The 57,671-nt window shown below is 45.2% G+C and carries 56 protein-coding genes and 2 pseudogenes (2 of these 58 cut by a window edge); 13 read left to right on the top strand and 45 right to left on the bottom strand.

What is annotated here, in order from left to right; genetic code table 11:
* From V5G28_RS28415 to V5G28_RS28400, 4 genes are all read right to left on the bottom strand, one after another.
* On the bottom strand, positions 1-684 hold the 5' portion of the coding sequence (locus V5G28_RS28415) for a Uma2 family endonuclease (RefSeq protein WP_336231395.1). 180 nt of this gene lie to the left of the window's left edge; 684 of the gene's 864 nt are visible here — the first part of the coding sequence; its start codon is at positions 682-684; its stop codon lies off the left edge, out of view.
* Positions 685-789: 105 nt separating this feature from the next.
* The gene (locus tag V5G28_RS28410) at positions 790-1,440 is read right to left on the bottom strand and encodes a tetratricopeptide repeat protein (protein WP_332991998.1); all 651 of its coding nucleotides are present in this window, start codon (positions 1,438-1,440) and stop codon (positions 790-792) included.
* Between the two features lie 419 nt (positions 1,441-1,859).
* On the bottom strand, positions 1,860-2,414 hold the full coding sequence (locus V5G28_RS28405) for a dihydrofolate reductase family protein (RefSeq protein WP_096567817.1): 555 nt from the start codon (positions 2,412-2,414) through the stop codon (positions 1,860-1,862).
* A 115-nt stretch (positions 2,415-2,529) separates the two neighbouring features.
* Positions 2,530-4,008: an amidase gene (locus tag V5G28_RS28400; RefSeq protein WP_332991994.1), complete on the bottom strand. Its 1,479-nt coding sequence runs from the start codon at positions 4,006-4,008 to the stop codon at positions 2,530-2,532.
* Positions 4,009-4,126: 118 nt separating this feature from the next.
* Between V5G28_RS28400 and V5G28_RS28395 the strand changes: the two genes are divergently transcribed.
* Together V5G28_RS28395 and V5G28_RS28390 are read left to right on the top strand one after the other, a co-directional pair.
* Entirely contained in the window at positions 4,127-4,714 is a 588-nt protein-coding gene (locus tag V5G28_RS28395; RefSeq protein ID WP_332991991.1) for a TetR/AcrR family transcriptional regulator, read from the top strand.
* 157 nt (positions 4,715-4,871) lie between these two features.
* Positions 4,872-5,666 (top strand): LmeA family phospholipid-binding protein, encoded by a 795-nt coding sequence (locus tag V5G28_RS28390; RefSeq protein WP_332991989.1) that lies wholly within the window; start codon positions 4,872-4,874, stop codon positions 5,664-5,666.
* 175 nt (positions 5,667-5,841) lie between these two features.
* On the opposite strand, the gene V5G28_RS28385 is transcribed toward V5G28_RS28390, so the two are convergent.
* The 9 genes from V5G28_RS28385 to nifB all read right to left on the bottom strand — a co-directional run bounded on the left by V5G28_RS28385 (position 5,842) and on the right by nifB (position 15,751).
* The gene (locus V5G28_RS28385; protein ID WP_332992037.1) at positions 5,842-7,071 is read right to left on the bottom strand and encodes an RNA-guided endonuclease InsQ/TnpB family protein; all 1,230 of its coding nucleotides are present in this window, start codon (positions 7,069-7,071) and stop codon (positions 5,842-5,844) included.
* 180 nt (positions 7,072-7,251) lie between these two features.
* Positions 7,252-7,572 carry a hypothetical protein gene (locus V5G28_RS28380; RefSeq protein ID WP_332991987.1) on the bottom strand — a complete coding sequence of 107 codons (321 nt, stop codon included), beginning with the start codon at positions 7,570-7,572 and terminating at the stop codon, positions 7,252-7,254.
* Between the two features lie 448 nt (positions 7,573-8,020).
* Positions 8,021-9,469 carry a nitrogenase molybdenum-iron protein alpha chain gene (nifD, locus tag V5G28_RS28375; RefSeq protein ID WP_332991985.1) on the bottom strand — a complete coding sequence of 483 codons (1,449 nt, stop codon included), beginning with the start codon at positions 9,467-9,469 and terminating at the stop codon, positions 8,021-8,023.
* 184 nt (positions 9,470-9,653) lie between these two features.
* Positions 9,654-10,559, bottom strand: coding sequence for a nitrogenase iron protein (nifH, locus tag V5G28_RS28370; RefSeq protein ID WP_041037193.1), 906 nt, complete (start codon positions 10,557-10,559; stop codon positions 9,654-9,656).
* A 438-nt stretch (positions 10,560-10,997) separates the two neighbouring features.
* Positions 10,998-11,354 carry a group I truncated hemoglobin gene (locus V5G28_RS28365; protein WP_073635428.1) on the bottom strand — a complete coding sequence of 119 codons (357 nt, stop codon included), beginning with the start codon at positions 11,352-11,354 and terminating at the stop codon, positions 10,998-11,000.
* A gap of 193 nt (positions 11,355-11,547) precedes the next feature.
* Positions 11,548-12,450: a Fe-S cluster assembly protein NifU gene (gene nifU, locus V5G28_RS28360; RefSeq protein WP_073635427.1), complete on the bottom strand. Its 903-nt coding sequence runs from the start codon at positions 12,448-12,450 to the stop codon at positions 11,548-11,550.
* An 81-nt stretch (positions 12,451-12,531) separates the two neighbouring features.
* Positions 12,532-13,743 (bottom strand): cysteine desulfurase NifS, encoded by a 1,212-nt coding sequence (nifS, locus tag V5G28_RS28355; protein WP_332991979.1) that lies wholly within the window; start codon positions 13,741-13,743, stop codon positions 12,532-12,534.
* 64 nt (positions 13,744-13,807) lie between these two features.
* Positions 13,808-14,158, bottom strand: a complete 351-nt coding sequence (locus tag V5G28_RS28350; protein WP_332991977.1) for a 4Fe-4S binding protein — start codon at positions 14,156-14,158, stop codon at positions 13,808-13,810.
* Between the two features lie 138 nt (positions 14,159-14,296).
* Positions 14,297-15,751, bottom strand: coding sequence for a nitrogenase cofactor biosynthesis protein NifB (nifB, locus tag V5G28_RS28345; protein ID WP_332991975.1), 1,455 nt, complete (start codon positions 15,749-15,751; stop codon positions 14,297-14,299).
* A 1,161-nt stretch (positions 15,752-16,912) separates the two neighbouring features.
* Between nifB and V5G28_RS28340 the strand changes: the two genes are divergently transcribed.
* The 9 genes from V5G28_RS28340 (at position 16,913) to V5G28_RS28300 (ending at position 23,454) form a co-directional block, all read left to right on the top strand.
* Positions 16,913-17,857, top strand: a complete 945-nt coding sequence (locus V5G28_RS28340) for an NAD(P)-dependent alcohol dehydrogenase (RefSeq protein WP_332991973.1) — start codon at positions 16,913-16,915, stop codon at positions 17,855-17,857.
* 100 nt (positions 17,858-17,957) lie between these two features.
* Positions 17,958-18,110 (top strand): hypothetical protein, encoded by a 153-nt coding sequence (locus V5G28_RS28335; RefSeq protein ID WP_332991971.1) that lies wholly within the window; start codon positions 17,958-17,960, stop codon positions 18,108-18,110.
* Positions 18,111-18,743: 633 nt separating this feature from the next.
* Positions 18,744-19,502 (top strand): serine O-acetyltransferase, encoded by a 759-nt coding sequence (cysE, locus tag V5G28_RS28330; RefSeq protein WP_336231394.1) that lies wholly within the window; start codon positions 18,744-18,746, stop codon positions 19,500-19,502.
* 2 nt (positions 19,503-19,504) lie between these two features.
* The gene (locus V5G28_RS28325) at positions 19,505-19,750 is read left to right on the top strand and encodes an Asr1405/Asl0597 family protein (protein WP_096569259.1); all 246 of its coding nucleotides are present in this window, start codon (positions 19,505-19,507) and stop codon (positions 19,748-19,750) included.
* Between the two features lie 262 nt (positions 19,751-20,012).
* Entirely contained in the window at positions 20,013-20,213 is a 201-nt protein-coding gene (locus V5G28_RS28320; RefSeq protein WP_332991968.1) for a DUF2949 domain-containing protein, read from the top strand.
* Between the two features lie 771 nt (positions 20,214-20,984).
* Positions 20,985-22,121: a homocitrate synthase gene (gene nifV, locus V5G28_RS28315; RefSeq protein ID WP_332991965.1), complete on the top strand. Its 1,137-nt coding sequence runs from the start codon at positions 20,985-20,987 to the stop codon at positions 22,119-22,121.
* A complete protein-coding gene (locus V5G28_RS28310; protein WP_332991964.1) occupies positions 22,108-22,392 on the top strand; it encodes a nitrogen fixation protein NifZ in 285 nt (94 codons plus the stop codon). Before nifV ends, V5G28_RS28310 begins: the two co-directional genes overlap by 14 nt.
* A 79-nt stretch (positions 22,393-22,471) precedes the next feature.
* On the top strand, positions 22,472-22,675 hold the full coding sequence (gene nifT, locus V5G28_RS28305; protein ID WP_332991962.1) for a putative nitrogen fixation protein NifT: 204 nt from the start codon (positions 22,472-22,474) through the stop codon (positions 22,673-22,675).
* A gap of 224 nt (positions 22,676-22,899) precedes the next feature.
* On the top strand, positions 22,900-23,454 hold the full coding sequence (locus tag V5G28_RS28300; protein WP_332992033.1) for a (2Fe-2S) ferredoxin domain-containing protein: 555 nt from the start codon (positions 22,900-22,902) through the stop codon (positions 23,452-23,454).
* Between the two features lie 65 nt (positions 23,455-23,519).
* Here V5G28_RS28300 and add read toward each other — a convergent pair whose 3' ends face one another.
* The 6 genes from add to V5G28_RS28270 all read right to left on the bottom strand — a co-directional run bounded on the left by add (position 23,520) and on the right by V5G28_RS28270 (position 34,563).
* Positions 23,520-24,533 (bottom strand): adenosine deaminase, encoded by a 1,014-nt coding sequence (gene add, locus V5G28_RS28295; protein WP_332991961.1) that lies wholly within the window; start codon positions 24,531-24,533, stop codon positions 23,520-23,522.
* Between the two features lie 215 nt (positions 24,534-24,748).
* Positions 24,749-28,228: a PAS domain S-box protein gene (locus V5G28_RS28290; RefSeq protein WP_332991959.1), complete on the bottom strand. Its 3,480-nt coding sequence runs from the start codon at positions 28,226-28,228 to the stop codon at positions 24,749-24,751.
* Entirely contained in the window at positions 28,225-32,994 is a 4,770-nt protein-coding gene (locus tag V5G28_RS28285; protein ID WP_332991957.1) for a PAS domain S-box protein, read from the bottom strand. Before V5G28_RS28285 ends, V5G28_RS28290 begins: the two co-directional genes overlap by 4 nt.
* Positions 32,976-33,584, bottom strand: a complete 609-nt coding sequence (locus tag V5G28_RS28280; protein WP_336231393.1) for a PAS domain-containing protein — start codon at positions 33,582-33,584, stop codon at positions 32,976-32,978. The genes V5G28_RS28285 and V5G28_RS28280 overlap by 19 nt, the downstream gene beginning before the upstream one ends.
* A 186-nt stretch (positions 33,585-33,770) precedes the next feature.
* Entirely contained in the window at positions 33,771-34,103 is a 333-nt protein-coding gene (locus V5G28_RS28275; RefSeq protein WP_332991952.1) for a hypothetical protein, read from the bottom strand.
* Between the two features lie 226 nt (positions 34,104-34,329).
* A complete protein-coding gene (locus tag V5G28_RS28270; protein ID WP_332991950.1) occupies positions 34,330-34,563 on the bottom strand; it encodes a hypothetical protein in 234 nt (77 codons plus the stop codon).
* Between the two features lie 153 nt (positions 34,564-34,716).
* Here V5G28_RS28270 and V5G28_RS36900 point away from each other — a divergent pair.
* Positions 34,717-35,804: pseudogene (locus V5G28_RS36900) on the top strand (ISAs1 family transposase); the annotation flags it as partial.
* 136 nt (positions 35,805-35,940) lie between these two features.
* Here V5G28_RS36900 and V5G28_RS36895 read toward each other — a convergent pair.
* From V5G28_RS36895 to V5G28_RS28165, 19 genes are all read right to left on the bottom strand, one after another.
* Complete coding sequence (locus V5G28_RS36895; protein WP_096569228.1) at positions 35,941-36,198, bottom strand: UBP-type zinc finger domain-containing protein; 258 nt, start codon at positions 36,196-36,198, stop codon at positions 35,941-35,943.
* Between the two features lie 67 nt (positions 36,199-36,265).
* On the bottom strand, positions 36,266-36,388 hold the full coding sequence (locus V5G28_RS28255; RefSeq protein ID WP_332991945.1) for a hypothetical protein: 123 nt from the start codon (positions 36,386-36,388) through the stop codon (positions 36,266-36,268).
* Between the two features lie 21 nt (positions 36,389-36,409).
* Positions 36,410-37,009 (bottom strand): zinc-binding dehydrogenase, encoded by a 600-nt coding sequence (locus tag V5G28_RS28250; RefSeq protein WP_442994300.1) that lies wholly within the window; start codon positions 37,007-37,009, stop codon positions 36,410-36,412.
* A 251-nt stretch (positions 37,010-37,260) separates the two neighbouring features.
* Positions 37,261-38,916 carry an IS1182 family transposase gene (locus V5G28_RS28240; protein WP_332986999.1) on the bottom strand — a complete coding sequence of 552 codons (1,656 nt, stop codon included), beginning with the start codon at positions 38,914-38,916 and terminating at the stop codon, positions 37,261-37,263.
* 499 nt (positions 38,917-39,415) lie between these two features.
* Positions 39,416-39,697, bottom strand: a complete 282-nt coding sequence (locus tag V5G28_RS28235; protein ID WP_332991942.1) for an alcohol dehydrogenase catalytic domain-containing protein — start codon at positions 39,695-39,697, stop codon at positions 39,416-39,418.
* A 116-nt stretch (positions 39,698-39,813) separates the two neighbouring features.
* Positions 39,814-41,214: an ATP-binding protein gene (locus tag V5G28_RS28230; RefSeq protein WP_332991940.1), complete on the bottom strand. Its 1,401-nt coding sequence runs from the start codon at positions 41,212-41,214 to the stop codon at positions 39,814-39,816.
* A gap of 65 nt (positions 41,215-41,279) precedes the next feature.
* The gene (locus V5G28_RS28225; RefSeq protein WP_332991938.1) at positions 41,280-41,768 is read right to left on the bottom strand and encodes a DUF3368 domain-containing protein; all 489 of its coding nucleotides are present in this window, start codon (positions 41,766-41,768) and stop codon (positions 41,280-41,282) included.
* Positions 41,758-42,012: a UPF0175 family protein gene (locus V5G28_RS28220; RefSeq protein ID WP_332991936.1), complete on the bottom strand. Its 255-nt coding sequence runs from the start codon at positions 42,010-42,012 to the stop codon at positions 41,758-41,760. Before V5G28_RS28220 ends, V5G28_RS28225 begins: the two co-directional genes overlap by 11 nt.
* A 170-nt stretch (positions 42,013-42,182) precedes the next feature.
* A complete protein-coding gene (locus tag V5G28_RS28215; RefSeq protein ID WP_332991934.1) occupies positions 42,183-43,586 on the bottom strand; it encodes an ATP-binding protein in 1,404 nt (467 codons plus the stop codon).
* Between the two features lie 33 nt (positions 43,587-43,619).
* Complete coding sequence (locus V5G28_RS28210; RefSeq protein ID WP_332991932.1) at positions 43,620-44,006, bottom strand: type II toxin-antitoxin system VapC family toxin; 387 nt, start codon at positions 44,004-44,006, stop codon at positions 43,620-43,622.
* Positions 44,006-44,227 (bottom strand): type II toxin-antitoxin system Phd/YefM family antitoxin, encoded by a 222-nt coding sequence (locus tag V5G28_RS28205; RefSeq protein ID WP_332991930.1) that lies wholly within the window; start codon positions 44,225-44,227, stop codon positions 44,006-44,008. The genes V5G28_RS28210 and V5G28_RS28205 overlap by 1 nt, the downstream gene beginning before the upstream one ends.
* 187 nt (positions 44,228-44,414) lie before the next feature.
* The gene (locus V5G28_RS28200) at positions 44,415-46,079 is read right to left on the bottom strand and encodes an FAD-dependent oxidoreductase (RefSeq protein ID WP_332991928.1); all 1,665 of its coding nucleotides are present in this window, start codon (positions 46,077-46,079) and stop codon (positions 44,415-44,417) included.
* Positions 46,080-46,124: 45 nt separating this feature from the next.
* Entirely contained in the window at positions 46,125-46,520 is a 396-nt protein-coding gene (locus V5G28_RS28195) for a VOC family protein (RefSeq protein WP_096569203.1), read from the bottom strand.
* Between the two features lie 434 nt (positions 46,521-46,954).
* On the bottom strand, positions 46,955-49,612 hold the full coding sequence (locus tag V5G28_RS28190; protein WP_332991925.1) for an MGH1-like glycoside hydrolase domain-containing protein: 2,658 nt from the start codon (positions 49,610-49,612) through the stop codon (positions 46,955-46,957).
* Between the two features lie 178 nt (positions 49,613-49,790).
* Positions 49,791-49,928, bottom strand: a complete 138-nt coding sequence (locus V5G28_RS28185; protein WP_442994299.1) for an SDR family NAD(P)-dependent oxidoreductase — start codon at positions 49,926-49,928, stop codon at positions 49,791-49,793.
* 111 nt (positions 49,929-50,039) lie between these two features.
* Positions 50,040-50,717 carry an NADPH-dependent F420 reductase gene (locus V5G28_RS28180; RefSeq protein WP_332991923.1) on the bottom strand — a complete coding sequence of 226 codons (678 nt, stop codon included), beginning with the start codon at positions 50,715-50,717 and terminating at the stop codon, positions 50,040-50,042.
* A 35-nt stretch (positions 50,718-50,752) separates the two neighbouring features.
* Complete coding sequence (locus V5G28_RS28175) at positions 50,753-51,502, bottom strand: SDR family oxidoreductase (RefSeq protein ID WP_332991921.1); 750 nt, start codon at positions 51,500-51,502, stop codon at positions 50,753-50,755.
* A gap of 39 nt (positions 51,503-51,541) precedes the next feature.
* Positions 51,542-52,249, bottom strand: a complete 708-nt coding sequence (locus V5G28_RS28170; RefSeq protein ID WP_332991919.1) for an SDR family oxidoreductase — start codon at positions 52,247-52,249, stop codon at positions 51,542-51,544.
* Entirely contained in the window at positions 52,246-52,980 is a 735-nt protein-coding gene (locus V5G28_RS28165) for a glucose 1-dehydrogenase (RefSeq protein ID WP_332991917.1), read from the bottom strand. Before V5G28_RS28165 ends, V5G28_RS28170 begins: the two co-directional genes overlap by 4 nt.
* A 42-nt stretch (positions 52,981-53,022) precedes the next feature.
* Between V5G28_RS28165 and V5G28_RS28160 the strand changes: the two genes are divergently transcribed.
* Complete coding sequence (locus V5G28_RS28160; protein ID WP_073634637.1) at positions 53,023-53,280, top strand: hypothetical protein; 258 nt, start codon at positions 53,023-53,025, stop codon at positions 53,278-53,280.
* A 96-nt stretch (positions 53,281-53,376) separates the two neighbouring features.
* Here the strand turns inward: V5G28_RS28160 and V5G28_RS28155 are convergent.
* The 7 genes and pseudogenes from V5G28_RS28155 to V5G28_RS28125 form a co-directional block, all read right to left on the bottom strand.
* Positions 53,377-54,143: pseudogene (locus V5G28_RS28155) on the bottom strand (glucose 1-dehydrogenase).
* A 40-nt stretch (positions 54,144-54,183) separates the two neighbouring features.
* On the bottom strand, positions 54,184-54,924 hold the full coding sequence (locus tag V5G28_RS28150) for a glucose 1-dehydrogenase (RefSeq protein WP_332991914.1): 741 nt from the start codon (positions 54,922-54,924) through the stop codon (positions 54,184-54,186).
* Positions 54,921-55,808, bottom strand: coding sequence for a Cof-type HAD-IIB family hydrolase (locus V5G28_RS28145; RefSeq protein WP_332991913.1), 888 nt, complete (start codon positions 55,806-55,808; stop codon positions 54,921-54,923). The genes V5G28_RS28150 and V5G28_RS28145 overlap by 4 nt, the downstream gene beginning before the upstream one ends.
* A 23-nt stretch (positions 55,809-55,831) precedes the next feature.
* Positions 55,832-56,041 carry a hypothetical protein gene (locus V5G28_RS28140; RefSeq protein WP_332991911.1) on the bottom strand — a complete coding sequence of 70 codons (210 nt, stop codon included), beginning with the start codon at positions 56,039-56,041 and terminating at the stop codon, positions 55,832-55,834.
* 132 nt (positions 56,042-56,173) lie between these two features.
* Positions 56,174-56,980, bottom strand: a complete 807-nt coding sequence (locus tag V5G28_RS28135; RefSeq protein WP_332991909.1) for an MIP/aquaporin family protein — start codon at positions 56,978-56,980, stop codon at positions 56,174-56,176.
* 88 nt (positions 56,981-57,068) lie between these two features.
* Positions 57,069-57,197 (bottom strand): hypothetical protein, encoded by a 129-nt coding sequence (locus tag V5G28_RS28130; protein ID WP_332991907.1) that lies wholly within the window; start codon positions 57,195-57,197, stop codon positions 57,069-57,071.
* 39 nt (positions 57,198-57,236) lie between these two features.
* Positions 57,237-57,671: the 3' portion of an SDR family oxidoreductase gene (locus V5G28_RS28125; RefSeq protein ID WP_332991905.1), read on the bottom strand. Its footprint extends 306 nt past the window's final position; the window shows 435 of its 741 coding nt (coding positions 307-741); its start codon lies off the right edge, out of view — the gene reads right to left on this strand; its stop codon occupies positions 57,237-57,239.

The following is a 57,671-nucleotide window of genomic DNA, read 5'->3' as shown; positions in this document are numbered from 1 at the left end:
CCACCCTTGCCAGATTCCTAATTCTACTGCCATTGGCGCAATCAGATAATGTCCCCTTTCGTTGGGTGTCATAAGTTGATAGGTATTATCTACGAGGCGGTATACCTCCACCTGTGCCTTTTCTACTTCATAAATCGCATAATAAGGGACGCGACTTGCCTGCTCATAAACCCAAAATTTGCCCATTTTCCCATCTTCTCTCTGAGATGGCGACGTTTTATCTCGCTCCTCACGGCCATCTCCAGATACAAATTCAATCACAATTAACGGCGCGATATACTCCTTCCACAAAACGTAGGAACGCCGCATTTTTCCATTGAGAGTTGGCGGGACATGAGGGACGTAAAACCAATCCGGTGCTTCTGCTCCTTTCTCTGGGGGATCAGTCAATCGCCAGTAGATGCCAGAATCCTGCCCGATACAATATTGACCATCAGGATGCAGTTGCTCTAGGACGGGTTTAATCGAGTCTGTGAGTAAAATAGTTTGGGGATGTTCTTGCAGATTTTTCGCGCCAGGTCGCACAACGGGACGGACAGTTTCTTCCGGAGGGAAACCCTCCTCCGAACTGTCCTCGGGAACCCCCGCAAGCGACTGGCTTACAAATGTCCCGTCGGAGTCCGGCAACTGCGTGTGGTCGGGTAAAGTTAATACTGAGTCGGTAACTGTAGTGACGGAAGTCATAGGCTTCATCTAGCATCTATCTGACTTTGATTGTAATGCTCGCACCTCTTTCAGGCGGGAGTGCTTACGCCATAGGCATTAAAAATATCTTCTCTTCACGAAATTTCATGATACGGAGGGGTCATCAGTTGTTTTCAGCTGTTGCAAAAGCTGTTCAACTCGGTTAGCTTTATCAGGTCTATTTTGTGCTTTGAAGATATTCGCAGCTTTTTCTAAAGATGCCAACGCCTGATCCCGGTTGCCCTGCTGCCATAGCGCCTGTCCTAGACTTGCCAGTGCATCGGCATATTCAGGATTAATTGCTAGTGCTTTTTGATACTCCAAAATAGCTTCTTGTAAACGACCTTGGCTAGCAAGAGCAATGCCCATTCCATTATGAGCAAGAGCATAGCGCGAATTCAGACGAATAGCTTCTTTGTATTGAGTAATTGCTTCTTCGGCTTTGCGTTGTTGATAAAGGACATTCCCTAGTTGATAATAACCAAAAGCATCTTTGGGAAATTTCTTGATCAACTTGCGTAAATTTTCCTCTGCACCTGTGAAGTTTCCCTGACTATACAAAACATTTGCTTCTTGAATGAGGCGCGATCGCTCCAGCTGTTCCCTGTCTCCCAATTGTGCTAGTCTTTGTGGTTGCTGCGGATAACTCGTTTCAGCTAGCACCAAGGGTGATGTAACACTTGTAGTCAACAAACACAGTGTCAAGCAACTAAGAGGTTTAACAAATGCTAGTTTTAATTGGCTTATCAGGTTCATCGCACACAATGTCTGAATAGTTTGTCTTATTGGTTATGAAGATGCATATTCAGCATATTATGTTCGTCGAACTTGTCCGGCTCATCCAGATTACCCTGTTACTTACAGCAGTTTTTTGTAGGGTGGGCATTGCTCACTCATATCTTAAATGTCCATCACATAAGCTTTCATGAGCAATGCCCCGTTCGCGGAGCGTGCGCTTTGCGCTCAGTTCCCGCTTGTTGGGAAACCCGCCTGCAGGACTTCTCTCCACCTTACGATTTGTGGTCTAATCATAGAAGGGGTGCTCTCCATATTTTGTGAGAAGGCAAAACACATCACGTAAACTGATTTGAGCTACCCTTCAAATTCCATAGTTGATTCTGCGTTATGCAGAACCAACGCATTTAGTTCCTAAATTTTAGTTGAAATCCTCAATTTCAAGAAATATCTTTTGATACAGTTTCCTTGTCTGTGGTTTTTCTTTTTAAATCGTAAGAGACTTGTAGTAATCCGGAGTCATAGGTTTTCACATCCTTAAACTCAAGTGCTGTTTCCAAGCTGGGATCATTTACAATCAGTGGAATCCCATTTCCTAGAATAATTGGATGTATCGAGAGAATTAACTCATCGATAAAACCGTGTTTCATGAAATAATGAATCGTCTGTGCTCCCCCAACTAACCAGATATCACTACCATTTGATTGACGCAATGTGTTAATAAAGCCCTCCCAATTACCGTTGACAAATTCCACGTTGTTGTCTTTAGCTTGCACAGTTTTTGAGAAAACAAAACTTTGTTTACCTTTGTATGGGTATTCCCCAAATGTCAAAACTTGGTCATAGGTTTTACGACCCATCAGTACTGTGTCTATTTGGGCAAAAAACTCGTTGTAACCGTAGTCAGAGTCGGTGAATAGCCAATCTACCTCTCCTGATGTCCTGGCAATGTATCCGTCAAGACTAGAGGCAATGAACAATCGTATTTTTCGCATGGTCTTGTTGCTGCCGTTTCAAAGAATCGCAGATTAATACTACTTGCACCTATCAGGACTTTACGGAAAAATCGGTTAATGTGCATTTATATTAGACTTAAATTAATTAGACTTTTTAATAACCAGATGGGTGTTGGAAGCCACCAACCACTTTGTTAATCTCCTGAGCGATCGCCAGTAATTCCATCTCTCGCCATCGTTTCCCAACAATTTGCATTCCAATCGGTAATCCGTCCAGTGTCTGTCCAATGGGTATCACAACGACTGGATGCCCAGTGAGATTGAATGGCACTGTATAAGCACCTGATGCCATCATATAAGGGACTTTTTTACCTTCTACTGTCACCGCTTGACCTTTCGCGCGATGGGTGAATGTAGGGGTCATTGCAACGGGACATAGCCATGCATCCCACTGCTCTAGTTCCCTGTCCATTTGAGCAATCAAGCGATCGCGCTGGCTCAACGCTTCAAAATAACCTTTTAGGCTTGGGTTGAGAAAAATAGGGAAAACCATTCCAGGAACGTTACTGAGCTTTCGCAATGCGCGATCGCCCTGAGTTGCTTCACGAAATAGAAAGGCGATTGAATTACGAACATAATCAAACGTAGTTGGTTGCGAATACATGAGATTGTAAGTCGCGATCGCGTAGTAGATCTGCCAAGCAGCAACAAAATCAAACTCTGGAACCCACTGTTCAACTTGAGTACCGACATCAGTCAGGATTTTAGCAACAGACTGAATTGCTAACTTAATCTCCGAGGCAACCGGGAAGGCACAAAATTCATCTGCCCAAGCGATTCGTCGGTTTTGAAGGCTCTTGATACTGGGCGAATCGAGTGGAACTGGTGGAATCTCAGGTTGATACAAGTCAGCACCTGCAATAACTTGCAGACAGAGGTACAGATCTTCAACTGAACGGGCAAGTGCGCCAACTGTAAACATTTGACGAATACACTTGGGCATTCCTGGCACTTCCAAAATATGTCCAGTTGTGGGAACGCGGCGATCAGTCGGCTTGAGTCCAAACACACCACAAAAGTGAGCGGGCTGACGAATCGAACCGCCAAAGTCCGAGCAAAGATCCAACGGTGAAAGTCCACCCGCAATCGCAGCCGCACTGCCACTGGAACTCCCTCCGGGTGTATAGTTCAAATTCCACGGATTATTAACGCGGGCAAACAAATCGTTAATGCCCTGGTAATCACTTGCTAGTTCAGCAGGATTTGTTTTGCCCAAAATGATCGCGCCAGCCGCCCGCAGTCGGGCTACCGCAGTTGCATCTTGTTGAGGAATGTAATCTTTGAGGGGTTTGTAACCTGCGGTAGTACGCAAACCTGCCGTTTCAAGCGTATCTTTAATCGTGATCGGCACTCCATGCAGAATGCCCCAGTTCTCTCCTCGTGCTAAAGCTTCATCAGCAAGTCTTGCACGTTGACGGGCACGTTCTTCGTCTAAGGTACAGATGGCGTTTAGCTGAGTGTTGTGTTTGGCGATCTGCGCTAAATGGGCATCCAGTACTTCAACTGAAGAAACCGTGCGTTCGCAAATCATCTGAGCAAGCTGATGGGCGGGCGTAAAGACAAGATCGCTCATAGTGACTTGTGTGGCAAATGGCAGGAAAGAACAAACATTGCCCTCATCCAAACTGAGACCTCGATAAAATTAATTATATTCACTTTTAGTTAATTGTATTAACTAATTAGATTTTTTAATGGGTCGTCCAAAGAAAGAAAACTCCCTAACGCGGCAGGATGTCATTGAAGCTGCGATCGCTTGCCTTGATCGAGAAGGAGAATCTGCCCTTGGTGTGAATCGAGTAGCGCGGGAGTTGGGCATTCAGCCACCCGCAATTTATAAGCATCTCGATGGCAATGCCGCCTTACGCCAAGCAGTTGTGTTAGTCATTTGGCAGAGATTTTTTGCCTATTACAAGCAACAAACCGCCGGAGTGAGCAACCCTCGTGCGCTGCTTAAGGCAGGTGGACACGCAACCCGTAATTTTGCCCGAAAGCATCCAGCCTTTTACAGGGTGATGATGCAAGTTCAACTACAACCCACCGATCCAGAAGCTTCCCCAATCATTCAGGAAGCCCTCAGCTTCTTTAGAACGGGGTTAGAATCCTATGACTTGAGTGAAAATCAACTGATTGATGTCATGCGAATGGTAAATGCTGCGGTTTCCGGTTTTATTGCTGTGGAGCAAGCAGGATTGCTAACACTAAAGCGTTCAACTGATGCCAGTTTTGAAGTGATGCTCGATGCACTGTTTGTTGCGATTGAACATATAAGGGCAAGTTGATTGTTGAACTCAGCCTAAAGACTTATTTTTACCTACTTATCGACTCGATCATTAGCAATCTCACCCCTTCCCATCAGCACGATCAATCACCAAACACTTGCTGAATCTTTCACAATTTGTTACAAAAATACAGAGAACTTCTATAACTTAAACTCGAATGTTAGGCGGACTTACTGGTTTAACAGATCCTAAAGGCAGTGACTGGGGAGAGCGAATGCTCAACACAGTCGCGAGCCAAACGATTCGCCACTTGTTCACTCAAAGCGAGTCAGTGGAAGTCTCTGTCCGTTGCTTTCCCTCTAGTAAACTCTTGCAGGGTAGCATCGATAGCTTCAAAATGAAAGGTCGTGGCTTGGTTATCCGTAAAGATTTCGCTGCTGAGGAAATTTCTATAGAAACTGATGCCGTTGCCATTGACTTTAGCTCAGTTTTAAGCGGCAAGCTGCGCCTAAAACAACCGACTCAAGCTATTGCTCAAGTCGTCCTATTAGAAGCCGGCATCAATCAATCTTTTAAAGCAGAATTGGTAACAAAGCGTCTGGAAAATCTTACTGTACCAGCATTAACAGCATTATCTGGCGGTCAACCAGTCTCTTTTCCTGAAATCCAGGTACAGTTACTACCTGAAAATCGAATGCGGATTTTAGCCAAGGCTGATTTAAACAACGGTGAACTTGTACCGCTGAATATGACCGTCACTATAGGTATTGAACGGCGGCGACGTGTTTCTTTTAAAGACCCAGAAATTGAACTTGATTCGGTACCAGAAGCACAACGAGAAATCTCACAAACCTTGAGTTTGGCACTTGTGGAAATTTTAGATAATATGGTCGATTTAGACCGCTTTGACTTGGATGGGGTGAAAATGCGGCTCAACCGTTTAGAAACAGAGGGACAAAAGCTGATTTTTAGTGGTTATGCAGAGATTGAGCGTATTCCCAAAAATCCCTAATTTCTTATAAAATGACTTCTGCAAGAGGTTTAGCAAGATTGCCAATGTAGAGACGCTTTCATTCAGCGCGTCTCTACAAGTATGAAATTGTCACGCATAAGTCTTAACAGCAACGGTATTGTTTACCCATCCCCATTTGATGAAGGCAGAGCCTGTGAACTACCCAACACCAACCCTATCGGGTATGGTGTGGGCTTCCCAATTCATGGGGGATTGCCTCGGTCTTCATAGATTTTTTACGTCCTGATGACTTTGGTCTTACATCCCCTCCAAGGGCAGAAGCGCTAGTTCCTAACGCCCATAATCGCAATCCTTCATTTCTAATATTTATTGCAGCATTGATGTCCCTATCATGCTGTTTCTGGCAGTGGGGGCAATCTACAAACCTAACACTCAATGAATCATAACCATTTTGTAGCATTGGAATAGGTAGTAGTGTCTCGCTACAAAGCTGTGATGATGGAAAAAATCTACCTATTTCAAAATAGGAGTGTCCAAATCTTTCAGCCTTATACTTAAGCATGGTTAAAAACATTCCCCATCCTTGGTCTGATATTGCCTTAGCCAAGTTAGGATTTTTAACCATATTCTTAACTGCCAAATCTTCTACACAAATCACTTGGTTTTCGTATGCTATTTTGCGAGATAGCTTGTGTAGAAAATCTTCTCTTACTCTAGCTATTTTGCTAGAGATTCTTGCAACTAACCTTTTAGCTTTACGCCGTTTGTTTGAAGTCTTGTCGGTCTTCTTGGCTAATTTACGCTGTTTGCGTTTTTTATTCTTTTCTAAGAGCGCTAACTGCTTTTTAGGAAGGTCATACTTTGAGCCAACGGACGTTATAGCAAAGTTTTTTAATCCCAAGTCAACCCCAATAGCGTCTCTAATGGCAACTATTGGTGTATCTTCTTGATTAAAAAGAATAGATGCGTAGTATCTACCATCACCTTTTCTTGAGATTGTGACAGTTGTGAATTTCGCATCAGGTAGTTCCTTGTGAAACACAGTTTTCATTAATCCCAAACTACCAGGAAACTTAATTACAGAATCCTGTGGCATTAGTTTCACGTTTTGAGGATATTGAATCGATTGTTTACCATGCTTAGACTTAAAGTTAGGATATTTAGCGCGTCCTTCAAAGAAATTGACAAAAGCGCCAGAAAGATTGAATGTCACTCGTTGCAATACTTGACTATACGCAAGTCCCAACCATTCATACTCTTTCTTTAACCCAGGTAGCAACTTGTCCATTGCAACCTTAGAAAGACCCTTTCCTGTTTCTTTATACGCTGTAGTTGTGGCATTAAGCATATAGTTCCACAACCATCTGGTATTGCCAAAACATTGAGCTAAATAAGATTCTTGCTCATCAGTGGGATAAATCCTAACTTTAACTGCTCTATACATGGTATCGACCTTACCGTGTTTATACATTCATGGTAACATATATTTTTATAGTTGTACTACCCAAAACAAAATATTTTGCTCGTTTCGTCGTCGTAGTCTTCACAGGTGTAGCTGCGCTCAAATAGGGTCAGACTACACTCATAAACTCACTCGCAATTCATCTCGACGCCAAATCAAAGATTATGGCGCGAGCCTTCTTGCTTTTTTAGGTAAATCTGCTCTTAGTTCCAGTGCCAAAATAATTGCTTCAGCTTCGCCCAAATCAATATTGCCTTGGTTTGTTTGAATGTCCATCACTTTTTGAGCATCAACAAGTGTCTGAGTTTGAATCCATGATAGGGTCTGTACTTCAACTGCGCCAGGAACAACCTTTCCTGCTGCTACCATTTCGTTATAGACTGCTAGAGGAATAACAATGCTTCCATAGAGTTGCTGCAACAGGTCTAGCAGACCAATGGCTGCGAGATTTGTGATGGGGGAAGTATCACTAACAACAATCACAGCAAGCCCCTCGAATGCACCCCGCTCTCATCAACTTGTAGTTGATATTGATTAGGGTGCGTCTCGTTTTTGTCCGGGCATTCATGAGGACAGTACTGCAGGAGGGTTTCCCTCCGTAGGTAACTGTCCGTCCCACGCTCCCCTCCGGGTGAGACGTGGGATGAATGCCCGAGCTAGCTAAATTTAAGGGTAAACGATCCTGCATGGTAATGACGGCAGTCGAATACTGCGTTTGTGCGGACGGGACAAATGTCTACGACGGGCGTAGCTGCGGCAAAATTTAATCTATAAAATTATCATCATAAATAGTCTTTTAATTAACAGTTTTTCTGGGAGCAAAATGCAATTCAAATCCAAAAACCAGACTCCATAAGAGTTATATTGTCTTAAGCATAAAAACAGATTGTTCCTACATAACCCTAAAACTTGCATTTAGGCTAGAAATAGGCTATTTTTTCATCCTGCTGCTAAAAAAACTTGCCTTATCTGACTTTGAAGCGCGTTGGCGTAGCCCGCCGAAGGCATCGCCAAGTCCGGAGTAATCCCAAGAGTGCATTTGACGGAAAGGAAGACCCATTTTTTGGAAAACGTACTTCTCTTTCACACCAGAAGCGATGAGGTCGGGCTTGAGTGCTTTCACAAACTCCTCGAACTCATATGCGGTCACGTCATCATAAACGATGGTGCCGTTTTCGATGTAGTCGGTAGTGCGCTTGTAGTCGTCGTTGTGAGCGAACTCATAACCAGTACCAACCATCTTCATTCCCAAATCTTGGAACGCGGGAACGACGTGGCGAGGACGCAAACCACCAACCATCATGGCGACAGTCTTGCCTTCCAAGCCTGGGCGATACTTAGCAATGATTTCATCCATCACCGGCTGGTACTTGGCGATGATCTTCTCAGCGTTTTCTTGGATCTTCTCGTCAAATTTAGAAGCGATTTCCCGTAAGGATTCAGCAATCTTGGTAGGACCAAAGAAGTTGTATTCCAACCAGGGTATACCGTAAGTTTCTTCCATGTGACGGCTGATGTAGTTCATCGACCGATAGCAGTGGATGAGGTTCATCTTCACGTTTGGTGTCTGCATCATCTCGTTGATGGTGCCATCACCTGACCACTGGGCGACTACGCGCAAGCCGAGTTCTTCTAGCAGGATACGGCTAGCCCAAGCATCACCACCGATGTTGTAGTCACCGATAATTGCTACATCATAGGGAGTAGACTCAAATTGCAGCTTGCCTTCTTTTCTTTCCTTATCGGATCTGGTGAACACCCAGTCACGAACCATGTCGTTCGCAATGTGGTGTCCAAGGGACTGGGAAACACCCCGGAAGCCTTCGCAACGTACGGGGACAACTGGCTTGTCAATCTCTTTTGATGATTTCTTAGCTACTGCTTCGATGTCATCCCCAATCAGACCAATGGGACATTCAGATTGAATTGAGACACCACGGTTGAGGGGGAAGAGTTCGTCGAGTTCTTGGATTAGCTTGAAGAGTTTTTTGTCACCGCCGAAAACGATATCGCGTTCTTGGAAGTCGGAGGTGAAGTGCATGGTACCAAAGGTGTCAACACCTGTGGTGCCGATGTAGTAGTTACGACGACCAGACCAAGACCAGTAACCGCAACCGACAGGACCGTGGCTGATGTGGATCATGTCTTTGATCGGACCCCAAACCACACCCTTAGAACCAGCATAAGCACAACCACGAGCGGTCATGACACCGGGAAGGGATTTAATGTTAGATTTAACGCCGCAGTCGCTCTTACCTTCTTCGTATACGTTTAAGTGCTTTTCGCGTTTTTTCTTAGCTTTTTCTGGGTAAGCTTCTAGAACTTCTTTAATTAGTTCTTTTCTTTCTTCGATGATGTTGTTGTTTTCTGGAGGAGTCATTTTTGCCTCTGTTGCACCTAAGGAATGGAGATGGGGGGAGTAGGGGAGGGCTGTTTAAGTGCCCGTTGTCCCCTTTGGGGTTTGGGGACTCACCAGTCCCCTTGGGGTATAAAAGGAATGTTGGGAGAAGGTCAAAGAGAAATTATGCAATTTTTTCCTTTCCCTTTTTCCTTTTGCTAAGGCTTTATTTAGCGCCAGCTGCTGCTTTAGCTGCTGCTTCTGCGGCAATGAGCTTTTCTGCTTCTTCGTCGCTTTCGAGGATACCGAATTCGATCAACAATGCTTCTAGCTCGTCCATTTCGATAGGTGTAGGAATGGTGAGTTTGTCGTTGTTGATGATCTTCTTAGCTAATGCGCGGTATTCATTACCTTGGTTGCTGTCAGGTGCGTACTCGTTGACGGTCATCCGGCGCAATTCTGCGTGCTGAACGATGTTGTCGCGAGGTACGAAGTGAATCATCTGGGTGTTCAAACGTTCTGCCAGGGTTTCGATCAGTTCGATTTCCCGGTCAACTTTACGGCTGTTACAAATCAAACCACCCAAGCGCACACCACCAGTGTGAGCATACTTGAGAATACCGCGAGCGATGTTGTTAGCAGCGTACATCGCCATCATCTCACCAGAGGTAACGATGTAAATTTCTTGTGCTTTGCCTTCACGAATAGGCATAGCGAAACCACCGCAAACAACGTCACCCAACACGTCGTAGCTAACGAAGTCAACATCTTGGTATGCACCGTTTTCTTCCAAGAAGTTGATGGCGGTGATGATACCACGACCGGCGCAACCTACACCGGGTTCTGGACCACCAGACTCCACGCAACGCACACCACGGAAGCCGGTGAGCATCACTTCTTCGAGTTCTAGATCTTCTACAGCACCGCGTTCAGCAGCCAAGTGCAATACGGTGGTTTGAGCTTTGCTGTGCAGCATCAAACGGGTGGAGTCAGCTTTTGGGTCGCATCCCACAATCAAGATACGCTGACCCATTTCTGCCATAGCGGCAAGGGTATTTTGGGAAGTGGTAGATTTACCGATACCGCCTTTGCCGTAGAATGCTATCTGTCTAATTCTTTCGTCAACGGACATGATGGGTTTTTCTCCTGCAATTGGTTGGTTGATGGGTCTGTCTTTTTGTGTGATGCGTTCACACCTGTTGGGTTACAGCTGGAACCGCGTGTAGAACGTCGCGTTTTGGCGTTGGCACTATCTGCCCGCCGGAGGCGATCGCTCTACCCCTAAAACAAAACAAAGCAAGAACATCGATTTCCTCGTTAAATTTCTGTTTGTTGTTTGTCCTACCCTTCAAGAAGCCCTCCGGGCATCTATGTCATTTGTCGTGACTCATGACCAATAAGCATAGGACGAGAAAACTTGACGATTATGATATAATGTGCATTAGCCTGAAACACCAAGTAGGACTTGAGGTGGTTATTGGTCAACAATCAATGCGTAGGTTCTACATCATTCTTCGCTTTGCGCTTACGCTAGTTACCTGCTGCGGGAAACCCTCCCGCAACACTGGTCTCACTTGTTCAAAATAGAGTCCTTCAAACTTGAGACGCGAGCAAGTGCAGCGTTTGTGTCCTCTGACGACACTCCACCCTGAGCGAGTGACTCAGTAAGGTGCTTTGCAATAGCATCGAAGTGTTGTGGCTGTAGATTCATACCCGTGTGTACTTTTTCCATTTGACGACCGCTGTATTGGTTCGGACCATCAAAAATCTGGGAGAATAAAGCAGCTTGATGACGACGCTGCTTGTCCATATCTGTATTAGCGAAAAAGTGATTGAGGGTACTATCAGCCATGATGCGTTTGTAGAAATCATCGACGATTTTATCAATACCCTGCTGTCCGCCAAGTTTGTCGAATAATGTGCTCATATCCTTTTCCTTTGAAGCGAGTTGGATACCGAAATTGGCACGCTCGTGCGCTTAGTACCACTTATGTGTTCTCAGTACAGCGCCTTGCTGTTTGTTGTAAGCAGGACTTAAGCATTGATCATTGACAATTGTATGAGTCACATCCTACTTGGTGTTTCAGGCTAATGCATATTACGGTGTATTTATGAGACTTCTAAAGCAAAGGCTCAACCGCTTCTACGACAAGGTCTTTGCTTACGCGATCGCGCAGTCTTGCTTCAATCGCAACCTTGAGTGTTGCTGTGCTGCTAGAACAAGAACCACACGCACCTTGCAGCAGAACTTTCACAGAATTGCCTTGTATGTCATACAGTTCCACATCACCCCCGTCGGCGATTAAAACGGGTCTGACTTCTTCATCTAGAACTTTTTGAATCAGTGCAATCTTTTGCACGGGCGTCAGCAGTTTTTCGGCTTGCTGGCTAACCGTATTCTGTTTCAAGGAAGTTCTGACAGGGGCTGCAGATTCTTTATGCACAGATGCAATTATATCATCAATCGTTGCCAGACAAGATCCGCATCCGCCACCGGCTTTGACATAATTTGTGACTTCTTCGGCAGTGCTAAGATTATTTTCTACAATCACACGCCGAATTTTTGTATCGCTGATGCCAAAACAGGTGCAAATCAGTGCTCCTTCATCATCGTCTTCATGGACATCGTGAGCAATGCCTCGGTAGTTATAGATAGCTGATTCTAGCGCTTCTTGTCCCATCACCGAGCAATGCATCTTTGCGGACGGTAATCCCCCAAGGTAGTTGGCAATATCTTTGTTAGTGACATTGAGGGCTTCGTCTAGGGTTAAACCCTTGATTAAATCCACTAGAGCTTCTGAAGATGCGATCGCGCTCGTGCAGCCAAAGGTTTGATAGCGAGCATCAACGATTTTGTCGCTTTCTTCCTCAACTTTCAGGTGCAATCTTAGGGCATCTCCGCAAGCAATGCTACCTACTTCACCAACAGTAATTTTGATTCCAGGTTCGCTGTTGTCTTCCAAAACCCCTTGATTTTTGGGATTGTAGAAGAGATCCATGACTTTATCTGTATAGTCCCACATAGCCTTTACTAATTACAAGTGATAGCGTGATAAATGCTTTGACAGTGCTGAGTTGAATAAACCAAACTAGGGAATTGTGACTCAGGACTTAGTAAGTAGTGCTTGCTCTTGTTGTTGCAGCCAATTCGCTTGATCACTCTTGAAGGGCGAGAGGGCGCGTAGACGTTCTACAACACTAGGCATCACCGATAGAACTGCATCAATTTCGGCTTCTGTGGTGTAACGGCAAAGGCTGAAGCGGATGGAACCATGCAAGATGGTGTAGGGTAAACCCATCGCTCGCAAAACATGAGAAGGTTCTAGAGAGCCAGAACTGCAAGCAGAACCAGATGAAGCACAAATGTTGTGTTTGTTGAGGTGGAGGAGAATTGCTTCACCTTCAATGTACTTGAAGCCAATGTTGGTGGTGTTTGGCAGTCTCTGGGTTGGATCACCGTTAACTTCGCAGTCTGCAATTGTGGCGATTAAAGTTTGCTCAAGGCGATCGCGCAACCGCTTTTCTCTGGTTGTCGCTTCTTCTAGATGAAATAATTCTAATTCAGCTGCTTTGCCTAATGCAACTATTCCTGGAACATTTTCTGTTCCCGCTCTTCTTCCACGCTCTTGTCCTCCGCCAATCAGCAGGGGACGGAACCGAACTCCGCGCCGCACGTATAATGCGCCAATGCCTTTCGGTGCATGAATCTTATGACCAGACATGGTGAGCATATCAATGGTGCTTGTCTTCATGTTCAAGGGGATTTTCCCCACTGCTTGCACCGCATCGACATGGAAGAGTGCGCCACGCTCTTTCGCCCGCAGCCCAATCTGCTCTATTGGGAAAACGGTTCCGGTTTCGTTATTGGCGTACATAATCGTCACCAGCGCGGTGTTACCCGTCAGGGAGGCTTCGAGTTCATCGAGATCCAACTGTCCCTGACGATTCACCGACAAATAAGTTACAGAATAACCCTGGGTTTCCAATTGTTTGCAGACATTCAGCACCGCTGGGTGTTCCACTTGTGTGGTGATGATGTGTCGCTTTTCTGGTTGCGCCAACAGTGCTGCTCGAATGGCGGCGTTATCTCCTTCGGTTCCACAACTGTTGAAGATAATTTCTGATTCATCGGCACCGAGGAGGGCGGCGACTTGTTCTCGTGCTTGTCTAACCGCTTTGCCGACTTGTCCACCAAAGGTGTGCATGCTGGAAGGGTTACCGTAGTAATCCCTCAAGTAGGGCAGCATTGCCTCTATAACTTCTGGATCTACCTTCGTGGTGGCATTATTGTCGAGATAAATGCAGTCTTTTTGCATTGCTTCCAATTTTACGTGATAACAACTAAGAATGAGAGGAATGTTTTTTATCAAGGACTGTTGATTAACGTTCAATTCCATCAGGAATTGAAACCTTTTGTAATTGCTCTGCGAACTTTTGGGAATAAACGTTAAACCAGTTATCCCAATAATCTTGTTTTTTTGTTAATTTTGTTACTACTTTATTGTAAGTGTGAAACCAGGACTCCCAGTAATCCTTACGCTCTACGACAGAACCATCGTAGGTGGGACAAGTAGCGACACACTGAGGGACGCTGTAAGCAGTTCCATTGCAGTTTGTGCAGAGGTTGGGGTCAATCCAGTGCTGTCCGTTCACTATTTTGATTGCGCCAGTAGGACACGCGGAAAGACATAGGTTGCAGGAAATGCACTTGCTGGTAATTTTGTAAGCCATGACTATTCCCTTTACTAAAGAAAGGAGATTGTGGATTGGGAATTGGGTACTGGGTAACGGTAATTGGGAGAAAAAAGTAAAAAGTTAAAAGTAAAAAGTTACAAATATTCTTTTGACTTTTGACTTTTTACTTTTAAATTACTTGTGTTGTTCCTGTACGTATTGCTTGTAAAATTCCAAAGCCATCTTTTCAATGACCTCGTAGCCTTCAACCACCTCAATTCCGAGTTGATGCAATTTTTCCTTTGGACTGTCGCCAATCTTGGAAACTAAGACTGCTTTGCAATCAGCGATCGTTTGGATGATATTTTCTAGAGTGGCTTTCTCTCCGTATCCGCCTTGGCAATAGTGGTCAACTTTGCGATGACCGATAAAGCGAGTTTGATTGCCATGCACTTCGTAAATCTGGAATTCTTTGGCATGACCAAAGTGCTGATTAACCAATCCGCTGCCCTTAGTCGCCACTGCAACTAGGATTTTTGGACTATTTTCTACAGACTCTACAGCAGTCAGAGCTTTTTGTTTGGCTAGTTTCAGTTCTTCTTGGAACTTCTCAATACCTGCATGAACTTCTTGGCGTTTTTGAAGGTCATATTCAGGAGCCATTTCCATGATTTTGGCTTTCGTAAATTCCTGGCTGCGGTCTTCACCTAAAAGACCTACTGCATCCGCACGGCACTGACGGCAATGACGCATCATCTTCATATTACCACCACAGTTATCTTGCACTGCCTGCAGTTCTTTTGGTGTAGGACCGCGCTGACCGGTCAAACCGAAGTGAGTGCCGTGTTCTGGTGCGGAAATCAGCGGCATAATGTTGTGAATGAATGCGCCTTTGGAGCGAATGACCTTATTCACTTCTGTGAGGTGCTCATCATTAATTCCCGGAATCATCACCGAGTTGACTTTGCACAAAATATCGGCTTCTTTGAGGGCTTGCAATCCTTCCATCTGCTTTTCGTGCAGAATTTTTACCCCTTCGATGCCTCTGTAACGCTTGCGCTTGTAGTGAACCCAAGGATAAATCTTTGCCCCAATTTCTGGGTCTACCATATTAATGGTAATTGTAACGTGGTCGATATTCAGTTGTTTGATGCGGTCAACATACTCAGGGAGCATTAAACCGTTTGTTGATAGACAAAGCTTGATATCTGGCGCTTTCTCGGCAATCAACTCAAAAGTGCGGAAAGTTTGTTCTGGATTCGCCAGTGGATCGCCAGGACCTGCAATTCCCAACACCGTCAATTGAGGAATCTTACCTGCAATCACTAAAGCTTTGTGCGCTGCTTCTTCTGGAGTTAGCAACTCGCTTACCACTCCAGGACGGCTCTCGTTAGCACAGTCGTATTTACGGTTACAGTAATTGCATTGTATGTTGCAAGCAGGGGCGACTGCAACGTGCAACCTTGCGAAGTGGTGATGCGCTTCTTCGCTATAGCAGGGATGATTGGCAATACGTTCTTTAAGTTTTTCATCCATTTCCACAGTGGTGCTGCTATCGCTGCATCCGGTGCCGCAACCACTGGATTTTGCTTTGGTAGAAGTTGGGGAACCAACTGATGGGGTAATGCGTCCTGTAGAGGGTGATGTCATTGAATCTCGCATGCATATCGGGTACTAACGCTGCCACTATGGAAGATGCTATAGCTACTCTGTTTTGTCTGTGTTTTGTCAGGAATGGAAGCCGCGTCTTGTACTTACGCTGTCAACCCAAGTTTGCTTAGCTGGTGTGTGTCAACGCTCTTTGACTTGGATAGAACTTGCGGGTCAAGCCGCGACTTCTGTTCACAGGGGCATGGTGCTATCTCATCCCTCCACTCACTCGTAGCGCTGTTTTTGTTTGCGCTTGAAGTGTTGGCGATATATGTTTTATATCAGTCGTCTCAAACGAGGGCAGCGTTTGTGTCCTGGATAGAATTTATTGGATTGATTAGATTTGTACTCAAAACCGAAAACCCTCACCCTTACGGCATTTGAGGACTCAAAAAGATTTTTTCTGGGTAGGGGTACTAGAATTTTTGGGTTGGGGTTCGAGTATTTATGGAAATAGGGACAAGTATTCGTGTACTCAGAGCAAACTCAATCCCAGTAAGGATTTGAGGGAAATTTTAGCTTTTTTTTAGCTTTTCCGACTTGTACTCATAGGCTGATTTAGCAAGACTCCGAGGACAGCCCCAAGGGAGATTTTGACTTTGGAGATCTGGAGTAAGTTACGGAGACTGACTCCAGAAATTTGCGAAATTCAATTCTGTATACACAATATCATTTTTTCAAAGGAAAAAATGCAATTCAAACTTTTTTAATTTTTGCTGTGTTCACTAGTATCACTTCATAGATTTTTCTCATCCATTTACGCTGGAACGTAGGCACAAACAAGGATTCACATTGTTTTTTATGGATGATTAATAGAATTTTATCTCAATTAACTGAGTTTGAGCAGGTGGAAAAAGATGTTTTTTAACGTAGATTTGGTATCAAGTGACGAAAATCAATCATGATTATTGGTTCTGGAGGCACAGGAAAGTCTATCCTCGCGCCCAGCACTGTAACGCAGTGGCTTAACCATCAATTATTAGTTAACAGTTATTAGTTAACAGTTATCCATTCATTTTACGGCGATTGCCCAAGGGGCAGTGGCAAAGCCAATCGCACGACGGTGGAATACAACAGCAGGTGAAAAACTACAGCAGCGTACTATACACTTAAAAAATGTTTTCCTAATTCAGCATGAATCAGGGTACCAGGAGGAATGCTATGAAAGCAGTTGTTATCCGTGAGTATGGCTCCCCTGAAGTGTTGCAGTACCAAGAGGTAGAGCCGCCGAAAATAAAGCCTGACCAGTTACTCGTCAAAGTTCGGGCGACTTGCGTTAATCCGGTTGATTGGAAAATCCGCAAGGGAATGTTGAAATTGATCACGGGTAACAAATTCCCGATGATTTTGGGGTTTGATTTGTCGGGAGATGTGGTGGAGGTGGGCTCACAAGTTACGCGCTTCAAGCCAGGAGATGCAATTTACGGAAATGTTGGTTTATTGGGAGGAGCTTATGCAGAACTCGCAGCCGTCCCAGAAAAATCTGTCGCCGTGAAACCGACGAACATGACTTATGAAGAAGCAGCCTCTGTACCCGTAGCAGCCCTCACAGCCCTACAAGCCTTGCAAGACTTAGCCCATATCCAAGTAGGACAAACCGTGCTTGTCAATGGCGCTTCTGGCGGTGTAGGCACTTTTGCTGTGCAGATTGCTAAGGCTTTGGGAGCAGAAGTGACGGCAGTTTGCAGTACAAAAAACATAGAGTTGGTGAGTTCTTTAGGAGCAGACCGCGTCATTGACTACAGCCAACAAGATTTTACCCAAGGCACGGCGCAGTACGACATTATTTTGGATGCGGTTGCTAAGCAGTCGTTTTCTAGTTGTAAACAAGTTTTAAAACCCAACGGAATTTATGTAAATACGCTCCCCACTCCGGAAACCCTTATGCAAAGTGTATTGACGGCGTTTATTCCTGGTAAAAAAGCTAAATTTATCTTAGAAACACCTAGGAGTCAGGACTTGCTTTACCTGAAAGAGTTGATTGAGGCTGGTAAAATTCGTTCTGTGATTGACCGCACTTTTCCGTTACAAGAACTAGCTGCAGCTCATGCATATAGCGAAAGCGAGCGAGCAGTGGGCAAAATAGCAATTGCAGTTGCGGGTTAAGGTGCCAAAGTTTTGTAAAAACTATGATAATAGAAGTCTGAATATATACCATTAAGAGTTCGCTTCTGCGATGACAATTCTATGCGTCTAATGAAAGTGCATGCTACGTCTGTACATAGGTTATGAGGCGCTGCAAACTATCTTATTACCAAGCGTATTGGTTTATGGGTGTCTGTTGCAAAAGCCAATTGCTATGAAATTTAAACCACAGATGGACACAGATGGACACAGATGGACACAGATAAATAACTAGTGTTTATTTGTGTTTCTCTGGGGTTAGAAATATCAAATACAGACTTTTACAAAAAATATATTATGCATAATATGCATAATGAGTTTGCATAATATGCATATCTAATGGTCAAGATGCCTGTCCAAAAGGATAAAATAAGGTATGACAGTTAAGTAAACTACAATTATAAATCTACAAAATAGTATCTATACTTACAGACAAAAACTGTTAGGCAAAATAGCTCGGCTTGTCTTTTCTCAATTGTAGGAATACAATAATAAATAGTAACTCGATATACAGAATTTTTACTTTTCATCTTGTTCGCGTGTTGTTTGAGTACAAGTGAAAACTTGTTAATTTATGCAAAAATTTATTGCCTAAATCGCATCAAACTCTTACAGGCAAGTGAATTCATATTGAGTACAGAAATACTTACCCCCCTCCCCCATAAATTCCAGTACCCCAGTCCTGAAAATACTAGTACCCCTACCCTAAGAGAAATTTTAAATTTGCGTTACATCAAGGTTTAGGGCTGGTGAGTACAGCCTTAATCAATCCAATAAATCCAATCGGCGTCGGATGTAAGCCGTCTTTGCAAACACCTGATATAAGCAGAGAACGTAGCACACGGCTATTTTGAAAAAACCAGTACCGATGCAACAGCCATTCGACCACATGAGGAATTCAAAGATTGCAAAAATGTTGGGTGATTATTCCAACCTGTTTTTTGCAATGCTTTCTGGCATTTCTTTGGAGCCAGTATTGACTGATTTTCGCATCATATTTGAACGAGACCCCGCAGCATGTCATTGGCTGGAGGTTCTGTTTTGTTACCCTGGATTGCACGCATTGTGTTTGCATCGCATTGCCCATTGGCTGCACCGCCGTGGAGTGGCTTTTATCCCCCGCTTCATTTCTCACTTAGGACGGTTTCTTACAGGAATTGAAATTCATCCAGGTGCAGAGATTGGCAAAGGCGTATTTATCGACCACGGTATGGGCGTTGTGATTGGCGAAACCGCTATTGTGGGAGACTACACACTGATTTACCAGGATGTCACTCTTGGCGGAACTGGAAAAGAAAGTGGTAAGCGCCATCCTACCTTGGGCAAAAATGTCGTTGTGGGAGCAGGTGCGAAAGTCTTAGGCAATATTCAGATTGGCGATCGCGTCCGTATCGGCGCAGGTTCGATTGTTTTGCGCAATGTCCCCGACTATTGCACTGTTGTCGGAATCCCGGGGCGGATTATTTCGAGCAAACAGGGCGAACAAGTTTCTCCTTTAGAACACGGAAAACTACCTGATTTAGAAACTGAAGTGTTTCGCTGTTTGCAAGAACGTATTGAGCAACTCGAACAAAAGCTGCAAATTCTTACAAGTCAAACAAAAGAACTGGTGACAAAGGAACGTTAGCTATGTTGCAATCCCGTAGTTTTCAAACCACAGCCGAGTATATTGTGCAAATTCCTATGAGCGATCGCTTTTCAATTTATCGCCGCTTGCAAGAGTTAATGATTCCTTGTTCGTGTCTCTCTGATGGTTCTTTGCGAGTGCAAGTGAATAGTTGTTTAACAGCGATTCTCGTCCGTAGTACAGTACTGCAATTTATGACAAGTCGCCAAGAATTAATCGATTGGCTAGAAAGATGTTGGCAGCTTTAAATTTTTGACTTACTCAATTTCCGCGAATCTGAAATAACAACTATAAAAACAGGTGTGAAGTGTGAAAAGAAGAAGGTGAAATATAAAGATTTTTATCCTATCCAACAGAACGCTCTCTGGAGGACATCTACATTAGATCTCTTGCATAAATAGATTTTATCTGCATCCATCTACTTGGGCGTCGTGCAGTTAATTATTTATTCAGGAATGAATGTAAGAAGTCTATTCTTTATCCTTAAACCTTCTTTTTGTGAAAAATTGTATGATGGCGAATTGTCACAGTGATATAAAATTCATTGATTTTTTACAATCTGAGTTCGCACTTTCAACTGTGGATATTGCTGTAGCACTGCGCAAACACGAGTTAGATAATAGTCCCTTAGCAATGCTTCTTTGGCAATATGGTTTAGTGGACATACAACAGTTAGAACGCATTTTTGATTGGCTGGAAGAGCAAGTTTAAGCAATCCAAAATGAAAAATAGCAATCATAGCAAGTATCTTGCTCTTGCTAAAAATGTGTCAATTTAATGAAGGATAAATTAGGGTATTCGTCCATCACAGTAGTGATATTAACTACTGTGAAAGTAAAAAAAACGAAAAACTTTAGGGAGGATATGACGATGATTTCTACTTTAATTGCCGGATTAAGCATCTTGTTATTTTCGGGAATGGCTAATACATATTTCAGCCAAAGGCTATTTTCTGATACAGAATTTCCACCTGAGGATAATAATTTGTAGTTGATACCAAATTCTTGTTTTATGCCATACAGATAGGACAAGAATTATCAATTATAAATTAGGAATGGTGAATTATGAATAGTAATATTTTTAATGAGAACTCAGAACACAAAAATCACAATAAGTGAATATACCTTACGAATTCCTTCTAGGAATTTGACAACGAAAATGTGATTCATCGACCTGTAAATTTATAACGGTTTTCAATTGGGTGCAATACATCAAAGAATTAACGAACCGCAATGGACAAATGATTGGACGCAGATGTAAACGCCCCAAAGGTGGTGAGACAGCGCTGCAGGAGGGTTTCCCGAACTCACAGCGACTGCGAACCCGAAGGGTACTTGTACTTGATCCGGATGATAACAGCTATAGTTGCTGTGCATTCTGGCTCAACACCCAATCGCCAAAAAACCATTTTGAGTTCTTAGCGTAGGAGTTCTGAGTTCTTTCTTCGTCATCATTCATCATTATCCAAGAGGTTTTTACAAGATGAATCAAGTCTTAATAAATGACACAACACTACGCGATGGCGAACAAGCAGCAGGAGTTGCTTTCAACTTAGAAGAGAAAGTTGCGATCGCCAAATTTCTTGATGCGATCGGCGTTCATGAAATAGAAGTCGGTATTCCGGCGATGGGTGAGCAAGAAACACGAGCAATCTCGGCAATTGCTGACTTGGATTTGTCAGCCAAACTGCTTGGCTGGAACCGCGCAGTGATTTCTGATATCCAGGCTTCTGTGGCTTGTGGTTTGAAGCGAGTACATATTGCCATTCCCGTTTCTGGAATCCAAATTAGTGCCAAATTTCACGGTCAATGGCGGGTAACTTTGCAACAACTCAAAGACAGTATTAGCTTCGCCGTTGATAAAGGTCTTTGGGTAGCTGTAGGAGGAGAAGATTCCTCAAGAGCTGATGAAAGCTTCCTCCTAGACGTAGCACAATATGCCCAAGAATGGGGTGCATCGCGGTTTCGCTTTTGTGACACAGTAGGTATTCTTGACCCCTTCACCACATATGCGAAAGTAAGACGACTGGTGACGGCTTTGTTAATTCCTGTAGAAGTCCACACCCACAATGATTTTGGTCTAGCAACTGCCAATGCCCTTGCTGGGATCAAAGGTGGAGCTTTATCGGTGAATACAACGGTGAATGGGTTGGGTGAAAGAGCTGGAAATGCAGCTTTAGAAGAAGTTGTCATGGCTCTCAAACGTATTTATGGCGTTAATGTTGGTCTTGACACTCCTCGTTTATTAGAACTGTCTCGACTTGTCGCAGCAGCATCAGGAAGCAATGTTCCGCCTTGGAAGGCAATTGTAGGTGAAAATACCTTTGCTCACGAAGCGGGTATTCATGCTCACGGCGTCCTGCAAAACCCGATGACTTACGAACCGTTTGCTCCTGAAGAGGTAGGGTGGGAACGACGTTTGGTTGTGGGTAAACATTCTGGTCGGCATTTGCTGTCTAGTGTGCTACAGCAGCACGGCATTTTTTTGAATTCGCAAGAAACTCAATCTGTCTTGGAGGCGGTACGACAAGAGTCGGTACAGAAAAAACGTAGCTTAAGCGTGCAGGAACTATTGAATTTGGTACAAGAACAACAGAGGTATTCTCATGCGGTCAGATGAATTAGAGCTAGAGCAGCCACCCGCCTTTAACATCGGTGATAAAGTCCGACTTCGTAAAATGATCAAGAACGATGGTACTTTTCCCGGTCAAGAAATTGGGGTCATTTTGGCGAAAAAGGGAGATATCGGCTACGTCGCTAGTATCGGCAGCTATTTACAAAGGTCCTATATCTATGCTGTGCATTTTTTGGATAGAGGATTTGTCGTCGGTTGTCTTAAAAAAGAATTAGAACTTGTTGAGAAGGAACAAGAAGTTGTTGAGGAAGCCTAGCAAACTTCTTTTCCTGAACAGAAATTAAGACATTTCACCAATACATTAATATCACCACTAGGAAGCGGGAAAACTAGAGATGAAAGTCATGCTACGTCATAATGCTGCTGGAACTTTGATTGCTTACGTTGCTAAGAAAGACCTTGAAGAAGAAGTTGTTAAACAAACGGAAGGAGCAGAAGGCAAGATTTTTACTTTAGCAAATGGTTGGGAATTAGCATTTTCCAATTTGCCAGATCCGCTACAGTTACCCCAAACTTACGAAGCTAAACGTCTCTCGTAACTCAACGCTTGTCTTAATTACACTTTTTTGTCAAGACTGTCCTTAGTACAGCTTTGCATTAATTCGTAGCGTTTTGAAACGCAGAGGAACGCAGAGTTTTTCTGAAATTAATTCGTTACGAACTTGTGAAATCCTGTACTTAGTCCTTAGTCATTCGTCTTTTGGAAATGCAAATGACTCATGACAAAGGACGATCCACACAAAATTTTACGATTTTAAATAACATGGGTCATCATTACCTAAAATTATCTGAATTTAACCTGGAGGGACAGTTTCTTGGCTTTGTAGGTGAGACTCCTGGAAAATTTAAATACCTACAATTGGCATTAGAATCTGAGAATGTGCAAATTAAAATTCCCAAGGAGTTGCGTCAATTTCTCAGTATCTCCCTAGTTCCTGGTGAGCAAATTCGTGTATTTGGTATTAGTAAGCTAGACACACACACAGGCGAAATCAAACTAAAAGCTTTTGGGGTAACACCAATTGGTGTTTGTCCAAATCAAGAAATCCCCCTTCAACAACGAAAGTCTCCTCCCAAAGCCAAGATTTTAGTCTGTCAAAAGTCTGGTTGCATAAAGCGGGGTGGAAAAAGTTTCTTATCAGAATTAGAAAAGATGTTGTCTGAGCATGGTTTGTCTGACCAAGTTATCATTGAGCAAACTGGCTGTTTTAAATGTTGTAAAAGCGCACCTAATTATATTTTGCAAATTGGGACAAAAGAATATAAAAAGATTCGTCCTGAGGCGATTGTATCTTTATTGCAAAGTTACTTGAGTTAAGCTGCCAATGGTGTAGAAGACACAGATCCCCGACTTCTTAGAGAAGTCGGGGATCTTGTTTACTACTATAGTAAACACGCTTGCCACTCGGCGCGATAAACAGCTTTTTCCGCTTCGCTTAAAAAACTAGCTTCAAGTGTATTAAGATTCAACTGCCAAAGTTCTTCCCAGGAAAAACCTTGAGCTGCAAGCGTCAGATACTCCTTATTTAAGTTGGTGGAAAACATCGGTGGATCGTCGGAATTGAGCGTGCAGTATAGCCCAGCATCAATCATTTTACGAATTGGATGCGCTTGATCACGCGGTACAATACCTAAGCAGTAGTTACTTTGTGGTGAGACTTCAAGTGGTATCTGACTGCGACGTAGTTCCTCAACGAGTTCTGCATCTTCTAAGCATCTAATCCCGTGTCCAATGCGTTCTGCTTGCAAACTTTTGATCGCACCACGAATACTTTGCGGTCCGTCAGCTTCGCCAGCATGGGCAACCACTCGAAGTCCTTGTTTTTTGGCTTCCTGATAAGTTTCAGCAAAACCCTCCGGTGGATTTCCTGGTTCTACTCCACCCAAACCAAGACCAATGAAAATTCCTTTTTCCTGACCTTTAAGGGCAAACTCTAAAACTTTGGTTTGTGTGTCTGGGTATTCCCGCGAGATATCAGCAATAAACTTCACACGGCTGTTGTATTTAGCTTCACCTGCTGCAATTCCGGCAGCTAAGGCAGCAAGTAATTCATCATCAGTTAATTTTTGAGAATGTAGCGAAACACTCAGAAAAACTTCGCTGTAGCGAATGTTTTGCTCTGATTGATGCTTGATGAATCGCTCTATCATCAAGATATAATCGTCAGGTGTTTGTATACACTCGCTTGCAGTAGTATAAACGTGAATAAAATGATTAAAATCACGAAACTGGTAGAAATTTTTCCATTCATCAAGTGAGGTGACAGGTAATTCCACCTGATTCCGCTTAGCCATTTCATAAATAGTTTCTGCATCAGTTGCACCTTCAAGATGCACGTGAATTTCTACTTTCGGCATGGCTTGAAGGCGATGAGCTAGTGTTGAAGAAATCAGCATAGAAGTATCAAATAACATAAGATGTTAAAGTGCAAGCGAATCTTATGATATTTTGCCTTCTGGCTTGTGATAACGACAATTTTTAACGCCAGCCTACTTATAGGACTCCTCCACAGATTTTTGAACGACACGTAAGTTGGGCAGTGCTTACCGTATTTTGCCGACTACATCCAGGTTTTGCTAAGCACTGCCCACCCTACAATACTTAAAATTTTTCATAAATCATTTAGGATTGCTATAGAATGAGTTGACATTTGGGCGATCGCCTCAATCAAGACTTCTGGATCAATTGGTTTGGGAATATGTAACTGAAATCCAGCGGCTAGTGCCTGCTGCTGATCGATTTCTCCTGCATAAGCAGTCAGAGCAATAGCTCTTATCTGACTATTTCTCTCGCTTTGCATTGCCCGAATTTGTCGCATGAGCATATAGCCGTCCATGTCGGGCATCCCAATGTCGCTTACTAGGACATCAAGCTTGGTCTGTGCTATGACTTGGAGTGCTTCCATCGCAGAAACCGCTGTTATGACGCTTCCTCCAGCCTGCTCCAAAATGAAGGCAATTAACTCTCTTGTGTCCACCTCATCATCGACAACAAGAATTTTCATGCTATTGAGGGGTAATTTGTCAAGCGTGGGATATGAGGCTTGATCTTCGTTGTTTATACTTAGTTCCGGCTTTAAAAGCGGTAAGCTGACAGTGAAAGTTGCTCCTTGCCCAACACCAGCACTTTCCGCGCGAACAGTACCACCATGCAGTTCGACTAAGTGACGGACGATCGCCAACCCTAACCCGAGTCCACCAAACTTGCGTGTTGTCGCGCCATCTTCCTGGCGGAAATACTCAAACACGTGTGGCAAAAAGTCAGGCTCAATGCCTTTGCCTGTATCGCTGACAGTAATTTGAGCGAGTGAGCCAACGCGCTGGAGGCGAATTTCGACCCGTCCGCCTGAAAGTGTGAATTTGACGGCGTTGGTGAGCAGATTCCAAATCACTTGCTGTAACCGAGCAGAATCACCTAAAACCTGCCCGATATCTGGGTCAAGCACTGTCTGAATTTGAATTGACTTGGCTTGTGCTGCCAACTGCACTGTTTCAATAGCTGCTGAAATCGTTGATGCCAAATTAACAGAACCCATATTGAAGCTGAGTTTGCCACGCAGAATGCGAGAGACATCTAACAAATCTTCAATCAGTTGCGCTTGAAGTTTGGCATTGCGTTCAATTGTTTGTAGCGCCTGAGTCGTTTTTGTGGCATCTAACTTGCCGGTGAGGAGCAACTTAGACCAACCGAGGATAGGATTGAGGGGCGATCGCAACTCGTGAGACAGCACCGCTAAAAATTCATCTTTTATACGGTTAGCGGTTTCAGCTTGGGCACGAGCGACTTGCTCTTGCTCTAGTAGCCGCTGGCGCTGTTGGTCGAGTTGTTTTTGATTTTCGATATCTGTTGCTGTACCAAACCACTTAATCACCTGACCCTGCTCATTTTTCAGCGGTACGGCTTGATGCAAATGCCAGCGATATGCTCCATCTGCTCGTCGCATCCGACCTTCTGCTCGATAGCTGGTACCCGCTTGTTGAGCTGCTGCCCAATTCTGGCTGAGAGTGGGTAGATCATCAGGATGGACGATGACTTCCCAGCCTGCGATTTGAGCTTGGGTAAGGGTTAATCCAGTAAAATCTGACCAACGTTGATTGATATCGATGAGCATTCCATCTGTGTTGGCAGTCCACACCAGTTGTGGAATCGATTCTGCTAAATACCGATAGCGTTCTTCACTTTGCCGCAGGGTTGCTTCGGTTTGTTTGCGATCAGTGATGTCGAGTGCGGTTCCAGTGAACCCAATCGGTCGTCGGGCTATGCCCTCTCCCTCGAATTGTGCCTGCCCGTTGGCTGATACCCAGCGTTCGGTTCCATCGGAGCAGACGATACGATAATCAATCTCGTAAGTGCCCGACAATTTGGGATCAAGCGCACTGCTAACAGCACTCGCTACGCGTGTCCGGTCTTCCGGGTGGATCCGCTCCATCACCCTAGGAAGGGGAATCTTGAATGCATCATCCGGCTCACCCCAAATCTCGCGCATCCGCTTGTCGATCTCAACGAGATTTGTGTCGGGGTCGTAACGCCAAATCCCAAGCCGACCCACCTTAATCGCGAGCTGCGCGCGCTCCTCGCTCTCCCGCAACGCTGACTCTGCTTGCTGTTGTTCAGTGATGTCCTGAAAAATTAGCACGATCGCATTGACGCTGCCAGATTCATCGTAAAGGGGAGCCGCCGAAATGCTGACGATTACCGTTGAACCATCACGCTTACAGCGATAGGTTTCCACGCCAGCAAAAATTTCTCCCTTCGCCACCGCAGCTCTGACCTGACGGCATTCTTCCCGTTTCTCTTCTGGAACAATCGGAATGAGTTGACCCAACACCTCGGTTTCACTCCAACCAAATACCCGCTCTGTCGCCGGATTCCAAAGCTGTACCGTCATGTCGGGTTTAATGACAACTATAGGCAGTGGGGAAGCTTTAATGAGGGTGCTCAGGGTTTGTAAGGTTTTTTGGAGTTCCTGTTGCGCTTGTTTGGGCTCGCTAATGTCGGCAGTGACACCAATCGCACGGATTGGCTGTCCGGCTTCGTCACGGATGATATCACCTCTGGAAATAACCCAGTGCAGTGAGCCATCCGACCAAACGATACGGTACTCTACATCGTATTCACCTTTACCAGCCACCGCTTTTTCAAAGACCTGTTCGGCTTGGTCGCGATCCTCTGGATATAAGCACTCGCGCCACTCGTCTCGATTCTGAGGACTCCTCGACAGTCCAAAAATTTGATTGAGCGCTTGATCGAACTGCACTGCTCCTGTGCGGAGGTCTACCTCCCAAGTGCCCATTTTTGCGGCTCGAAGGGCTAGCCTCAGTCGTGCTTCCCGTTCGCGCAATGCAACTTCAGCCTGTTTGCGATCAGTGATATCCCGGAAGAAAATGTCCAGACCATCCTCATGAGGATAGGCGTGAATCTCAAGCCACATATCGTATGTGGGTGGTTGGTAATAGTGATGCTCAAAGTGGACGGGAATCTGTTCTGCCATTGCCCGGCGATACTGGCGCTCTACGTTCGTCCCTACCGACGCAGACCACTCTTCCCAATGGGTCTTTCCAATGACTTCTGTCTGAGGTTTGCCATTAAGTCGCTCGGCTTCTGCATTCTGGTAAATGATCCGCCAGTCCCGGTCGAGAGCAACAAACGCATCACTTATGCTTTCCAAAGTACGTGTCACCCGCCGATTGGCTTCTCGCACTGCCCGCAAGCTTGCCTTGGTTTTCCGGTTAGCAACTTGCAACTGTGTGCAGAATAATGCGATGAAAAATGACACGAGCGAGAACGCAATCAATTGCACCAAGCGATTCGCACTAGTGATGGCAAATGAGTGGATCGGCTCAATAAAGAAGTAGAGGCTGTAGCCAACTCCCAAAGCGTTCGCCAGCAATCCCGGTCCCATTCCGCCATACCAAGCACTGACTGCAACAGCCGCGAAAAACAGCGGAAATATCACCGGATTTAGCAGCGGCAGAAGCAGTTGGGTTAACAAGAGGGCTACTGTCGCTGCCAGAATCGCAACCCCATAGGATAGCAACCGAGAGCGGATAAAGATTTCCTTATGTACAGTCCCCGTCGTCTCATGAATCATTTGCGCTCATCCGACAGTATAGTAGAATGAGTTGACACAATTTGGGCGATCGCCTCAATCAGTTCTTCTGGATCAACTGGTTTGGGAATATGTAACTGAAATCCAGCCGTGATCGCCTGCTGCTGATTGATTTCTCCTGCATAAGCAGTCAGAGCGATCGCTGGAATTAACCCCCCTTGTTCTGGTGGCATAGCTCTCACTTGGTGCAACAATGTATAGCCGTCCATTTGAGGCATTGCAATATCTGCTAACAAAATATCGAACTGGTTTTGCTTCAGCCTTTGCAGCGCTTCGGTTGCAGAAGACACAGACATAACACTAGCACCAGCTTGCTCTAAAACGAAAGTGACTAATTCTAAATTGTCTACATCATCATCAACAGCCAGAATTTGAATTCCTTGCAAAGTGAGTGCGTCTTGCATAAATGCCTCCTCTTGAGTTGCTGAAGCCGTTGTCGGCATAAGGGGAAGCATAACGCTAAACGTCGCTCCCTGTCCTTCTCCTAAACTGTCAGCTTGGATTGTTCCCCCATGTAGCTCAACAATGTGCCGTGCGATCGCCAGCCCCAACCCCAAACCACCAAAAGTGCGAGTGATACTGCTATCTGCTTGACGGAAATAATCGAAGACATAGGGCAAAAAATCAGGCTTTATACCTTTGCCTGTATCACTAACAACAATCTCTGCTTGGTTTTCAACCTGCTTGAGATGGATTTCTACACGCCCACCATTCGGAGTAAATTTAATAGCGTTGGAGAGCAGATTCCAAATGACTTGCTGTAAACGAGTGGCATCGCCTAAAACATTACCCACATCCGATTCAAAATGAGTTTGAATTTGAATCGTTTTGGCTTGGGCTGCCAAATCTACTGTTTTGAGCGCCGCTGCAATTGTCGATTTTAAATCGATAGGGCAAGAATTTAAACTAAGCTTGCCTTGCAAAATCCGAGAAATATTGAGTAAATCTTCAATCAGTTGAACTTGTAGCTTGGCATTACGCTCAATGGTTTCTAGAGCAGCTGCTGTCTTGCTAGCATTGAGTTTGCCTTCTCGCAACAATTTCGTCCAACCTAAAATTGGGTTCATAGGTGTTCTCAGTTCATGTGAGAGAACAGCAAGAAATTCATCTTTTGTCCGGTTTGCTGCTGCACTACGCGCCGCTTCGCGAACGGCTGCGGCTAGTGCCTGTTGTTCGGCTTCATATAATTGGGCACGGACTATAGCTTGAGCACACTGTTGAGCCAAGGCAAGGATAAACGCTCGGTCATCGTCGCTTAAAGGTGAGAATTGAGTAAAGTTGAGAGATATTCCTCCAACTGCTCGACCCTCTACCATGAGAGGTAACGAAATCCAACTAGCGTAATTACACTGGGCGTAGTATTCTGCCAAGTGAGGATAACGAGCCACTCGTGCTTCGGTCGATTCTTCCCAAATCGGTTCTCCAGTTCTTACAGCTTCAGCCAGTGGTACTTGTGTTGTGATTGGAAAGCAACGCCATTCTCCTATATCTTGTGGATACCCAATAGAATAGACGATTTCAAGCTCCGTACCATTTTTATTTAGAATTGCCATCATAGCAGAGCAAGCATTCAAAACGGCGGTACTTTGCTCAACAATCACTTTAGCAACTTCAGTGGGAGTCAGCGATTCAGAGAGTGCTGCTGTGACTGATAAAAGACGTGCATTACGGTCAGCAGTTTGCTCTGCTTGTTGGCGTGAGAGTTGAGCTTGTTGATAGAGTTGAGCATTGGCGATCGCCATAGCCGCCCGGTCTGCCAAATTTTGAAATAAAGTTTGGTCATTGATATTGTGAGGTTTTCCGGGATGATTGCGAGTCAGGCTCAACACTCCAATCGCTTGTCCTCGTACCTTAAGTGGCACAAGCAAGGTGCTGTAAACCCTAAAGCGCTCCAAGTAGCGCTGATACTCTGGTTTGATAACGGCACGTAACTCCTCCTGTGATGTCACTGGCATCAAAAGGGCAACTCCAGTCTGCATCACTTGTCCCCCAATCCCTTCATCAGCACGGCGAGGATAACTGCTTAACAGTTCATTCACAAACTGTCTTACCTCTGGATCAACATGGTAAACAGAAACAGGCTCAAGCCACTGCCCATCTTCAGAAAGGAGACTCAGGACGCAAACATCACCTGTATATTCACTAACAAGTTGAGTGATAGTGTTCAAAACCGTTTGCAAATCTAAACTCGCCGCTGCAAACGTTTGCGATGCTTGAGCGAGAAAACGCTCTTGTTGCTCAACTCGCTTGAACTCAGTAACATCACGGGCATAGCCAATGATTGATTCGACCGTCCCATCGGCTGCAAACTCGGGTACAAAACGCGATTGATACCAACGGGTACCATTAAGCGCTTCAAAGTTAAACTCTATCGAACGGCTTTGCCCAGTTGTAAATATCTGTTGCCAGTTTTCATGCCAAAGTCTGCAACTCTCTGGTGCCATACCTAAGTCAATATTGGTTTTGCCAATGAATTCTTCTGCTGGAATACCAGTCACCTGTTCGATAGCAGGACTGACATAAATATGGCGAAATTCTGAATCGATTCGACTGATGATATCTGGGGAATTTTCAGCTAAAGTCTTGAACCTTTGTTCTCGACGACGGAGTTCCGCTTCCATCTGTTTGCGATCGCTCACATCCTGCACAACTCCCAGCATACTCAGGACATCTCCTGAAACACTATACTGAGCACGTCCTTTTGCTGCAACCCATCGTTCGGCTCCATTGGGATGAATCACCCGGTATTCAATGTCATAATCATGCTTGTGGCGGATTGCTTGCTCAACCGCTAGACGAGCCTGCTCTCGGTCTTCGTGATGAAGTAGGTCGCGCATATGCGTCCAAGTCATATAAGGACCAGACGGAATGCCAAAAATTTCGGCTGCTCGTTGAGAAAATGTGACAATATCTGTTGCTGCATCCCAACTCCAATCTCCCATTTTCGCAGCTGCCAAAGCCAGACTTAATCGTTGAGCATTTGCTGCGAGCGCTTGTTCTGTTTGTTTGCGATCGCTAATATCAATCGATACCCCTACCATCCGTACAGGACCATCAGCATCTTTGTATACTCGTCCCTGGCTGCGGAGCCATCTTGCCGTTCCATCCGGACCAATAACGCGGTATTCCTGAGCGTAGTCTTCTTCTCCGTTGAGCGCACGCTCATAAGCAAAGACGACACTTTGCCGATCTTCAGAGTGGACGACAGCAAAAAAGTCTTCTCCCGTTCCTTCTTGAATTCCCCAAACCTCAAGGGCATTGGGAGAGCACACGACATGATTTGCCCTCAAATCCATATCCCAGGCGATCGTGCCTGTTCCAGACAAGGCAAGCTGTAACCGTTCCTCGGTCTGTCGCAGATTCTCCTCAATTTGCTTCAACCTAGTGACATCCTGGAACATACCAATGCAAACAGCGGAATGTCCGTACATGGGCGGTAATGTTTCTCCCCAGCACAGAGTTGAGCGAATACCACCAGGTGTATGCCAGTTCATCTCATAGTTTTCTAATTTTTCTCCTCTTGCTAGGAGAACCGCAGGCATTCGCTCAGTCGGAATGCGCTCACCTGCTCCATCTGTGCAGTAGTATGCCGAGGCATATTCTTCAAGGGATTTGTTTTTGGGTAAGTCACCACCTGCCAGTTGATTGGCAATTCGATTGGCAAAAGTTACCTTTGCTGTTCCCGGTTCGATGAACACCATAGGCGTCGGCATTAAATCAAGCACCGCTTCCAACCATTTCTGCTGGTTCTCTAATGCCTCGGCTTGTTGCCGCAGAGCTTCTTCTGCTTGTTTACGGGCGCTTATATCATGTGAGATGCCAATCACTTGCTGGGGTAACCCATCGTGTGTGCGGGTGAAAATAAGATCCCGACTCCAAAGCCAACGCCATTCTCCATTAGCATGCTGCATCCGATACTCTCGCTCAATAATTTCACCATTTTGAGCGTGATCAAAGCGTTCCAAGTGGTTAGGAAGAGTGGCAAAATCGTCAGGATGCATGAGTTGAGGAAACAGTTCGCTTCCCATTGCCTGAATTTGTTCTGGGGTATAACCCAGGAGTTCGCCAATGTGACGATTCGCATAGACATTGCGCTGCTCGATTAAATCATAGATATACAACACACCAGGCGTGGCATCGGCAACCTGTTGGATGAATCGCTGGCTTTGCTGAAGTTGCAACTCTACCTGTTTGCGGGAGCCAATATCTTGAAACACCATCACGCAAGTTGCTGGTTGCCCATGCATTGCGGGTAAGGTATCTGCATCAACGAGCAGCGAGTAAACACCTGTTGGAGTATGCCAATTCAACTGCGCCCCATGAATTTTTTCGCCTCGTGCCACCCGGACTGCTGGAAGTTGCTCGGGCGGGATGAGTTGCCCTGTGGCATCGGTGCAGGAAAACTCTGCATTATACACTCCAGCAGGGCGATTATCAGGAATTTTACCTCCTGCCATCTCATTTGCCGCCTGATTGGAGAAGGTGAAGCGAGCCGTTTGGGGTTCAATAAATACCAGTGGAATGGGCAGCAGATTGAGTACCGCCTCCAGCCATTGGCGTTGACTAGCTTGAGCTTGTGCGTTCTGCTGGAGTAGTTGTTCCAATTTCTTGCGCTCAGTAATGTCCCGAACGAACAGAGAAAGTCCTTCAGCAGACGGGTAGGCATGAACTTCCCCCCAAGTGTCCAAAGGAGCGTAATAATCCTCGAAGACAAGAGCAGTTTGTTCATCTACCGCTTTGTGCAGCATGCGTTCAACGTTGGTGCCGCATAAAGAGGAAACACATCCCAAACGCGCTGACCAATGAGTTCGTTTCTGCTCTTCTTTAGTAGCCGTACGGCGGCTTCGTTAACGTAGATGTAGCGCCAGTCGCGATCATAAGCAATGAAACCATCAGTAATGCTTTCGAGAATGTGAATGACTTCGCGATCGCCCCCTGGGCGGCTCCCTTTGGGAGCATCGCCTTGTAGTGCTGCTTGGGCTAGCTGAGGTGGAGTTAAATCTTGCTGGCGCGACTGCAAAGCTTCAATGGTTCGTTGCAGTTCAACAATTTGCATTTGCAGTTGTGCATTGGCTTGAGACAGTTCCGACGTTCGTTCTGCCACAAGTCCTTCTAAGTCGTGATCAGCTCTTTGTTGCGTTTCCTCTGCTTGATGACAAGCGTCCAGCTTGCCGTTGCTACTAAGGTTCTTGAAAGACAAATCAGATTGCAAGCTACGAGCATAGCGTTTCACCAACTCAGAACGGGAAATACCACGTTCACGCGCCTGCTGCTTTAGAATCTGCCAAGCTGTCTGGTTAGGGATAGGTTGACTGCTTGCTTCGGTTCTTTTTCCCAACTATGGATAAATTTTCCCGTTCTGTCACGCTTCATTGAGGTATTATCCGTATACCTATACGGCTATTGCTAATTTTATCAAATCTAACTACATTTACTTATGATTTACTTATGGGAATCTCTCATAAAAATGACAAAAGCAGCCGACTGTCCGGCAAACTTTTGCTGAAAATAATCGATGAAAGCCTTAAAGGCTTATATTATAGTTAAATCTGCCAAGCAATTGAATGATTTCTGTAAGCATTACCTTCAAGATAGAGCGACCATTGGCACTAGCCCACGGAGGTAGAATAAGTAAACTCTGGATCACAAACCATAAGGCTAGAAAATATTTGTTTTGATGCCAATAAACATTTGCCAAATGTGCCAGTGCTAACCCTTTTGCCTCTTGGTGTTTCGTTTCACCGGCAATAGTGAAAGCTTGATCGCAATAGTCAATGGCTAGTTGAGGTTGTTTCAAGCAACCATAGCAGAAGGAGAGATGAAACAGGACTGCTGCTTCTGTTGGAGGCTTGCCCAACCCAAAACTAATGGCAGTTTAACACCAAAGATATCTATACAAAGTAAACTTTGTATAGATATGTGAACAAGGTTGGAAGTATTTGACTTCACCTTCAACTTTGTACTCACTCTAAGTGGACAAGATTGATTAGCTCGACCTCCGATTTTCAGTGAGCGCTAAATCGTCAAAGCTTTTCAAATCATCGGAGCGTAGCGTGTCCGTGCGTCCTCCGGAGGAGCTTGCGCTAACGGCGATCGCGCAGCGTGTGCGGAAGACTCAGCCGTACCGTGCCCTTTGCGCTTAGGCTGGCGACAAGACTTATAGCGTTTTGAAATGGTGCAAAGCGATGCCAAGCGATGGGCAAAGCCCCGCCAAGGGCGATCGCATAACTTCCTAAAGCTACGTGAGTTCGATGTATCCTGATTTGACCCCGCTTCCATTCCTCTCCCCTTGTAGGGGAGAGGCTTAAAAATCCCATTTTTACGTAGCTCCTCCCTCTCCTTGCAGGAGAGGGAGGTTGGGGGGCTTTGCGGTCCCCTCTCCAAGCAGGGCTGTTTCATTCCCTAAAACAGGTAAAATTGCAAGTGTTGAGGGGATAAAAATCATGGGTGCTTCTCTAATTGAACATTTGCGGCAAGTTGAAGATTTCAGAACTTTAGATGGCCGAAGACATCCATTGTGGTTGGTGTTGCTGTTTGTAATAATGGGCACCATGAGTGGATATGTTGGGTATCGTGCATGGGGAGATTTTGTCAAACGGCATCGTCAAGTGTTGATAAAGACGTTTGAAATACAAAAACACGGTGTCCCTTCATACTCAACTATCAGGCGTATAGTCATGGGAGTCGATTTTGATAAACTTGCCACAAAGTTTAATCATTGGGCGCAAAACTACGTTGATTTCAATGAATCGGAGTGGTGTAGTATCGACGGTAAAAGTATTAAAGGAACACTCCAAGACTACGAAAAATCATGCCAAAATTTTGTCAGTATTGTATCAGTGTTTGCAAGTAAAAGAGGACTGGTTTTAAGCATGGAAAAATTTGAAAACAAGGAGAAGAGCGAAATCGTAATTGTGCAAAACTTAATTGCTGTCTTGGATATAAAAGATGCTGTATTCAGCTTGGATTCTTTACACTGCCAAAAAAAACTTGTCAGTTAATCATAGACAGTGGCAATGATTACGTCATTGCTGTTAAAGGCAATCAGCCAAAATTAAATCGCCATATTCAACGCATTGCTGCACAAAAAAAACCAACGAGTCGTTATATTGAGACCGAAAAAACTAGGAATCGTGTGACAACTAGAACTGTAGAAGTTTTTGATGATTTAAATGGAATTGACTCGTCTTGGGTGGGAATTAAGTCTTTAATTCGAGTCGAAAGAACTGGAACACGAGCAGGTCAACCATATCATGAGATTGTCTGTTACATCAGTAGCCTCATTCACACAGCACAAGAATTTGGACGTGGTATTCGCGGTCATTGGTGTATCGAAAATTGCCTCCACTGGGTGAAAGTCGTAGTTTTCAAAGAGGACGATTCAAAAATACGTATCGGTCATGCCCCCGCAAATCTCTCCATATTGAGAGCGTTAGCGAAGCTCCTCCTCAGGAGGCTCGCTCTCAATATACTCCGTCGAAATGGTCATGCTTCCATCACAACTGCTCAAAGATTTCTTTGTCATGATATTGACAAACTTCTAGCCCTTGTGGAATGAAACAGCCCTGCTCTGGGGATGGGGGGAAAGAGGTTCGTCGAATTCACATTAAAGCTGTTACAGTAGGATCTAAATTCCAAGAAGTTGCAATGGCTTAATTGGATAAAGCTGAACTCAGGTTAACCAATTCAAACTTCTACACGAAAGTCTTATCGATGTAGCACCACCTCCAGTCCTCGCCAGGCTCGAAAGACTTCACAACCGGATGCCCAGTACCGTGGAAGTGCTTAGTGGCGTGTTTATTTTTTGACGAGTCACAGCAGCCAACGTGACCGCAAATGAGGCACTGGCGCAAATGCACCCACCTATCGCCCATCTTGAGACATTCTTCGCAGCCGTTGGCGCTGGGTGTAACGTCGTGGATTTCATTGAGATGCGTACAGTTTGTGCTCATAGGATTATCCTGATGTCTGCCTTAATTGTGACATTTAAGGCAACTCAGCACCCATCCAAAATTGAAATTAGGGTTGCATCATCACCTTAATCGCTTCCCTGCTGTCCATTGCTGCATATCCAGAGGGAACGCCATTGAGGTCAACGGTGAGATCCAAGACGGGGGAAGAGTCCAGTTTACCTGCTACCACGTCGGTAACTAGTTCGGGAATCTAGGCACGGGCTGGCGCAACTCCGCCGCGTAAGGCGATGTTTGAATAGAACATCCGCGACAGGTTTATTGTCTCGCTACCGTGGGGTACTCCCACAAAGCCGATCGCCCCGCCAGGACGCGCAATTCCTATTGCTGTATCCATAGATGATTCGGTTCCGACACATTCCAGCACCGACTCCACCCCGCCCTTGGTCATCTCCTGAACTTCGCTAATCGCCTGCTTATCTCTACTTGTTACCACATCGGTAGCCCCGAAGCGCCGCGCAATTTCTAAACGTTTTTCATGACGACCAAGGATAATGATCCGTTCTGCTCCCAACCGCTTCGCTGCCAGTACGCCGCACAGCCCAACAGCACCATCGCCAATGACCGCTGCTGTACCCCCTGGCTGCACTCCAGCAGAAACCGCCGCGTGATGACCAGTTGACATGACATCGGTGAGAGGCAGAATTGCCTTGAGCATGGCATCATCACCCTCGACTGCGGGCGGTACTACAACCAGGGTGCCGTCAGCAAAAGGCGCACGTACCGCTTCTGCTTGCCCGCCGTCGTTGGATTCTCCGCCCCAAAAGTCACCTTGGATGCAGGAAGTTTGCAAGCCTTTACCACAGAATTCGCAGGTGCCATCGGAAAAAGCAAAGGGGGCAAGGACTTAAGAAGGCAGAAGTACGCTCGTCTGAAGGCAGCTATGTTTCCCCACGCTTGAAAGCGGGGGATTTAATAAAGTTCGCACTTTTTTATTTGTCTCCATAAATAAATGATGCTGTTGGCGAATAAGTGAGGGGTGAAAGCAATATGGTGGGATACCAAAGTAAGAGTGAAAATAGTAAAGAGAAAATCAAATAAAACTTAGGTAAAAGCACTCGGAGCAAGAGCTGCAAAGCGAGAAGTGCGAGTCTTGGCTTTAGGTATACCCTCAAGCCAACTGACAATGCGTGTGAGGTTAATGGCAGTGGCGGTAAGAAGATGCTGTAAGTGTGTCTTAGCTAAACCGATGTATCGGCTACGACGTAACCCAAACCGCACACAAGCTTGGGAAATAGCCCCCTCGACGCCGGCGCGTTGTTGGTAGCGCCTTTTAAACTCGGAAGTAGCTTGTTGGATACGAGCTGCTTGCAAAGCTTGATGCTGGGATTGTGGTCTGAGTTTGAGCAGACGTGGAGCGCGGGCAGCACGGGTACATTGTGCTCGCAGTGGACAGACTCGACAGTCAATCGATGCAAAGCGAACTTCACTCACACAAGTTCCGTCGTTTTCGATGCGTTCACACCAAGCTTTACTGGTATGGCCTGCCGGACAAACAACCGTTTGGGAGTGCCAATCAATGGTAAAGCACTTAAGGTCAAAACCATTGTCACTTTGAGCTTGCCAACTAGTGTCAGGCATCACAGGTCCTGTCAACTCAAGTTGATAATTTTGCTTGGAGTCGAGCAGGTGCTGTGCACTCACATAGTTCGTATCGACAAAATGCTCTTGGGGTAAAAGTGCTTTGTCGGCTAGGTGTTGATGAATGATGGGTGTCATTGCCCCGTCAAAAGTGGTAGCGGCAGTTGTTTCGACATTTGTAATCAACGAAGGTAACTCACAGTCGCAAGTTTCGGTCAAATGTACACTGTAGCCAGTCCAGTTTGTATTTCGTTTTGTACGGTTGCGGGCTTGTATGTCGTAGGGTGACTGAATCAGCAATTGGTTGGGTGGTAAGTCATCTGTTCTCCAACTTAAGTTTTCACCTTGGAGATAGTATTGTTGTACCCAAACCAAACGTAAAATTTCCACTGCACTAACCGAAGCCAGTTCAGCCGGTGTGTTGGTACTATACACCGCCATCAATAACTGATGTCCATCCCGACCGATCACTAAGGCCAAATCCAGTTGTTCTGCTTTCGTCTTAGGTAGACGATACTGCTCAAACCGATGACTATAACGGTCAAACCAATCTTGGCTAACAATCGATAACAACCATTCTGGTGCAATGGTTGCTAATTCATTCAAGCAGTGGCGTAACGTTTCTCCCACACACTCAAGTCGATTTAATTGTCGAATCGCAGCTATCACATGGGTGGAGTCGGTTCGTGCCTTGCCGCGACTTTTGAGCCATCCTTTTTGTTTAAATTCCTCAAGTATCTTCTCCAGTATTTGATGCTCTCGCCCTCGCGCTATCAGCCTGCCACGAAATTCGCTCAATACTGAGTAATCAAATCCGCTATCAGTGATTTCTAACCCTAAAGCATACTTCCAGTCGATTCTCGATCTGACTGCCTCTGCAGCTTGACGGTCGGTTAACCCCTCCGCAAATTGCATCACGCTAATCAACGCCAATTGTCCTGGCGAATATGCACTCTGACCACAATCACTCCGAAATAGCGTTTCAAACTCCTTATCTGTGTAAATCTCTCCTAAACTGTCCCGCATTTTCATGTACACATTTCCTTTCGGGAATGCCGATGTTGCTATCCTTGCCGTTTCTTGTGGTATCTCCCACTCCGATTTTGGATGCACACTCATCTATGTTCCCCCTGTAATGTTGCGCTTACCAGTTTCTCTGCTTGACAGCTATTGTCAGTGCTCTGATTATTTTACTTAAGCACTCTCGACCCTGCTTGACTCTCTAGAGTATCCCTGCCTGCACCAGCCACAAGTGTATTTGAAACACTAGTGTTTTCAACTACTGATTTTTGAGCCAGTTGCAGCAAGAGCGGTGACTGCCCGCTTTAATAACTCGAATACATCACTAGTAAACTTTATAGCGGGCGGTCAGCAACTGGCATCGGGGGGAGTCCTGAGGGCGGGCGGTAGCCCCCCTCGTGCCACTAGGACTCAACCCGACAATCTCCGTTTGTTCCGCCTTTAGTGCCATCATCACGAATAACTTGATTCAACTCTGTTGTATCTCCTTAATTTTTCTTGTCGTGCTTGACCCCTAATTTATTCGCCAACAGCATCATAAATTCAGGGGCTTTAGACCATCTGGCAGAGCACATAGGACCTGCTTTTGTATTAAAACTTACAATCTTTCCTTCTGCCCTCTGCCCTCTGCCTTTCTTCGGTAATCCCCTTTTTTAATATTGCGGACTTCGGAACCAACTTCCTCGACTACGCCCATCCACTCGTGACCTGTGCGCCACCCCGGTTTCCAATTATCCAACCCTCGGTAAAACCACAAATCGGAACCGCAGATGCAAGCGTGGGTGATTCGGACAATTGCATCGGTGGGCTGCTGAATCTTCGGGTCGGGAACGTTTTCAACTCGCACGTCGCCAGGTCCGTGGTAAACAGTTGCTCGCATTGTCTGAATCCTTAGGAATTATTTTTTGCACCAAATAATAACGCTTCCTCGCTGAGGTGATATACACCTTCGGGCTTAAGCCTGGCGCTTGATAAACTTTAGGTAAAATCAGCAAATTACGACAAATTCATCGGCAACCGTACCTGAAACCTGGTGTCCCCTGGCTGAGACAACAGCCGAATATCACCTTGATGCTGTCCCACAACAATCTGGTAGACAATGTGCAAACCTAACCCAGTCCCCTCACCGACTCCTTTAGTTGTAAAAAATGGCTCGAAAATGTGAGACTGAACCTCTGGCGGAATTCCCGGACCATTGTCAGCAATTTCTACAAGCAAAAAGTCACTTTCACAATTGGTGCGAATCCAGATTTGACCACCTTGCCCGTTGACAGCATCGATCGCATTATCAATCAAATTCGTCCAAACTTGATTGAGTTCTCTGCCATAAGCACTAATCAGCGGTACGTCACAGTCATACTCCCGCGTAAGCACTACATTACTGTGCTTTAACTTGTGATTTAAAATTGTCAGAGTACTTTCTATACCTTCATGTACGTCTATTTCCTGTAGAGGTGCCCGGTCCATGTAGGAATAATCTTTGACTGCATCAACTAAGGTAGAAATTCGCGTCGTAGAATGCTCAAGTTCGTCTAACAAACCCCATTCTTGTAATGTTATTTCTGTCCAAGTTAGGACGTTACCAAGCAAGAATTCACCTACATTTTTCTTAACATTCTCCAGCCATTCGATATCAAGCCCTGCTGTAACTAGCGTGGGAGCAAGCTTCCAACCATTGCCAACGTTGTGTGCTTCTAGCCATTGCATCACCTCATCCTCGCGATCGCTTTGCGTTAATGGATCGAGTCTGGTTGCTGTTTTAGCACTGGCTATTGCATCTTGCTGCAATTTGGCAACAAACGCTTTTTGGTCGCAGGTCATTTCTTTTTGATTCAGCTTTACTGTTAAAGGCTGCAACACTTGCCTAGTTTGGCGTAATTGTCCCACGGCTCTACGACATGCAGAAGCCGGGTTATTCAACTCGTGTGCCAATCCTGCTGCTAAAGTGCCTAATGCTACTAGTTTTTCTCTGTGTTGTGATATCGTTTGTACCGCTTGCAACCGTTCTGCCATTGTGCGGAGAATTGCCGTCATGACGCAAGTACAACTCGAAAGCATTTCCCAAAACACCTGGTTTGGCAATTCTAGAATGTGGCTACGAGTCACAGCACGACCAGTAGCCCAGAAATGTGTCTGACCCATTAACACAGGCAATTCACCAAACAGCGTTTTTGGTTCGTACATCGCCAGCAAAATCTCTTGATTGCCAACTTTTTGTGTAATCCGAACTTGACCTTCAAGTAGTATAAAAACATGCTCAGCAGGTTCACCTTCATGGCGATGAATTTCTCCAGGTTCTCGCCATACCTCGACACCTTGATCAAGTAGCCATTGCAACTGTTTGTCTGATAACTTAGAGAACAGAGGAACTTGCCGTAAAGTTTCGATATTAAGCATGATGACACCTTGAAGTGTAAGTATTTAATTAATAGTTAAAGTACTGTTTTAAATAGGTTTTCAAATTACTCTCCGGCTTGTTGTTTGAGCAGATTCACCACACTATCAGATAACCATAAACCTGCATCGCGTAAAGCTTCAATTCCTGAAGATACGTTTTTAATCAGTCCGCGTCGTTTCGCTCTTATGAGTATGCCTCCCGTACCAATGGTAGTGATGCCCAAAGCTTGACCGCAACGCCGCGCTGTATCGTCAACAATAGCTGCACTGTTAGCTGAAGTTTTCAGAGCTAGACTCAACACTTGTGATTCTCCCTTGCCTAAATCCCAAGCAGCAACTTCAGGGGCGAGCCCGGTAATTTCTACTCGTTTTATCCAAGAAATGCCAGGTAGTTGTCTTGATGCTGCATCATCTTCACCTGCCATCGTAACTTCTTCAAAGACACCTGAAGGAACTAATATTTCCGCAAACAATTGCGGTAGTAATTCTGCTTGCTGACTTTTAAACAGAACAATAAGAGGTGAGGAGTTAATGATGACGCGATTAATCGACATTCCCTATTTCCTCGGCTAATTCCTCAGTAGTATATTGCATAAAATCTACTTGGTAACGAGACAAAGCATTAATAAACTCTGCCCGAGTAAGTCCAGCAATTTCTGCCGCTTTCCCTTGAGAATTTTCGCCTAATTCATACCATTTTACTGCTGCGGCGATTCGCATTTCTTCGACAAATTCTTCGGGATTTTTGCGGAGGGCAGAAAATACACTTTCCGGTAATTGGATTGGTATTGTTCTCATATAAACTCCTTTATAAATAACTCCAGTTCGACACCGTAATATTTGTAAGTACGACCCATTGGTATCATGCCAAGCCGTTGAGTCACCCGAATTGAAGCGTGATTTTCAGGCTTTACTACAGTATAAATGACTGGTAATTCAAGGATTGCATCCAATCAGGCGTGAAAATTCTACTCACAAACCTTTTGACACGAATTTACACCTTGAATAGGCAAATGCACTCGAAAGCGTGTCTCACCAGGTTTCGATTCAAACCGAATATCACCGTGATGTTTGTTAACAATAATGCGATAGGCAATTTCTAAACCTAAGCCTGTGCCTTTACCCACTCCTTTAGTTGTGAAAAATGGTTCAAAAACGCGGGATTGAATTGCTAATGGAATACCTACCCCAGTATCGCCAATTTCCACAATCAGACAATTATTTTCTCTATAAGTACGAATCGTCAAATCACCTTTGCCTTTCATTGCATCTATGCCATTGTCAATTAAATTTGTCCACACTTGATTAAGTTCACTGGCATAAGCACAAATTTTTGGCAAAGTGCGGTCATACTCTCGCTTAACGATGACTCCCTTTTTTAGGCGATGATGAAGAATGAGCAAAGTATTTTCAATTCCCTCATGCACATCTATTTCTTGCAGAGGGGCTTGATCCATGTAGGAATAACCTTTAATTGCTTTCACCAAATCGGAGATACGGACGGTACTTTGCTCAATTTCATGGATCAGCCCGAAGGATGAAAGTGTTGCTTCTAGCCACGTAAGGACATGACTCAGACAGTCAACGGGGATGTTGTCAGCAAGAGTATCAAGCTTTTCAGTGTTTAGTCCAGCGTTAACTAATGTGGGGGCAAGTTTCCAACTATTACTGATATCATGGTCTTCTAACCAGTCTGTCACTTCGTCTTCTTGATCGCTACAGGTAATAGGGTCGAGTTTGGGCGAGTGACAGGCGTGTAATGTTGCTTGATGTTGAATCTCTGTAATGAATTTTAGTTGCTCTTTGGATAATAAATTGAGCGCTAAAGCTTGAGTTTGCAAGTTTTGAAAATTCTCGCGCAACTGCGAAGCCGCCCGTCGCGCCGCCGCCCCTGGATTATTCAATTCGTGTGCCAAACCTGCTGACATTTTACCTAAGGCTGCCATCTTCTCTTGCTGCCGCAGTTGCACTTCCACATCTTTGGTGCGTCCTGCCATTGCGCTGAGAATCACCTCAGCAATAGGGGAACATTCAGTGAGGATATGTCTAAATGTTTCAACGTCAATTTGCAAAACGCGACTGGGTGCGATCGCATGCCCTGAGGCGATCGCACCCGAACCTGTTAGCATCGAAAGTTCACCCATGAACTCACCACGACGATGAACAGCCAGCACTTTCGTTTCAGCGCCAACTTGCTTAGTGACTTCAATTTCCCCTTCTAAGACAACAAAAAAGTGATATTTTGAGTCACCTTCACTAAACAACACATCACCTGCATTAAGTTCTATTTCAGTACCAAACTGCTTCATCTCGTCCAAAGCATCATCTGGTAACTTAGGAAACAGCGTCATATGATTTGAGTCGTGCAGCATGGCAACTCCTTATATTAAATAAATAATTGTTACTTACCACAGCCGTTCAATAGGATAGGCATCAAAAGCTGAATCTACACTTAAAACAGGTATTTTTTCTACGATAGACTGTGCAATTAAAAGTCTGTCAAATGGATCACGATGGTGAAAAGGTAGAGTAGCAACAACAGCAAGGTGGTCGAGGTTGATGTTTAGCAAATTGAAGTCATTAAGACTGAGTTGCTGCTTGATAAACACCTCAAATGGCACATGAAAACTTAGCTTGCCTGTACTTTGTTTAATTGCTATTTCCCAGACACTAGCTGTACTTAGCAGCTTTTCGTTATCCTGATTCTCAATGAGTGCCCTAGCTTGGTTGCTGATTTTTGTATTGCCTGTAAAAAACCAAATGAATGTGTGAGTATCCAGCAGCAGCCTCATTACATATAATCCTTAAAGTCTTCTAGCGGTTCATCAAAATCATCTGATATTGTAATCAAGCCTTTAGCACTTCCAAACAGCGAACGACGTTCAGGCGACACTGGAGTTAGTTTGACAACAGGTTGATTGTCTTTTGTAATCACAATTTCTTCACCACTTAAGGCAGCTTCAATTAATTCAGGCAGATTTTTAGATGCTTCAGCGAGAGTTATTTCTTGCATGGCTGTCACCTTTGAGTTGTAAATCAATGTTGACATCAAATCCAAGAGATTCCCAGTATTAAGGTTTTCAGTTCATTGCAATACACCGTGCTTGTAGAGGCACAGCAGTGCTGTACCCCTACAATGTGGTAAATGCAACGCCAGAATTGCTGTATCTGGTAGACAACTTGTGAACTCATTTCAAGGATCACAACACGTTGCTAAGGTATCGATGAACGAACTGAACACAGATTGAACCTTCACCAACGCCAGAAGCAACTCGCTTCACGGAACCATGACGCACATCACCCACAGCGAAAACGCCAGGGACGTTCGTTTCTAACAAATAGGGATCGCGTTCTAGCGTCCATCCCTTGATGCGTTGCCCATCTTTTTGCAAATCTGGACCTGTTATGATATAGCCGCGATCGTCTCGTGCAATGACACCATCTAACCACTCAGTGCGGGGAACGGCACCAATAAAAATAAACAGTGATGTTGCAGGAACGGTTTGCGTTTCACCTGTCAAAGAATTGTGAATAGTAAGTGCTTCTAAACTTGTTTCTCCTTTTGCCTCTATCACACTGCTATGTGTCTTGACAATGATATTTGGTGTTTCTGCAATTTGCTCAATCAGATACTGAGACATACTCTTAGTTAGGGAGTCGCCACGGACTAGCATCGTCACTGTGTGCGCGTATCTCGAAAAGTACATTGCAGCTTGTCCGGCTGAGTTTGCCCCACCAATGATATAAACTTCTTCTCCTTGGCAACTCATCGCTTCAGCCTGTGCGGCACCATAGTAGACTCCTGCACCCGTCAAACGGTCTAGTCCAGGCACATCTAACCGCCGCCACGACACACCCAACGCTAAGATCATGGCGTGGCAACTGATTTCGCCACCGTCTCCCAGTTGCACAATTCGATACTGGTCTTCTAAGCGGATACCCGTAACTTCTTGTGGAGTAAGAATTTCAACGCCAAACCGTCTTGCTTGAGTCACAGCACGCCGTGCTAAATCGCCACCACTCAAGCCTGTGGGAAAACCAAGGTAATTTTCGATACGCGAGCTTGTCCCAGCTTGTCCGCCTGGGGCTTCACGTTCTATCATCACCGTGCGTAGCCCTTCTGATGCGCCATACACCGCAGCTGCTAAACCACCAGGACCGCCACCAACGATAATCAAGTCATAAAACGGTTTTTCTGCTTGAGTTCGCAGCCCAATCTTCTCAGCAATTTGCAAGTTGGTTGGCTGTATAAGATGAGAACCATCAGCAAACAGGACGACGGGCAGGTTTACTTTATCTCCGCTAGCATATTCTGTGAGTTTTTGTCCTTCTTCTGATAATTCAATATCCATCCACTGGTAAGGCACTTGATTTCGCGCTAGGAAATCTTTCGCCTGATGGGAATGGGGCGACCAGCGATTACCGATGACGCGAATCCCTTCAAATGGTGGGTGGAAGTTTGCTTGCCAGTCTTCGAGTAAATCGTCGAGTATTGGATACAAGCGTTCTTCTGGCGGGTCCCACGGCTTCATCAAGTAGTAATCAATTTTTGTATTGTTGATGGCGCGGATAGCAGCATCGGTATCTGCATAGGCGGTGAGTAAAGCACGTTTTGCTTCCGGGAACATAGGCATGGCTTGTTCCAAAAACTCCACGCCGGACATTTGTGGCATCCGTTGATCGACAAGAAACAGTGACACTGGCTGATTACGGAGTTTGAGTTGTTCCAAAGCTTCCAATGCACTCGCACCAGATTCGGCGCGGATAATTCGGAAGCGATCGCCATACTCTTGCCGTAGATCCCGCGCCACAGCTTGCAAAACTTCTGGGTCATCGTCAACGGTTATGATTACAGGTTTAGCCATAGCGCTTCGGTGACCTCCCTTGTTTAATTACTGGTTTTTTATATATCACACAAGAAATTCGTATAAGCCAATGAGAGTTCCGTCTGGATCTCGAAGATAAGCTGTTTTGATTCCAAAGTAGGGATTATTCATAGGTGCTGCGGTAAATTGCACCCCTTTATGTCTTAATCGCTGATATTCCTCCTCTAAATCATGCACAGTAAAAATCAACGCCACAGTATCTTGACATTCAGCATGAGCAGGCTTTTCTGAGTTGTGAATCAATTGTGCCATTTCTTGCCGCCGGAATAGACTTAGTCTCATATCTCCGGCTTGAAACTCAGCATATCCGTCTTCTTCATTTTCTACAGCAACGTCAAATTCTATGACATTTTTGTAAAACAAGAAACAAGCCTTCCAGTCTTTGACAAGTAATCTTGTATATGATTTTCCAACTTTCATTAACTTTTTCCCTTTTTTCTTCGCGTCCTTCTGTTCTCCTGTCGGATACGTTGCGCGTCTGCGTTATAAATAGAGAGCGGATTTCAGCTAAGGTAGGCATTGCTCACCAATATCTCAAATGTCCATTACATAAGCTTTTACGGGCAATGCCCACCCTACGAATTATGGTCTAATCATCTCAAAAGCGCTCTTATTACAACAGATGCTCAAATTTTCCTTAGGACAAGCGTAAGGCATATAAGTGCGATGACCTGATAACTTGCACCATTCTCAACAAGGAGGAGGCGGTCGCCTCCCAGCCCTCGTTCCCAGGCTCAGCCTGGGAACAAGAATATAGAGGCTTTGCCTCTTATTGATATTGGTGCAAGATGTCAGATGACTGTAACCAACAATATCAAGAGACAGGCACATTTTTGCACCTTTAATCGCTGATTTTATAATTCTTTGCCATGTTCTGTGCATCGCTGAATCATTTCTGCGACGAGACCCGTCCAACCAGTTTGATGACTAGCACCCAAACCTGCGCCGTTGTCTCCATGAAAGTATTCGTGGAAAAGAATTAAGTCACGCCAATGTGGATTAGTTTGAAACACCTCGGTACCACCATAAACAGGTCTGCGTCCAGAGGAATTTCTGATAAAAATCTGACCAAGCCTGTTAGATAATTCAATTGCCACTTCGTTTAAGGTCATCTGATTGCCAGAACCTGTTGGACATTCCACCTTGAATGAGTCGCCCATGTACTGATGGAACCTTTGGAGTGATTCAATAATTAAATAATTCATCGGAAACCAAATTGGACCGCGCCAGTTAGAGTTACCACCAAACAAATCAGTGCAGGATTCGGCTGGTTCGTAGTCCACTCGGTACTCATGACCATTTACCGTTAGGATGTAAGGATGCTCCTGGTGATATTTGGAAACAGAGCGAATGCCATAAGGACTCAAAAATTCTGCTTCATCTAACATTTTTTCCAGAATACGATGCAACTTATCTGTATTGGTGATTGCCAGCAATTTGCGGTGACCTGCCCCTAAGCTTTGCATACAGGCGATACCTGAAGTCAAGTCAGGTCGGTTTTTGATAAACCATTCTGTTCTTCGTTTGAAGGAAGGCAGTTTTTCTAAAATTTCTGGTTCTAGCGTTCCCACAGCAAACAAGGGAACCAACCCCACGACTGATCGCACTTTCATCGGGCAATGATGACCATCAGGAAAATGCAGCGCATCGTAGTAAAAGCCATCGGCTTCATCCCACAGTGCTATATCATTGTTGCCAATGCCATCCATCGCACTCGCAATGCGAAGAAAATGCTCAAAAAATTTGCTGGCAATGTCTTCATAAACTGGCTCATCTTTTGCCAGTTCTAGGGCGATTGTCAGCATATCCATGGAGAACATACCCATCCAACTGGTACCATCAGCTTGTTCTAAGTAGCCACCTGTGGGAAGTTCAGAACTGCGATCAAACACGCCAATGTTGTCTAACCCCAAAAAACCGCCTTGAAAGATATTCTTGCCCTCGATATCTTTGCGGTTTACCCACCAAGTAAAGTTGACGAGTAGCTTTTGAAACACACGCTCTAAAAATTGCTTATCAGCGCGTCCGTACATCTTTTGCTCGATCTCGTAGATGCGCCAAGCTGCCCAAGCATGAACTGGAGGGTTGACATCACTCAACGCCCATTCATACGCGGGAAGTTGTCCGTTGGGGTGCATATACCATTCTCGCGTCAGCCGGCTAAGTTGCCGCTTGGCAAAGTCTGGGTCAATCATGGCTAATGGTATCAAATGAAACGCCAAATCCCAAGCAGCAAACCAAGGGTACTCCCATTTATCCGGCATTGAGATGACATCATCATTAAAAACGTGTAGCCATTCGGAGTTTCTGCCCTTTTGACGCGACTCTGGTGGCGGTGGACCCGACGGATCGCCTTTTAACCAATCTTCGACTACATAATAGTAAAACTGTTTACTCCACAACAGCCCTGCAAATGCTTGTCGCTGGACATTGCGTTCATCTTCGGATGCAGGAAAGGGAGAAATGCGCCGATAAAATTCATCGGCTTCTCTGGTGCGATCGCCCAAAATAGTATCAAAATTAGCCCCGAATGGTTCTGCCAATTCTGGATTGTCACAAAGTCGCAACTGCACAGTTTTGGTTTCGCCGGGTGCGATCGTCAAGATATAATGTGCTGACATCTTGGTGCCAATTTGATTAGGATTTACTGCATCTTTACGACCCTGAATCAGATAATCGTTAATCCCGTCTTTGGCGTAGGCACAAGCATTATTCACACCAAATAATCTTTCACAATTTGTCTCGTTTTCTGTAAACAGCAATTGTGTCGCTTCGTTGCAGTATAGCCATCTGTTTCCTAAAGTTGATTCAAAAGCTTCGATCACACTGAGGTGATTATCTGATTTTAAGACTTTAACAAAAGGCTTTTCTTGATTGGGATACCAAGACCAAGTATTGCGAAACCATAGCGTTGGTAACAGATATAGAGTTTTTTCCTCTGGTCCTCGGTTGACTACACTGATTTGAATGAGAATATCTTCTGGTGTATTTTTGGCGTATTCAACGAATACATCAAAGTAGCGGTCTTCAGCAAAAACACCTGTATCGAGCAATTCAAACTCGAATTCTTTACGACCTCTGGAGCGGTTTTCTTGTACAAGTTGAGTATATGGAAAAGCAGCTTGTGGGTATTTATAAAGACATTTCATGTAAGAGTGTGTCGGGGTGTTGTCGAGATAGAAATAGTATTCTTTGACATCTTCCCCGTGATTGCCTTCATTTCCTGTTAAGCCAAAAATTCGTTCTTTGAGAATTGGGTCTTGACCATTCCACAAAGCGATCGCAAAACATAATCTTTGATGGTTATCAGAAATACCAGCGATCCCATCTTCACCCCAACGATAAGCGCGGGAACGGGCGTGGTCGTGGGGTAAGTAGTCCCAAGCACTACCGTCAGGGCTGTAGTCTTCGCGGACAGTTCCCCATTGCCGTTCGCTAAGGTACGAACCCCAGCGTTTCCAGTAGGCGGTGCGATCGCGATCTTGCTGCAATCTTGCTTCTTCTTGGGTCATGATTTTCCTCTTATAGCGGTTTGCAACCCGGAGTAAGGTACACCAAAGAAATAATTAACCACAGATGGACACAGATGGACACAGATAAATACTTGACAAATAGCCCTATCATTACTTTAGTTAATGCTTTGCGTCCAGCCGCCATTCACACGCAAATTCGCACCATTAATGTAACCACTTAGAGCACTTGAAACAAACTGCGACCATGTACAACAACGCTGACTCCCTCGCGGGCTAGTATTTTAGCGATCGCTTCACCGATGCCGCTACTGCTGCCAGTTACCAAAGCTCTTTTTCCATTGAGTTGTAAATCCATGTTGAGTTGATTTTCCCTTTTTTCTCCTAAGTCTTAGTCTCATGCGACTTTCGCACAACTAGTAGGGTGGGCAGTAAGCGCCCACCCCACACATTTGAGATTTAAAAAGAATTACCGATACCCTGCGTTTCGACCGCCAAGACGCTGTTTTTTAGCTTCTGAAAGCTTATTGACAGAAATAGTTGCATATGAGCCAAGTTTCATTCCACCAATCATAAAACGGATAAAGTCCCCTAAACCTTCAACCATGCGAGCGCTACGTAACGATCCGCAGTCAATAGGAGAAAAACCTATTTCTTCAGCTAGCGTCATGACTGTTTTCTTAGCCTGCTCGTTATCAGCACAAATGAAACACGAAACGTTATATTCCTTGAGTGGTTCGGGGCTTAATTCAAAAACTTCTTGCGCCATTGTGTTAAATGCTTTAACCACATGAGCATTCGGCACATTTGCTGCCAGTTTTTCAGCGAGTGATTCATCGAAAATAGGTTCAAAAGCAAAACCTTCAGGAATCTCCCGGTTATTACAGTCAATCAAAACCTTGCCTGATAGAACCTCGGTTGAGGACAGCACGCTAGAAGGCATTTCACGGACTGAATAGAAGATGACATCGGCAAATGCAACTGCTTCATCATTGGTTCCGCCTTTGGCTCGGTGTCCCGCAAATTCGGCTACAGATTTACCCTTCTCGGAGTCGCGGGAACCGAAAAAAACTTCGTGACCCTGTTCTGCCCACAAGATCCCCAAAGACCTTGCCATATTTCCTGTACCAATCGTGCCAATTTTCATGTCTTAGAGTCTTTTAATAGAAATTGGACAAAAAGCTACAATTCTTGCTCAGTTGGACGGATTAAAATTTCATTGACATTAACACGAGGCGGCTGAGTTACGGCATAGGCAATCGCAGCAGCAATATCCTCGCTTTCGAGTACCGTTAATGACTCATAAAACTGGTCTGTCAGCTGCTTAAACTCTGGGTTGGTAATCTGGTCAGCTAATTCTGTTGCCACCCCACCTGGCTCAATCACAGTAACGCGGATTTTGTCTTTATAAACCTCTTTCCGTAAAGCTTCACTGAAAGCACAAACTCCAAATTTAGTGGCATTATATACTGCATAATTAGGTACCGCAACGCGACCAACTACAGAGGAAATATTCACAATATGTCCTCCGCCTTGAGCTTTCATTAAAGGTAGGGCAGCATGGGTAGCATACATCAAACCCAGTAGGTTGATGTTAATCATACGTCGCCAATCTGAAGTATCTGCACCTTCAACTGGACCAACAAGCATCACACCAGCGTTATTGACCAAGATATCCACACTGCCGAAATTGCTGTTAGTCTGGTGAACCATTTCAGCCACTTGGGCTTCATCGGCAATATCTGTAACGAGGGAAAGCGCCTTTCCACCACCATCTGTAATCTGTTTTTCCAACTTCTGCAGTCGTTCAGCGCGTCTTGCTGCCAATGCCACCTTTGCTCCCTCCGCTGCTAGGGCTAGGGCGGTTGCCTGACCAATGCCCGATGAAGCGCCAGTAATTAGCGCAACTTTTCCATCTAATTTTTGTGCCATTTTTGACTCATATGTAGAAATGAAATTCAAATTAATGCTTTAGTAAGAAATTTCTCGGCGATCGCGGAACAACTTCCCACCTAAGTTTGGTGAAGCTTCGGTTGCAAGCCAGATCACAGTGTCAGCGCCCTGTTGCGGGGAACGGGGTGCGGAAGTACCGCCCATATCTGTTTTGACCCAGCCTGGATCTATAGCGTTGACTGCAATGCCTTTTGCTTGTAAAGCTTCCGCTAGCATAATGGTTGCACCGTTGAGGCTAAGTTTAGACAAGCAATAACTGGGAACATCAAAAGAAAGCCCATCCAACTGTCCGTAACCACTAGAAACATTAATGATACGGGCTTGGGGTGCTTTTTCCAGTAGGGGTAGGAATGCTTGGCTTGTGCGAATCGGTCCAAAAGTGTTGGTGTTCATTGTCCGATTTAGCAATTCGCGCGAAATAGTCAGAATGTTCACGCCTTCGTCAGGATAAATGCCTGCGTTATTTACCAGGACATCGAGTTGAGGAATTTCCTGACTTAAATGCTTTACGGCTTGGTCAATGGTTTGGTCATCTGCGACATCAAGTTCGACGACGCGCACTTTCGAGTTGGTATGCAATTTATCTGCTGCTGCTTTGGCTTTATCAAGCGATCGCGCTGCAAGAATCACATCAAACCCAGCTGCTAGCAGCCCTTGACAAATGGCAAAACCAATGCCTTTATTCCCGCCAGTGACAAGGGCGTATTTTCCGCTAAATGGCGTCATACATATCCTCCTCCTGCTTGGAAGGTATGCCCCGTAATCCATCGGCATTGGTCGCTAACAACAAAGGCGATGACATCTGCAATATCCTCTGGTTTCCCAAGACGGTTAAAGGGCGACTGTGCAGCTGCGGCTGTTGCGTCATCACCAGACTGGGCAAACATTTCTGTTTCTGTTGGTCCTGGCGAAACTGTGTTCACTGTGATGCCTCGCTCTCCAAGTTCCATCGCCAGAACTTTGCCCATCAACTCCACAGCCGCCTTGCTGCCAACATAAAGACTGAAGCCCGCCTTTGGACGTACAACTAACCCACTAGATATATTGACAATACGCCCGTTTTGATTAACACGACGGGCGGCTTCCCTCATGGAGAAAAAAGTTCCTTTCGTGTTCAACCCAAAGACCTTATCAAAGGCGTCTTCTTCCGTCTCAGCGATTGGTCCGCCAAGACCTGTTCCAGCATTGTTAACAACTATGTCAGGCGTTCCGAAATGTTGCTGCGTCTGGTCAAATAGCTTAACAACGTCTTCGACTTTACTGAGGTTTGCTTGGATAGCAACGGCTTCGCCGCCGTTATCTTTAATTCTAGTAACGACTTGATCAGCAGCATCCTGATGACCGCCGTAGTGGACAACTACTTTAGCACCATCTTGGGCTAGTCGTTCACAAATGGTTGAACCAATGCCACCAGAACCACCAGTGACGATCGCAATTTTTCCTTCTAGTGATTTCATGGTTTTTCTTTATAGCTGTTTGCAATTGGGTAAGATACATCAATGAACCACAGATGGACACAGATGGACACAGATAAATTTGTACTTTATCTAGTCGCGCCCAGAATACCTGTACTATACATACTCGGTTGGTGGGGGACGGGCAGTTGCTTTATGCCGGGGAACCCTTTCGCCAGTCGCCTGCTGTCGGGAAAGCCGTCATTCGCGCTGGCTCACCACCGCACTGCCCTCATGAATGGCTACGACGGTATTGGGTACTGGGAATCAAAATTTCGTGGTGGGTTGAAACCCGCACCATAATTAATCAGAGTAAGAACCCAATCCCCAATCCCCAATCCCCAATCCCCTTCATCTAAATGAGAAGCACTATATTTGTGCAGACGTTTAACGTTTGATTTACTGCTCTTGATAATTCCAAGCAATCCGCCATCGACAAAAAAGGTGGAACCTGTGATATAGTCTGCGTCTGATGAGGCTAAAAAAGCAACTAGAGAAGCTACATCTTGGGGTTGTCCCAGTCGCCCGACGGGAATATTCTTTAGTACAGCGCCTAGCTTTTCTTTGTCTTCTAACAAACTTTTGTTAATCGGTGTCTCAATTGCTCCCGGTGCAACGTTGTTGATCGTAATGCCTAAAGGTCCAAGTTCCACAGCTAAGTTTCGCATCAACATCTTCACGCCACCCTTGCTAGCACAGTAAGAGGTAAAGTGTGGGAACGGCAACTCTTCATGCACTGAACTAATGTTGATAATTTTTCCAGGGCGCTGAGTTTCCCGGAAGTGCTGGACAACAGCCTGAGTGGCAAAAAATACACCTTTGAGATTAACGTTAAGTACATTATCGTAGTCTTGTTCTGTGACATCCCAGAACGAGGCATTCTTTTCCAACCCAGCGTTGTTTACTAAAATATCTATCTTGCCGAAATGTTGGATACCTTCGTCAACCATCCGGCGGATATCGCTGACGACACCTAAATCTGCTTTAACAACCAAGCCTTTGCGTCCGCTGGCTTCGACTTTCGCTTTGGTTTCTTCAGCACCTTCGGGATGTGAGCGATAGTCGATGACGATATTCGCACCTTCTTCGGCAAGACGAATGGCGATCGCCTGTCCGATTCCCTGACTACTACCTGTCACCAACGCAACTTTGCCTTCAAGTTTCATGTCTATTCTCCCTGTTGTCAAAAAGTTTGTTGTCAAAAGGTTAAATTGTTGCTCCGCCATTTGCCAAAATGTGCTGTCCGGTGATCCAGCGTGCTTGCTCGCTCACTAGGAAAGCAACGACATCAGCAATATCCTCAGCTCGTCCCAAACGACCAAACGGAGAACTTATTGCCGCCGCTTGCTTATTTTCTGCCGATACTGAGTCAAACATTCCCGGACTCGTTGGTCCTGGAAGAACGCTGTTAACTGTAATTCCACGCCCTCCCAATTCTTTCGCTAGGACTTCTGTAAATAACTTCTCTGCGGCTTTGCTAGCAGCATACACAGCAAGACCTGGACTGGGGAACAGGCTTGTTGAGGAGGAGACATTGACTATGCGTCCGTTATCCGCCATTTGTCGAGCAGCTTCTTGGAGACAGAAGAGGACACCCCGGACATTGATGCCAAAAACTGCCTCGTAATCTTCTTCTGTCACTTCTGCTACCAATGCTGCCCGTGCAATTCCCGCATTGTTGACCAAAATATCTAACTGCCCGAATTGGTCTATGACTGTTTGAAACAAGCGACGAATATCTGAAACTTGGCTGACATCTGCTTGAATGGCGATCGCTTGTCCACCTTGAGATTTGATACTTTCAATCACCTCTTTAGCTTCATCAGCACCACTTCTGTAGTTGATAGCGACTGTTGCGCCATCTTGAGCTAATCGTTCGGCTATCGCCCGTCCAATGCTCCGGGATGCTCCAGTCACAATGACAACTTTATTTATCAGTGGTTTCATTTTTGACTTGTGTTTTGATTTTCTATGCTTAAAACGAAGCGCTCAACTGCTTGAGCAAAGCCCTCGTCTTCGTTAGAAGTCGTGACGTAGTCGGCGGAGTGCTGCACATCAGCACTGGCGTTGCCCATCGCAATACTCAAACCGCTGCGCTGAAACATCGGCACATCGTTGGGCATATCCCCGATGGTGGCAATCTCCGAACTCTTAATCCCAAGTAGTTCTGAAAGCCGGTCAACCACTGTCCCTTTATTGGCGCGGGGATGGGTGACATCCAAGTAGTAGGGTTGGCTACGAGCAGCAGAGACGTACTCAGCGCCAGAGGAACTGGCACCAGCTTTGCACAAAACTTGTTCACTAAACTGTTGTTGCACGTCTTTTTCGCACTTGGCGACAGCTTCTAAGTCATCGCTGACTCCGACGATTTTTGCGACGTTGTCTAGGAGGTCATCAAAGCTGGGAACGACAGTCGGCGGAAACTTGACTGTCTTCTCTTCGCGATCAACATGGGAACCATGCCGTTCATGGACAAACCAGTCATTACCGCGATAAATCCAGACATCGAGTTTATGTGCTGTGATGATTTCAATGACTGGCTTGGCGATCGCCCCGCTCAGCACATTCTGGTCGATGATGGAAAAGTCTGGATTGAGGAAGACTCCACCATTAAAGGCAGCTATTGGTGTGGTTAGGTGGAGGGCTTCGACAACCATTTTCATCCCTAAAGGTGGACGACCGCTGGTGATGGCAAAGCCAATGCCTGCTTCGTTAAGCTTGCGAACAGCATCACGGGTGCGATCTGTCAACACTTTCTCGCGGGTGACTAGAGTGCCATCCACATCAGCAAGTAGCAAGGAGACTTTTGGTTGTTGAGATTGTATAGTCATGTTTATTCTTAGCCTTGACGGGTCTACTGTTCAACCAATTTTTTCAAATACAGGTATGCCTCTTCTGGTGTCAGAGGTTCAGACTGCTTGTCGTTAGGAATGTAGAATATCCAGTTATCAGGGAAATAATGGACAACAAAACTAGGTATCAAACCAAGTGCCATTGCCTGTTTCCCTAGTTGTTCGGCTTTTGCTTCCAAGCTGAGTTGGTCGTGGAAGTCAGAATTGCTCATAATTGCTGATCTCCTTAGTACGGCATTTCATTAATTCGTAATGTTTTTAAACGCAGAGGAACGCGGAGGAAAGCGCAAAGGGACGCAGAGTTTTGGTTTAAGTTCTCGCTATGAACTTATGCAATCATGTACTTAGCCTGCGGTTCGATGGGGAACTTTGACGTTTTTAAATATACAACGGTAGTGGGACACGTGAAAAAGTTTTGCGGTCAAAATTTCGCTATCCCCCAAACTCACCAAGCGAAAAACTCCCACCGCCAGGATTGCACCAAACGGTGGTGCGATGCAGTAGAGCCATTGGTCTTGCCAGAACCACGAAACTAAAGCAGGACCAATGCTGCGTGCTGGATTTAAACTGGTGCCAGAAATGGGCGATTCCAGCCAAACCATTGTTGCTACCAACAGCCACGTCATCAGTGGTGTCCAACGCATCAAGCGACGACTGCTGACAAAAATAAAAATAGCCAGCACAAGTATTGCCGTCATGGTCATTTCCGCCAAAAATACATACCACAATGGATAACCTGTCCCAGGTAAAGCCATCCCATTATTCACATTGGCAGCATATTTTCCCCAAACAAATACTAACAACACTGCACCACTCATTGCACCAAGGAATTGGGCAATAATGTAGCCGCCTATGTCACAATGGTGCATTTTGCCTTGTAGCCAGAATCCCAAAGAAACAGCAGGATTAACGTGAGCGCCACTCAGTTTTCCCAGCGGCGAAATTGCAACGAGCGAACCAGTTCCAGAAAACATTAATCCCGTAAGCAGCAAGCGTATGCTTTTATCAGGTATGAGTTGTTCCATTGGCAAGCCTTGAGCAAAATTGAATACAACAGCGCTCAGCCCCACAAAAACAAGAATTGCGGTTCCGAGCAGTTCTGCTCCGTATTCAGACCAGTGCAGTTGTTTCCACCATTTGAGGTTAGCCATGATTTTGTATAGAAGCACAAACGAGCTTTTTCTGATGACTCAGGCTTTTACTGACGATATTGACTTGCTCTAAAGCTTTATTTCTCAGTTAACCACTTGCAGCATGAATACGAATTAAAACTTCATCTGCTGCTGGTTCTGGTTGTAGAGCGTCTTCGTAAACTAAGGCTTCTGATCCACCATGAGTATGAATGCGTACTGCTTTCATTGTTGCCATTTGTTTTTTGCCTTTTTACTTGTTTAGAAAAGCTGCAAATCAAGCTAAACCACCATCAACAGGGATATTTCGCCCAGTGATCCAACGGGCTTGGTCACTCACCAAAAAAGCAACTACGTCTGCAATGTCCTCTGGTTTACCCAGGCGACCTAGGGGTGTTTGGGCAATCATGGCTGCCCTTGCTTCTTCGGGAAGTGTCTCTAGGTTCATGTCTGTCTCAGTTACACCTGGTAGGACGGTGTTAACCGTGATGCCGCGCTGTCCCAGTTCCTTTGCGAGGCACTTACTGAAGCCCTCGATCGCTGCCTTACTACCAACGTACGCGGAGAAGTTAGCACCACCGTTAACAGTACCACCGGTGGAGATATTGACAATTCGTCCACCATCTGAAATTTTCAGTGCTGCTTCTTGAAGTGCAAAAAAAGTCCCTTTGGCGTTAAGAGCAAACTGTTGATCAAACTCTTGCTCAGTTGT

Source organism: Scytonema sp. PRP1, from assembly GCF_036697665.2.
In the GTDB taxonomy this organism is placed as follows: Bacteria; Cyanobacteriota; Cyanobacteriia; order Cyanobacteriales; family Nostocaceae; genus Kalymmatonema; species Kalymmatonema gypsitolerans.
This window is presented reverse-complemented; position numbering and strand designations above follow the sequence as displayed.

Bases quoted from the DNA above. Each gene is read 5' to 3' on its own strand.
- V5G28_RS28410 (WP_332991998.1), bottom strand. From the start codon at position 1,440: ATGAACCTGATAAGCCAATTAAAACTAGCATTTGTTAAACCTCTTAGT.
- V5G28_RS28405 (WP_096567817.1), bottom strand. From the start codon at position 2,414: ATGCGAAAAATACGATTGTTCATTGCCTCTAGTCTTGACGGATACATT.
- V5G28_RS28400 (WP_332991994.1), bottom strand. From the start codon at position 4,008: ATGAGCGATCTTGTCTTTACGCCCGCCCATCAGCTTGCTCAGATGATT.
- V5G28_RS28395 (WP_332991991.1), top strand. From the start codon at position 4,127: ATGGGTCGTCCAAAGAAAGAAAACTCCCTAACGCGGCAGGATGTCATT.
- V5G28_RS28390 (WP_332991989.1), top strand. From the start codon at position 4,872: ATGTTAGGCGGACTTACTGGTTTAACAGATCCTAAAGGCAGTGACTGG.
- V5G28_RS28385 (WP_332992037.1), bottom strand. From the start codon at position 7,071: ATGTATAGAGCAGTTAAAGTTAGGATTTATCCCACTGATGAGCAAGAA.
- nifD (WP_332991985.1), bottom strand. From the start codon at position 9,469: ATGACTCCTCCAGAAAACAACAACATCATCGAAGAAAGAAAAGAACTA.
- nifH (WP_041037193.1), bottom strand. From the start codon at position 10,559: ATGTCCGTTGACGAAAGAATTAGACAGATAGCATTCTACGGCAAAGGC.
- V5G28_RS28365 (WP_073635428.1), bottom strand. From the start codon at position 11,354: ATGAGCACATTATTCGACAAACTTGGCGGACAGCAGGGTATTGATAAA.
- nifU (WP_073635427.1), bottom strand. From the start codon at position 12,450: ATGTGGGACTATACAGATAAAGTCATGGATCTCTTCTACAATCCCAAA.
- nifS (WP_332991979.1), bottom strand. From the start codon at position 13,743: ATGCAAAAAGACTGCATTTATCTCGACAATAATGCCACCACGAAGGTA.
- V5G28_RS28350 (WP_332991977.1), bottom strand. From the start codon at position 14,158: ATGGCTTACAAAATTACCAGCAAGTGCATTTCCTGCAACCTATGTCTT.
- nifB (WP_332991975.1), bottom strand. From the start codon at position 15,751: ATGACATCACCCTCTACAGGACGCATTACCCCATCAGTTGGTTCCCCA.
- V5G28_RS28340 (WP_332991973.1), top strand. From the start codon at position 16,913: ATGAAAGCAGTTGTTATCCGTGAGTATGGCTCCCCTGAAGTGTTGCAG.
- V5G28_RS28335 (WP_332991971.1), top strand. From the start codon at position 17,958: ATGCTACGTCTGTACATAGGTTATGAGGCGCTGCAAACTATCTTATTA.
- cysE (WP_336231394.1), top strand. From the start codon at position 18,744: ATGCAACAGCCATTCGACCACATGAGGAATTCAAAGATTGCAAAAATG.
- V5G28_RS28325 (WP_096569259.1), top strand. From the start codon at position 19,505: ATGTTGCAATCCCGTAGTTTTCAAACCACAGCCGAGTATATTGTGCAA.
- V5G28_RS28320 (WP_332991968.1), top strand. From the start codon at position 20,013: ATGATGGCGAATTGTCACAGTGATATAAAATTCATTGATTTTTTACAA.
- nifV (WP_332991965.1), top strand. From the start codon at position 20,985: ATGAATCAAGTCTTAATAAATGACACAACACTACGCGATGGCGAACAA.
- V5G28_RS28310 (WP_332991964.1), top strand. From the start codon at position 22,108: ATGCGGTCAGATGAATTAGAGCTAGAGCAGCCACCCGCCTTTAACATC.
- nifT (WP_332991962.1), top strand. From the start codon at position 22,472: ATGAAAGTCATGCTACGTCATAATGCTGCTGGAACTTTGATTGCTTAC.
- V5G28_RS28300 (WP_332992033.1), top strand. From the start codon at position 22,900: ATGGGTCATCATTACCTAAAATTATCTGAATTTAACCTGGAGGGACAG.
- add (WP_332991961.1), bottom strand. From the start codon at position 24,533: ATGCTGATTTCTTCAACACTAGCTCATCGCCTTCAAGCCATGCCGAAA.
- V5G28_RS28290 (WP_332991959.1), bottom strand. From the start codon at position 28,228: ATGATTCATGAGACGACGGGGACTGTACATAAGGAAATCTTTATCCGC.
- V5G28_RS28285 (WP_332991957.1), bottom strand. From the start codon at position 32,994: ATGCTGCACAAAGCGGTAGATGAACAAACTGCTCTTGTCTTCGAGGAT.
- V5G28_RS28270 (WP_332991950.1), bottom strand. From the start codon at position 34,563: ATGGGATTTTTAAGCCTCTCCCCTACAAGGGGAGAGGAATGGAAGCGG.
- V5G28_RS36895 (WP_096569228.1), bottom strand. From the start codon at position 36,198: ATGAGCACAAACTGTACGCATCTCAATGAAATCCACGACGTTACACCC.
- V5G28_RS28240 (WP_332986999.1), bottom strand. From the start codon at position 38,916: ATGAGTGTGCATCCAAAATCGGAGTGGGAGATACCACAAGAAACGGCA.
- V5G28_RS28235 (WP_332991942.1), bottom strand. From the start codon at position 39,697: ATGCGAGCAACTGTTTACCACGGACCTGGCGACGTGCGAGTTGAAAAC.
- V5G28_RS28230 (WP_332991940.1), bottom strand. From the start codon at position 41,214: ATGCTTAATATCGAAACTTTACGGCAAGTTCCTCTGTTCTCTAAGTTA.
- V5G28_RS28225 (WP_332991938.1), bottom strand. From the start codon at position 41,768: ATGTCGATTAATCGCGTCATCATTAACTCCTCACCTCTTATTGTTCTG.
- V5G28_RS28220 (WP_332991936.1), bottom strand. From the start codon at position 42,012: ATGAGAACAATACCAATCCAATTACCGGAAAGTGTATTTTCTGCCCTC.
- V5G28_RS28215 (WP_332991934.1), bottom strand. From the start codon at position 43,586: ATGCTGCACGACTCAAATCATATGACGCTGTTTCCTAAGTTACCAGAT.
- V5G28_RS28210 (WP_332991932.1), bottom strand. From the start codon at position 44,006: ATGAGGCTGCTGCTGGATACTCACACATTCATTTGGTTTTTTACAGGC.
- V5G28_RS28205 (WP_332991930.1), bottom strand. From the start codon at position 44,227: ATGCAAGAAATAACTCTCGCTGAAGCATCTAAAAATCTGCCTGAATTA.
- V5G28_RS28200 (WP_332991928.1), bottom strand. From the start codon at position 46,079: ATGGCTAAACCTGTAATCATAACCGTTGACGATGACCCAGAAGTTTTG.
- V5G28_RS28195 (WP_096569203.1), bottom strand. From the start codon at position 46,520: ATGAAAGTTGGAAAATCATATACAAGATTACTTGTCAAAGACTGGAAG.
- V5G28_RS28190 (WP_332991925.1), bottom strand. From the start codon at position 49,612: ATGACCCAAGAAGAAGCAAGATTGCAGCAAGATCGCGATCGCACCGCC.
- V5G28_RS28185 (WP_442994299.1), bottom strand. From the start codon at position 49,928: ATGGATTTACAACTCAATGGAAAAAGAGCTTTGGTAACTGGCAGCAGT.
- V5G28_RS28180 (WP_332991923.1), bottom strand. From the start codon at position 50,717: ATGAAAATTGGCACGATTGGTACAGGAAATATGGCAAGGTCTTTGGGG.
- V5G28_RS28175 (WP_332991921.1), bottom strand. From the start codon at position 51,502: ATGGCACAAAAATTAGATGGAAAAGTTGCGCTAATTACTGGCGCTTCA.
- V5G28_RS28170 (WP_332991919.1), bottom strand. From the start codon at position 52,249: ATGACGCCATTTAGCGGAAAATACGCCCTTGTCACTGGCGGGAATAAA.
- V5G28_RS28165 (WP_332991917.1), bottom strand. From the start codon at position 52,980: ATGAAATCACTAGAAGGAAAAATTGCGATCGTCACTGGTGGTTCTGGT.
- V5G28_RS28160 (WP_073634637.1), top strand. From the start codon at position 53,023: ATGAACCACAGATGGACACAGATGGACACAGATAAATTTGTACTTTAT.
- V5G28_RS28150 (WP_332991914.1), bottom strand. From the start codon at position 54,924: ATGAAACCACTGATAAATAAAGTTGTCATTGTGACTGGAGCATCCCGG.
- V5G28_RS28145 (WP_332991913.1), bottom strand. From the start codon at position 55,808: ATGACTATACAATCTCAACAACCAAAAGTCTCCTTGCTACTTGCTGAT.
- V5G28_RS28140 (WP_332991911.1), bottom strand. From the start codon at position 56,041: ATGAGCAATTCTGACTTCCACGACCAACTCAGCTTGGAAGCAAAAGCC.
- V5G28_RS28135 (WP_332991909.1), bottom strand. From the start codon at position 56,980: ATGGCTAACCTCAAATGGTGGAAACAACTGCACTGGTCTGAATACGGA.
- V5G28_RS28130 (WP_332991907.1), bottom strand. From the start codon at position 57,197: ATGGCAACAATGAAAGCAGTACGCATTCATACTCATGGTGGATCAGAA.